The 54431-nt window shown below is 69.6% G+C and carries 59 protein-coding genes (1 of these 59 running past the window's edge); 29 read left to right on the forward strand and 30 right to left on the reverse strand.

The features are described from left to right. Nucleotides 1–137: 137 nt before the first annotated feature. Nucleotides 138–1511, reverse strand: coding sequence for a pyridoxal phosphate-dependent decarboxylase family protein (locus IXW21_RS13880; RefSeq protein WP_194764854.1), 1374 nt, complete (start codon nt 1509–1511; stop codon nt 138–140). A 9-nt stretch (nt 1512–1520) separates the two neighbouring features. Then, nucleotides 1521–2195 carry a TetR/AcrR family transcriptional regulator gene (locus tag IXW21_RS13885; RefSeq protein WP_194764855.1) on the reverse strand — a complete coding sequence of 225 codons (675 nt, stop codon included), beginning with the start codon at nt 2193–2195 and terminating at the stop codon, nt 1521–1523. A gap of 92 nt (nt 2196–2287) precedes the next feature. On the opposite strand from IXW21_RS13885, the gene IXW21_RS13890 reads away from it, so the two are divergent. The 8 genes from IXW21_RS13890 to IXW21_RS13925 are packed head-to-tail and all read left to right on the forward strand — an operon-like array spanning nt 2288 to nt 9634. Continuing rightward, nucleotides 2288–3328 (forward strand): agmatine deiminase family protein, encoded by a 1041-nt coding sequence (locus IXW21_RS13890; RefSeq protein WP_194764856.1) that lies wholly within the window; start codon nt 2288–2290, stop codon nt 3326–3328. Next, complete coding sequence (locus IXW21_RS13895; RefSeq protein ID WP_194764857.1) at nt 3325–5040, forward strand: amidase; 1716 nt, start codon at nt 3325–3327, stop codon at nt 5038–5040. The genes IXW21_RS13890 and IXW21_RS13895 overlap by 4 nt, the downstream gene beginning before the upstream one ends. 30 nt (nt 5041–5070) lie before the next feature. Next, complete coding sequence (locus tag IXW21_RS13900; protein WP_194764858.1) at nt 5071–5283, forward strand: hypothetical protein; 213 nt, start codon at nt 5071–5073, stop codon at nt 5281–5283. 3 nt (nt 5284–5286) lie between these two features. After that, nucleotides 5287–5490 (forward strand): hypothetical protein, encoded by a 204-nt coding sequence (locus tag IXW21_RS13905; protein ID WP_194764859.1) that lies wholly within the window; start codon nt 5287–5289, stop codon nt 5488–5490. 54 nt (nt 5491–5544) lie between these two features. Beyond that, on the forward strand, nt 5545–6399 hold the full coding sequence (locus IXW21_RS13910) for a tryptophan 2,3-dioxygenase (RefSeq protein ID WP_194764860.1): 855 nt from the start codon (nt 5545–5547) through the stop codon (nt 6397–6399). Continuing rightward, nucleotides 6399–7493 (forward strand): amidohydrolase family protein, encoded by a 1095-nt coding sequence (locus IXW21_RS13915; RefSeq protein ID WP_194764861.1) that lies wholly within the window; start codon nt 6399–6401, stop codon nt 7491–7493. The genes IXW21_RS13910 and IXW21_RS13915 overlap by 1 nt, the downstream gene beginning before the upstream one ends. A 1-nt stretch (nt 7494) precedes the next feature. Next, nucleotides 7495–8784 carry a kynureninase gene (locus tag IXW21_RS13920; protein ID WP_194764862.1) on the forward strand — a complete coding sequence of 430 codons (1290 nt, stop codon included), beginning with the start codon at nt 7495–7497 and terminating at the stop codon, nt 8782–8784. Then, on the forward strand, nt 8774–9634 hold the full coding sequence (locus tag IXW21_RS13925) for a PaaX family transcriptional regulator C-terminal domain-containing protein (protein ID WP_194764863.1): 861 nt from the start codon (nt 8774–8776) through the stop codon (nt 9632–9634). Before IXW21_RS13920 ends, IXW21_RS13925 begins: the two co-directional genes overlap by 11 nt. Here IXW21_RS13925 and IXW21_RS13930 read toward each other — a convergent pair. Next, the gene (locus tag IXW21_RS13930; protein WP_194764864.1) at nt 9597–10610 is read right to left on the reverse strand and encodes a LacI family DNA-binding transcriptional regulator; all 1014 of its coding nucleotides are present in this window, start codon (nt 10608–10610) and stop codon (nt 9597–9599) included. The genes IXW21_RS13925 and IXW21_RS13930 overlap by 38 nt on opposite strands. Before the next feature lie 165 nt (nt 10611–10775). Between IXW21_RS13930 and IXW21_RS13935 the strand changes: the two genes are divergently transcribed. The 4 genes from IXW21_RS13935 to IXW21_RS13950 all read left to right on the forward strand — a co-directional run bounded on the left by IXW21_RS13935 (nt 10776) and on the right by IXW21_RS13950 (nt 16296). Beyond that, nucleotides 10776–12071: an ABC transporter substrate-binding protein gene (locus tag IXW21_RS13935; RefSeq protein ID WP_194764865.1), complete on the forward strand. Its 1296-nt coding sequence runs from the start codon at nt 10776–10778 to the stop codon at nt 12069–12071. Next, nucleotides 12052–13038, forward strand: coding sequence for a carbohydrate ABC transporter permease (locus IXW21_RS13940; protein WP_416361102.1), 987 nt, complete (start codon nt 12052–12054; stop codon nt 13036–13038). The genes IXW21_RS13935 and IXW21_RS13940 overlap by 20 nt, the downstream gene beginning before the upstream one ends. Next, on the forward strand, nt 13035–13925 hold the full coding sequence (locus IXW21_RS13945; RefSeq protein WP_194764866.1) for a carbohydrate ABC transporter permease: 891 nt from the start codon (nt 13035–13037) through the stop codon (nt 13923–13925). The genes IXW21_RS13940 and IXW21_RS13945 overlap by 4 nt, the downstream gene beginning before the upstream one ends. Nucleotides 13926–13992: 67 nt before the next feature. Then, nucleotides 13993–16296 (forward strand): beta-glucosidase, encoded by a 2304-nt coding sequence (locus IXW21_RS13950; RefSeq protein WP_416361103.1) that lies wholly within the window; start codon nt 13993–13995, stop codon nt 16294–16296. 10 nt (nt 16297–16306) lie between these two features. Here the strand turns inward: IXW21_RS13950 and IXW21_RS13955 are convergent, their stop codons facing one another. Then, nucleotides 16307–16933, reverse strand: coding sequence for a Type 1 glutamine amidotransferase-like domain-containing protein (locus IXW21_RS13955; RefSeq protein ID WP_194764867.1), 627 nt, complete (start codon nt 16931–16933; stop codon nt 16307–16309). 79 nt (nt 16934–17012) lie between these two features. On the opposite strand from IXW21_RS13955, the gene IXW21_RS13960 reads away from it, so the two are divergent. After that, a complete protein-coding gene (locus IXW21_RS13960; RefSeq protein ID WP_194764868.1) occupies nt 17013–17588 on the forward strand; it encodes a hypothetical protein in 576 nt (191 codons plus the stop codon). An 18-nt stretch (nt 17589–17606) separates the two neighbouring features. Here the strand turns inward: IXW21_RS13960 and IXW21_RS13965 are convergent, their stop codons facing one another. After that, nucleotides 17607–18092, reverse strand: coding sequence for an FBP domain-containing protein (locus IXW21_RS13965; protein ID WP_194764869.1), 486 nt, complete (start codon nt 18090–18092; stop codon nt 17607–17609). Between the two features lie 328 nt (nt 18093–18420). On the opposite strand from IXW21_RS13965, the gene IXW21_RS13970 reads away from it, so the two are divergent. After that, nucleotides 18421–18768, forward strand: a complete 348-nt coding sequence (locus IXW21_RS13970) for a hypothetical protein (RefSeq protein ID WP_194764870.1) — start codon at nt 18421–18423, stop codon at nt 18766–18768. 10 nt (nt 18769–18778) lie between these two features. On the opposite strand, the gene IXW21_RS13975 is transcribed toward IXW21_RS13970, so the two are convergent. Then, nucleotides 18779–19153 carry a hypothetical protein gene (locus IXW21_RS13975; protein ID WP_228528570.1) on the reverse strand — a complete coding sequence of 125 codons (375 nt, stop codon included), beginning with the start codon at nt 19151–19153 and terminating at the stop codon, nt 18779–18781. A 229-nt stretch (nt 19154–19382) separates the two neighbouring features. Here IXW21_RS13975 and IXW21_RS13980 point away from each other — a divergent pair, with 229 nt between their 5' ends. Next, a complete protein-coding gene (locus IXW21_RS13980) occupies nt 19383–19589 on the forward strand; it encodes a CsbD family protein (RefSeq protein ID WP_194764872.1) in 207 nt (68 codons plus the stop codon). Nucleotides 19590–19643: 54 nt separating this feature from the next. Here IXW21_RS13980 and IXW21_RS13985 read toward each other — a convergent pair whose 3' ends face one another. Further along, nucleotides 19644–19808 carry a hypothetical protein gene (locus IXW21_RS13985; RefSeq protein WP_194764873.1) on the reverse strand — a complete coding sequence of 55 codons (165 nt, stop codon included), beginning with the start codon at nt 19806–19808 and terminating at the stop codon, nt 19644–19646. 117 nt (nt 19809–19925) lie between these two features. Between IXW21_RS13985 and IXW21_RS13990 the strand changes: the two genes are divergently transcribed. The 5 genes from IXW21_RS13990 to IXW21_RS14010 all read left to right on the forward strand — a co-directional run bounded on the left by IXW21_RS13990 (nt 19926) and on the right by IXW21_RS14010 (nt 24343). Further along, nucleotides 19926–20192, forward strand: a complete 267-nt coding sequence (locus IXW21_RS13990) for a Rho termination factor N-terminal domain-containing protein (protein ID WP_194764874.1) — start codon at nt 19926–19928, stop codon at nt 20190–20192. A gap of 8 nt (nt 20193–20200) precedes the next feature. Beyond that, complete coding sequence (locus IXW21_RS13995; RefSeq protein WP_194764875.1) at nt 20201–21277, forward strand: carboxylate-amine ligase; 1077 nt, start codon at nt 20201–20203, stop codon at nt 21275–21277. A 65-nt stretch (nt 21278–21342) separates the two neighbouring features. Further along, the gene (locus IXW21_RS14000; RefSeq protein WP_194764876.1) at nt 21343–22734 is read left to right on the forward strand and encodes an MFS transporter; all 1392 of its coding nucleotides are present in this window, start codon (nt 21343–21345) and stop codon (nt 22732–22734) included. A 62-nt stretch (nt 22735–22796) separates the two neighbouring features. Then, nucleotides 22797–23531: a DUF899 domain-containing protein gene (locus IXW21_RS14005; protein WP_194764877.1), complete on the forward strand. Its 735-nt coding sequence runs from the start codon at nt 22797–22799 to the stop codon at nt 23529–23531. Between the two features lie 26 nt (nt 23532–23557). Next, nucleotides 23558–24343 (forward strand): endo alpha-1,4 polygalactosaminidase, encoded by a 786-nt coding sequence (locus IXW21_RS14010; protein ID WP_323742260.1) that lies wholly within the window; start codon nt 23558–23560, stop codon nt 24341–24343. Nucleotides 24344–24461: 118 nt separating this feature from the next. On the opposite strand, the gene IXW21_RS14015 is transcribed toward IXW21_RS14010, so the two are convergent. Next, entirely contained in the window at nt 24462–24749 is a 288-nt protein-coding gene (locus IXW21_RS14015; RefSeq protein WP_228528571.1) for an HNH endonuclease signature motif containing protein, read from the reverse strand. Between the two features lie 11 nt (nt 24750–24760). Then, nucleotides 24761–26188, reverse strand: coding sequence for an HNH endonuclease signature motif containing protein (locus IXW21_RS14020; RefSeq protein ID WP_194764878.1), 1428 nt, complete (start codon nt 26186–26188; stop codon nt 24761–24763). Between IXW21_RS14020 and IXW21_RS14025 the strand changes: the two genes are divergently transcribed. Together IXW21_RS14025 and IXW21_RS14030 are read left to right on the forward strand one after the other, a co-directional pair. Continuing rightward, on the forward strand, nt 26078–26845 hold the full coding sequence (locus tag IXW21_RS14025; protein WP_323742261.1) for a DUF4352 domain-containing protein: 768 nt from the start codon (nt 26078–26080) through the stop codon (nt 26843–26845). The genes IXW21_RS14020 and IXW21_RS14025 overlap by 111 nt on opposite strands. Further along, the gene (locus tag IXW21_RS14030; RefSeq protein WP_194764880.1) at nt 26842–27393 is read left to right on the forward strand and encodes a hypothetical protein; all 552 of its coding nucleotides are present in this window, start codon (nt 26842–26844) and stop codon (nt 27391–27393) included. Before IXW21_RS14025 ends, IXW21_RS14030 begins: the two co-directional genes overlap by 4 nt. A gap of 380 nt (nt 27394–27773) precedes the next feature. Here the strand turns inward: IXW21_RS14030 and IXW21_RS14035 are convergent, their stop codons facing one another. Together IXW21_RS14035 and IXW21_RS14040 are read right to left on the reverse strand one after the other, a co-directional pair. Next, on the reverse strand, nt 27774–29102 hold the full coding sequence (locus tag IXW21_RS14035) for a hypothetical protein (RefSeq protein ID WP_194764881.1): 1329 nt from the start codon (nt 29100–29102) through the stop codon (nt 27774–27776). Nucleotides 29103–29155: 53 nt separating this feature from the next. Further along, on the reverse strand, nt 29156–30490 hold the full coding sequence (locus IXW21_RS14040; RefSeq protein WP_194764882.1) for a cytochrome P450: 1335 nt from the start codon (nt 30488–30490) through the stop codon (nt 29156–29158). A gap of 171 nt (nt 30491–30661) precedes the next feature. On the opposite strand from IXW21_RS14040, the gene IXW21_RS14045 reads away from it, so the two are divergent. Then, nucleotides 30662–31099: an SRPBCC family protein gene (locus tag IXW21_RS14045; RefSeq protein ID WP_194764883.1), complete on the forward strand. Its 438-nt coding sequence runs from the start codon at nt 30662–30664 to the stop codon at nt 31097–31099. Nucleotides 31100–31204: 105 nt separating this feature from the next. On the opposite strand, the gene IXW21_RS14050 is transcribed toward IXW21_RS14045, so the two are convergent. The 6 genes from IXW21_RS14050 to IXW21_RS14075 form a co-directional block, all read right to left on the reverse strand. Next, complete coding sequence (locus IXW21_RS14050) at nt 31205–32389, reverse strand: alcohol dehydrogenase catalytic domain-containing protein (protein WP_194764884.1); 1185 nt, start codon at nt 32387–32389, stop codon at nt 31205–31207. A 19-nt stretch (nt 32390–32408) separates the two neighbouring features. Next, on the reverse strand, nt 32409–32669 hold the full coding sequence (locus IXW21_RS14055; RefSeq protein ID WP_194764885.1) for a hypothetical protein: 261 nt from the start codon (nt 32667–32669) through the stop codon (nt 32409–32411). Nucleotides 32670–32838: 169 nt separating this feature from the next. Then, nucleotides 32839–33930 (reverse strand): alkene reductase, encoded by a 1092-nt coding sequence (locus tag IXW21_RS14060; protein WP_194765038.1) that lies wholly within the window; start codon nt 33928–33930, stop codon nt 32839–32841. 40 nt (nt 33931–33970) lie between these two features. Continuing rightward, nucleotides 33971–34486, reverse strand: a complete 516-nt coding sequence (locus tag IXW21_RS14065; RefSeq protein ID WP_194764886.1) for a MarR family winged helix-turn-helix transcriptional regulator — start codon at nt 34484–34486, stop codon at nt 33971–33973. 107 nt (nt 34487–34593) lie between these two features. Beyond that, a complete protein-coding gene (locus tag IXW21_RS14070) occupies nt 34594–35049 on the reverse strand; it encodes a MarR family winged helix-turn-helix transcriptional regulator (RefSeq protein WP_194764887.1) in 456 nt (151 codons plus the stop codon). 1 nt (nt 35050) lies between these two features. Then, nucleotides 35051–36772 (reverse strand): DHA2 family efflux MFS transporter permease subunit, encoded by a 1722-nt coding sequence (locus tag IXW21_RS14075; RefSeq protein WP_194764888.1) that lies wholly within the window; start codon nt 36770–36772, stop codon nt 35051–35053. Between the two features lie 158 nt (nt 36773–36930). Between IXW21_RS14075 and dinB the strand changes: the two genes are divergently transcribed. Further along, nucleotides 36931–38127, forward strand: coding sequence for a DNA polymerase IV (gene dinB, locus IXW21_RS14080; protein ID WP_194764889.1), 1197 nt, complete (start codon nt 36931–36933; stop codon nt 38125–38127). Between the two features lie 4 nt (nt 38128–38131). On the opposite strand, the gene IXW21_RS14085 is transcribed toward dinB, so the two are convergent. Beyond that, a complete protein-coding gene (locus tag IXW21_RS14085; protein WP_194764890.1) occupies nt 38132–38587 on the reverse strand; it encodes a MarR family winged helix-turn-helix transcriptional regulator in 456 nt (151 codons plus the stop codon). Nucleotides 38588–38759: 172 nt separating this feature from the next. Here IXW21_RS14085 and IXW21_RS14090 point away from each other — a divergent pair, with 172 nt between their 5' ends. Further along, complete coding sequence (locus tag IXW21_RS14090) at nt 38760–40313, forward strand: MFS transporter (RefSeq protein ID WP_194764891.1); 1554 nt, start codon at nt 38760–38762, stop codon at nt 40311–40313. 58 nt (nt 40314–40371) lie between these two features. On the opposite strand, the gene IXW21_RS14095 is transcribed toward IXW21_RS14090, so the two are convergent. Continuing rightward, nucleotides 40372–40959 carry a TetR/AcrR family transcriptional regulator gene (locus IXW21_RS14095; protein WP_194764892.1) on the reverse strand — a complete coding sequence of 196 codons (588 nt, stop codon included), beginning with the start codon at nt 40957–40959 and terminating at the stop codon, nt 40372–40374. Next, nucleotides 40949–41560: a sugar O-acetyltransferase gene (locus IXW21_RS14100; RefSeq protein ID WP_194764893.1), complete on the reverse strand. Its 612-nt coding sequence runs from the start codon at nt 41558–41560 to the stop codon at nt 40949–40951. Before IXW21_RS14100 ends, IXW21_RS14095 begins: the two co-directional genes overlap by 11 nt. A gap of 83 nt (nt 41561–41643) precedes the next feature. Between IXW21_RS14100 and IXW21_RS14105 the strand changes: the two genes are divergently transcribed. Further along, nucleotides 41644–43044 carry a threonine/serine ThrE exporter family protein gene (locus tag IXW21_RS14105; protein WP_194764894.1) on the forward strand — a complete coding sequence of 467 codons (1401 nt, stop codon included), beginning with the start codon at nt 41644–41646 and terminating at the stop codon, nt 43042–43044. Between the two features lie 157 nt (nt 43045–43201). Further along, the gene (locus tag IXW21_RS14110) at nt 43202–44374 is read left to right on the forward strand and encodes a calcium:proton antiporter (protein WP_194764895.1); all 1173 of its coding nucleotides are present in this window, start codon (nt 43202–43204) and stop codon (nt 44372–44374) included. Between the two features lie 80 nt (nt 44375–44454). Here IXW21_RS14110 and IXW21_RS18450 read toward each other — a convergent pair whose 3' ends face one another. Further along, nucleotides 44455–45330 carry a LuxR C-terminal-related transcriptional regulator gene (locus IXW21_RS18450; protein WP_194764896.1) on the reverse strand — a complete coding sequence of 292 codons (876 nt, stop codon included), beginning with the start codon at nt 45328–45330 and terminating at the stop codon, nt 44455–44457. Between the two features lie 94 nt (nt 45331–45424). On the opposite strand from IXW21_RS18450, the gene hxlB reads away from it, so the two are divergent. Together hxlB and hxlA are read left to right on the forward strand one after the other, a co-directional pair. Further along, complete coding sequence (hxlB, locus tag IXW21_RS14120) at nt 45425–46006, forward strand: 6-phospho-3-hexuloisomerase (RefSeq protein WP_194764897.1); 582 nt, start codon at nt 45425–45427, stop codon at nt 46004–46006. A 79-nt stretch (nt 46007–46085) separates the two neighbouring features. Then, nucleotides 46086–46709 carry a 3-hexulose-6-phosphate synthase gene (gene hxlA, locus IXW21_RS14125; RefSeq protein WP_194764898.1) on the forward strand — a complete coding sequence of 208 codons (624 nt, stop codon included), beginning with the start codon at nt 46086–46088 and terminating at the stop codon, nt 46707–46709. A gap of 111 nt (nt 46710–46820) precedes the next feature. Here the strand turns inward: hxlA and IXW21_RS14130 are convergent, their stop codons facing one another. The 9 genes in view from IXW21_RS14130 to IXW21_RS14170 are tightly spaced (at most 28 nt apart) and all read right to left on the reverse strand, a layout consistent with a single transcriptional unit that may run on beyond the window. After that, nucleotides 46821–47354 carry a gluconokinase gene (locus tag IXW21_RS14130; protein WP_323742262.1) on the reverse strand — a complete coding sequence of 178 codons (534 nt, stop codon included), beginning with the start codon at nt 47352–47354 and terminating at the stop codon, nt 46821–46823. Next, nucleotides 47351–48391: a zinc-binding dehydrogenase gene (locus IXW21_RS14135; protein WP_194764899.1), complete on the reverse strand. Its 1041-nt coding sequence runs from the start codon at nt 48389–48391 to the stop codon at nt 47351–47353. Before IXW21_RS14135 ends, IXW21_RS14130 begins: the two co-directional genes overlap by 4 nt. Continuing rightward, nucleotides 48391–49158 carry a glucose 1-dehydrogenase gene (locus IXW21_RS14140; protein ID WP_194764900.1) on the reverse strand — a complete coding sequence of 256 codons (768 nt, stop codon included), beginning with the start codon at nt 49156–49158 and terminating at the stop codon, nt 48391–48393. Before IXW21_RS14140 ends, IXW21_RS14135 begins: the two co-directional genes overlap by 1 nt. Before the next feature lie 28 nt (nt 49159–49186). Next, nucleotides 49187–50236, reverse strand: coding sequence for a D-2-hydroxyacid dehydrogenase (locus IXW21_RS14145; protein ID WP_323742263.1), 1050 nt, complete (start codon nt 50234–50236; stop codon nt 49187–49189). Continuing rightward, nucleotides 50233–51468 carry an aspartate transaminase gene (locus tag IXW21_RS14150; RefSeq protein ID WP_194764901.1) on the reverse strand — a complete coding sequence of 412 codons (1236 nt, stop codon included), beginning with the start codon at nt 51466–51468 and terminating at the stop codon, nt 50233–50235. Before IXW21_RS14150 ends, IXW21_RS14145 begins: the two co-directional genes overlap by 4 nt. After that, on the reverse strand, nt 51465–52151 hold the full coding sequence (locus tag IXW21_RS14155; RefSeq protein ID WP_194764902.1) for a 4-carboxy-4-hydroxy-2-oxoadipate aldolase/oxaloacetate decarboxylase: 687 nt from the start codon (nt 52149–52151) through the stop codon (nt 51465–51467). The genes IXW21_RS14150 and IXW21_RS14155 overlap by 4 nt, the downstream gene beginning before the upstream one ends. A gap of 9 nt (nt 52152–52160) precedes the next feature. Then, complete coding sequence (locus IXW21_RS14160) at nt 52161–52961, reverse strand: SDR family oxidoreductase (RefSeq protein ID WP_194764903.1); 801 nt, start codon at nt 52959–52961, stop codon at nt 52161–52163. Further along, entirely contained in the window at nt 52958–53986 is a 1029-nt protein-coding gene (locus tag IXW21_RS14165; RefSeq protein ID WP_194764904.1) for a biotin-dependent carboxyltransferase family protein, read from the reverse strand. Before IXW21_RS14165 ends, IXW21_RS14160 begins: the two co-directional genes overlap by 4 nt. After that, nucleotides 53983–54431 carry the 3' portion of a 5-oxoprolinase subunit B family protein gene (locus IXW21_RS14170; RefSeq protein ID WP_194764905.1) on the reverse strand. 262 nt of this gene lie beyond the right edge of the window, so the window shows 449 of its 711 coding nt (coding positions 263–711); the start codon falls outside the window, past its right edge; it ends in the stop codon at nt 53983–53985. The genes IXW21_RS14165 and IXW21_RS14170 overlap by 4 nt, the downstream gene beginning before the upstream one ends.

The following is a 54431-nucleotide window of genomic DNA, read 5'->3' on the forward strand; positions in this document are numbered from 1 at the left end:
GCCCCGGCCCCTGTCCCGGCCCCGGCCCCTGCCCCGATCTGCGGACTCGGTCCCGTTCTGCGGTCGAATCCCCGCCGATCGGACGCAGAACGGGACACCGTCCGCAGATCGGGACACCACGGAACGGCGCGACCGGCCTACTTCATGGTGTCGAGGATGCCGACCAGATCGTCGAAGGTCGTGAGCGGATTGAGGATCGCGAACCGGGTGTTCGGGCGTCCGCGGTGCGAGCTCGGCACGACGAACGCGCGCTGCGAGTCGAGCAGCTCGTCGGACCAGCGGTCGTAGTCCTCGCGCTCCCACCCCTCGCGCTCGAACACCACGACCGAGAGCTGCGGATCACGCACGAGCGTGAGCTCCGGTCGAGACGCGATCTCTGCGGCGATCTGCCGGGTGAGCGCGAGCGTCGCGCTCACGGCCTCGCGGTAGGCGGTCACCCCGTAGGTCGCGAGGGAGAACCACAGCGGCAGGCCACGCGGGCGCCGGGTCAGCTGGATCGAGTAGTCCGACGGGCTGAAGTCGCCCGCGTCGGTGAGGGTGTCGAGGTATTCGGCGTGCTGCGTGTGCGCGCGGCGGCCTGCGTCGGGGTCGCGGTAGATCAGAGCGCAGCAGTCGAACGGCGCGAACAGCCACTTGTGGGGATCGACGATGACCGAGTCCGCGCGCTCGACGCCCGCGAAGATGCTCCGAGCCTCGGGGGCGAGCATCGCGGTGAGCCCGTAGGCCCCGTCGATGTGCAGCCAGAAGTCGAACTCGTCCTTGAGCGCGGCGATGCCCGCGATGTCGTCGACGATTCCGAAGTTCGTGGATCCGCCGGTGGCCACGACCGCGCAGATCTCGTCTCCGTGCTCGCGCAGCGCCTCGCGCACGGCATCCGCCCGCAGCACACCGTCGTCGCCCGCGGGAACGAGCAGCACGTCGGCATCCATGACCTTCGCCGCCGACTTGTTCGAGGAGTGCGCCTCGACGCTGCAGACGATCTTCCAGCGACGGGGCGGCTCCTTGCCGGCGTCGAGCAGCCGCGCCTTCGCGGACTCGCGAGCCGCGACCAGAGCCGACAGGTTGCCGATGGTGCCGCCCTGCACGAACACCCCGCCGGCGGTGTCGGGGAGGCCGAACTCCGAGGCCAGGAAGGACAGGACCTCGTTCTCGGCGTGCACGGCTCCGGCCCCTTCGAGCCAGCTTCCGCCGTAGAGACCGGATGCCGACACCACGAGATCGAAAGCGATCGAGGCGATCGTCGGCGCCGTCGGAATGAACGACAGGTACGACGGATGGCTCGTCGTCAGACAGGCGGGCGCGAGGATGTGCTCGAAGACGCTCAGGGCCCGCTGCGAGCCGAGCCCCGCATCCGTGATCGTCGTGCCGACCAGCCGGTTGAGCTCGGCAGGCGACTGCGGCTTGTCGAGCGGCACGTCGGCGGCGAGCATCCGGCGTCGCGAGTAGTCGAGCACGGCGTCGACGATCGCCGTCGATTCGGCCGAGGCCGCGTGCATGCGTTCTGCTCCCATGAGCTGTCCTTACCTGTGGGTGTCTGCGAGCTGTGTCGCGGCGTGGGGCGATGCGGGGGTGGCCTGTGCCGGAGCCTCGACCGACACGTCGAGCACAGCGGAGAGCGTGCGGCGAGCGAGGTCTGCGCGGTCGCGCGGTGCCCAGTGCACGAGCGAGTGGGCGCTCATGCCGTCGACCATCGCGAGCAGCATCCAGGCCGAGGATCCGGCGTCCACCCGCAGCGCCGGGTCTTCGGCGATCGCCCGCGCGATGAGGTCTTCGAGCGCGCTGTGCCACAGGTCCATCTCGGCACGCACCCTGGCGCCGAGCGCCTCGTTGCGCGCGCCGAGCGCCCATGACTGCACCCAGACCATCGCGACGTCGTCGCGCGAGTCGTCGAGCAGCGTCTCGATGAGACGCAACAGGTTCGTGCGCAGGTCGACCGTGTCGTCGTACGAGTCGATGACCTCATCGCGCTCGGCGGCGACGATCGCCGTGAACACCTCGGCGACGAACGTCTCCATCACCGGCCGGTAGTGAGCCACGAGTGCGGGCGTCACACCGACGCGGGCGGCGACGGCACGCACAGTGAGGGCTTCGAGACCGCTCTCGGTCGCCAGCGTCACGGCACCGCGAAGGATCGAGCGCTCGCGCTCTTCGGGGGGCAGGCGACGAGGTGTCGCGGCTCTTGACGTGTTCTTCATCACGGGCTACCGTAGCACTCGTTGGACACGTGTTCAACAGTGATCGCGACTCGTCATCCGCGAGGTCGCGATCAGCAGCGAGGGAGATGATCATGGCCTGGCACATGCCCGCCGAGACCGCACCGCACGACCGCACCTGGATGGCCTTCCCGGCCGAGGGGCCGACGCTCGGCGAGACCGCCGCCGAGCGCGACGAGGGCTACGCGACATGGACGGCGGTCGCCCATGCGGTCGCCGAGTTCGAGCCCGTCACGATGCTCGTCGACCCGGCAGAGATCTCCCGCGCGCGGCGGATGCTGGGCAGCGGCATCGACATCGTCGAGGCGCCCGTCGACGAGTTCTGGATGCGCGATTCCGGCCCCACCTTCGTGATCGACGACGAGCGACCCGGTGTGCTCGGCGCGGTCGACTGGATCTTCAACGGCTGGGGTGCACCCGCCTGGGCGCAGTGGCAGAAGGCGGCGCAGCACGCGCGCATCATCGCCGGTGCGGTCGGCGCGGAACTCGTCAGCTCGACGCTCGTCAACGAGGGCGGCGGCATCCATGTCGACGGCGACGGTACCGTGCTGCTCACCGAGACGGTGCAGCTCGACCCGCGGCGCAATCCCTTCGCCGACCGGCAGCGCGTCGAGGCCGAGATGGCCCGCACGATCGGCGCACGCACGGCCGTCTGGCTGCCCCGCGGACTCACGCGCGACTACGACGACTTCGGCACGAACGGGCACGTCGACATCGTCGCGACGATCGTCTCCCCGGGCAGGCTGCTGCTGCATGATCAGCAGGATCCCGAGCACCCCGACCACGCCGTGACACGCGAGCTGCGTGCGCACCTCGAGCAGCAGACGGATGCCGCCGGTCGCCGTTTCGAGATCATCGACCTGCCCGCACCCGCCACGCTGCGCGACGACGAGGGCTTCGTCGACTGGAGCTACGTCAACCACCTCGTGACGAACGACGGCGTGGTCGCGTGCGGCTTCGGCGACGAGCAGGCTGACGCGCGGGCCCGCGAGATCCTCGCCGACGTCTACCCCGGACGCCGGGTCGTCACGGTCGATGCGCGTCCGCTCTTCGATCGCGGCGGCGGTATCCACTGCATCACCCAGCAGCAGCCGAGCGTGACGGTGCACTCATGATCGACGTCGTCGAGGCCTCCATCGCCGACCTCCGGCGAGCGCTCGAGAGTAGCGCCGCCACCGCCGTCGGTCTCGTCGACGCCTACCTCGCCCGCATCGCCGCCTACGACGGCGCCGAGACCGTGACGGCCCTGAACGCGGTCGTCGTGTCGAATCCGGACGCCCGCGCGGAGGCCGAGGCATCGGATGCGCGTCGCGCGCGGGGCGACACGCTCGGGCCGCTCGACGGCATCCCGTACACCGCGAAGGACAGCTACCTGGTGCGCGGACTCACCGCCGCCGCCGGCAGCCCCGCGTTCGCCGACCTCATCGCGCAGCGCGACGCGTTCACGATCGAGCGCCTGCGTGCCGGCGGGGCGATCTGCCTGGGCCTGACGAACATGCCCCCGATGGCGAACGGCGGCATGCAGCGCGGCGTCTACGGTCGTGCCGAGAGCCCGTACAACGCGGAGTTCCTCACGGCCCCCTTCGCATCGGGGTCGTCGAACGGCTCGGGCACGGCGACCGCCGCGAGCTTCGCCGCCTTCGGCCTGGGCGAGGAGACGTGGTCGAGCGGCCGCGGCCCCGCCACGAACAACGCCCTGTGTGCCTACACCCCGTCTCGGGGCGTGATCTCGACCCGCGGCAACTGGCCGCTCGTGCCGACCATGGACGTCGTCGTGCCGCACGCTCGCACGATGGCCGACCTGCTCGAAGTGCTCGACGTGATCGTCGCCGACGACGCCGAGGTGCGCGGTGACTTCTGGCGCGCGCAGCCGTGGATCACGCTGCCGTCGGCATCCGAGGTGCGCCCGGAGTCGTATCGGCAACTCGTCGACAAGCCAGGCTCCGCGCTGCACGGGGCCCGCATCGGCATCCCGCGCATGTACATCAACGCGGACCCGGACGCCGGCACATCCGCCGCGCCGGGCATCGGCGGCCCGACCGGGCAGCGCATCGACACGCGCGCCTCGGTGATCGAGCGGTGGAAGGCCGCCCGCCGCGACCTCGAGGCCGCCGGTGCGACGGTGGTCGAGGTCGACTTCCCGGTCGTGTCGAACTACGAGGGCGATCGCCCCGGTGCGCCCACGATCGCGACGCGCGGGCTGGTATCACCGGAGTACCTGCACCGCGAGATCGTCGACCTGTCGGCGTGGGGCTGGGAGGACTTCCTGCAGGCGAACGGCGACCCGGCTCTGCACACGCTCGCCGAGGTCGACGGGGCGGCGATCTTCCCGCATCCCGACGGAGCGCTCCCCGACCGCTACACGGGCTTCGACGACGACATCGCCGAGTACCCGGGCTGGGTGCGCGAGAACCCGGGGGTCGGCTTCGAGGACATGCTCGAACTGCCCGAAGGGCTGCGCGGACTCGAAGAGACCCGCCGCGTCGACCTCGAGGAGTGGATGGACGAGCATGAGCTCGATGCCGTCGTCTTCCCGGCCGTCGCCGATGTGGGGCCCGCCGATATGGACGTGAACGAGGCATCCGCCGACCTCGGCTGGCGCAACGGCACCTGGATCGCCCACGGCAACCTGACCGTGCGGCACCTCGGCATCCCGACAGTCACCGTGCCGATGGGGCTCATGGCCGACATCGGCATGCCGATCGGCCTCACGTTCGCCGGGCGCGCCTACGACGACTCGACACTGCTGCGTCTCGCGGCCGACTTCGAGGCGATCGGTGCGCCCGGCGAGCGACGCACCGCTCCCCCGCGCACACCGAGGCTGTGACACAGCGAGTCCCGGGTCTACCCTGAGCACATGGACACCGGGGCGTTTCTGCTCGTCTTGCTCCTGCCCTTCGGCCTGGGCATCTTCGTCGCTGCGGTCGCGCTGCTGCACGGCGCCTCGGCGGGGGTCAACGCTGTGCTCGTCAGCATGAAGGACCGCGTGAGCGTCAGCAGTCGATCTCGAAGAGAGCGCGCCTACGTGCGCAGGCATCAACGCGACACGTCTCGCGCCGGTCGGCTCTGACGCATGGACACCGGGGCGATTCCCTTCCTGCTGTTCGTGGTTCCGTTCTGGGCGGGCGTCATCAGCGTGGGCATCATCCTCGTGCTCCTGATCCCGATCGGGATCAACGTCGCGATCCGGATCGTCATCGACAGCATCATCGCGACCCGACGGCGAGGCCGTGGTGACACCGAGGCCCAGCGGTCGCACAACATTTCACTATTGTGACGCCCGGCACGATTGTTATATGTTCTTCCTGTCCCCCACAGCAGGAAGCGAACCATGAGCACCGAGAAGAACGAGCGCGAGCTCGAAGCCGGCATCGTCACCGATCTGGCCGGACGCATGACCTACGGGTCGTATCTGTCGCTCGACCAGCTGCTCACCGCGCAGAACCCGGTCAGCGTCCCTGAGCACCACGACGAGCTGCTGTTCATCATCCAGCACCAGACCACGGAGCTCTGGCTCAAGCAGCTGCTGCATGAACTGTCATCCGCCCGCGAACTGCTCGCGAGCGACGACCTGCGAGAAGCCCTGAAGCGGGTCGCGCGCGTCAAGCGCATCCAGGACGTCATGACCCAGCAGTGGGCGATCCTGGCGACACTCACCCCGACCGAGTACGCGCAGTTCCGCGGCGCGCTCGGCAGCTCCTCGGGCTTCCAGTCGGTGCAGTACCGCGCCGTGGAGTTCGCCCTCGGCAACAAGAACGAGAAGATGCTCAGCGTCTTCAGCGACCACCCCGCGAACCTCGCGCTGCTCACCGCCGAATGGCACAAGCCCACCCTCTATGACGAGTTCCTGCGCTACGCCTCGCGGCGCGGACTCCCGATCCCCACGGAGATCCTCGACCGCGACGTGCGCCTCCCCTACCGCGAGACGCCCGAGCTCGTGCCCGCGATCCGCGAGATCTACCAGAACCACCAGGAGCACTGGGATCTTTACGAGGCATGCGAGGATCTCGTCGACCTCGAGGACAACTTCCAGTTCTGGCGCTTCCGCCACCTGAAGACCGTGGCCCGCACCATCGGCATGAAGGTCGGCACCGGTGGCTCGAGCGGAGTCGGATTCCTGCAGCGTGCCCTCGACCTCACGTTCTTCCCCGAGCTGTACACCGTGCGCACCGAGATCGGCGGCTGATGCACGCGGCGACGTTCTTCGACGGAGACGGATGGCACGACGGCGTCGTCGAGCTGATCGAGGGACGGATCACGCTGCGCGATGACGTCCCCTCCCCCGATCTGCCCCGTCTCGACGGCGTCGTCGTCGGCGGCTTCACCGACCACCACGTGCACCTGCAGCTCGTCGATCACGCTCTGCTGCACACCTCGACGATCGGCCGCGTGGTCGACCTCGGCGCGAGTCCCACGGTGATAGCCGATCTCGCCGCGACCATGAGCACGGTCAGGATGAGCGTGGCCGCACCATCAGGGGTCGAAGATGTGCCCGCCGATCGTGGCGCGGTCGAAAACGCACCCGAATCGGCCCAGTCCGGTGCGTTCTCGACCCCGCACGCGGTCGCCGTCGACTTCGCGGGGGCGTTCCTCACCCCGGTCGGCGGATACCCGAGCGACCGGGACTGGGCACCCGCAGGCTCGTTCCGCGAGATCGCGGACGTCGCAGCCGCCGAGCGTGCGATCGCCGAGATGGCGGATGCCGGAGCATCCTGCATTAAGGTCGCGAACAACAGCACGGCGGGCCCGGTGTTCGACGACGACCTCCTCCGCGCGATCACAGAGGCCGCGGGCGCATACCGGCTTCCCGTCGTCGCGCACGCGGAAGGACCGGGACAGGCACAGCGCGCTGCTCGTCTCGGCGCCGCCTTGCTCGCACACACCCCGTTCACCGAGCGGCTCGACGATGCCTCGATCGCCACCCAGGCGGCATCCGTCTCGTGGATCTCGACGCTCGCGATCCACGACGGCGGCGCGCTGTCGACGGCGATCGACAACGTCCGCCGCTTCCATGCGGCCGGCGGCACGGTTCTCTACGGCACCGACATGGGCAACGGACCGACGCCGGTCGACCTCAACACCGCCGAACTCGACGCTCTCCGAGCCGCGGGCCTCACCGGCACCGACCTGCTCCGTGCCCTCGCACCGCAGGATCCTCGCGATCCCGCATCCCTGCTGCTTTTCATACCCGGCCACGACCCCGTCCCCGGCGCCGGCACCGACACCGACGCCGACCCGACTCTCGCCCGCCCGCTGACCAGCGCTGATCTGAAGGCATGACATGACCGACACCACCGACTCCGCCCGCACCGAAACCCGCACCGAAACCCGCACCGACACCCGCATCGACGCCGCCCTGCTCGACACAGCCCGCGCCCTCGACGCCGCCGACCCGCTGCGCGCGCACCTCGACGCGTTCGCCGACGCACCGGGCGTCGGCGCCTACCTCGACGGCAACTCACTCGGCCGTCCGCTGCGCGACACCCCCGAGAAGCTCGCCGCCTTCGTCCGCGACGACTGGGGCACGCGCCTGATCCGCTCGTGGGACGAACAGTGGATGACCCTTCCGATGGAGCTCGGCGACCGCATCGGCGCCCTCACCCTCGGCGCCGCTGCGGGGCAGACCGTGGTCGCCGATTCGACGAGCGTGCTGATCTACAAGCTGATGCGCGCCGCCGCGACCGCCGATCCGACCCGCACCGAGCTCGTGATCGAGGCGGGCAACTTCCCGACCGACCGCTTCATGGCCACGGGCGTCGCCGCCGAGACCGGCATGACCGTGCGCTGGATCGAGCCCGACCCGGTGCTCGGCGTGCAGATCGCCGACGTGGTCGCCGTGATGTCCGACAAGACGGCGCTCGTCTCGCTGAGCCACGTCGACTACCGTTCCGGCGCCCTCGCCGACATGCCCGCCATCACAGATGCGGTGCACGAGGTCGGTGCGCTGATGATGTGGGATCTCTGTCACTCGGCGGGCGTCATCCCGATGCAGCTCGACGCCTGGGGCGTCGACATGGCGGTCGGATGCACCTACAAATATCTCAACGGGGGTCCCGGATCCCCCGCTTTCGCCTACCTGCGGCACGAGCACCAGGGTGTGCTGCGCCAGCCGATCCAGGGCTGGTGGAGCGCCGCCGACATCTTCGCGATGGGACCCGAGTACGTGCCGGCCAGCGATATCCGCCAGCTCCTCAGCGGCACTCCCCCGGTGACCTCGATGGTCGCGATGCAGGGGATGCTCGATCTGATCGAGCAGGCGAGCATCGACGGCGTCCGCGAGAAGGCGAAGTCCCTCACCGACTTCGCCGTGCGCGCCTACGACGAGCTGCTCGCGCCGCTCGACGTGCGCCTGCTCAGCCCGCGCGACGCCGACCTGCGCGGAGGCCACGTCACGATCGGACACCCCGATTTCCGCGCCGTGACGCAGCGCCTGTGGGCCGACGGGATCATCCCGGACTTCCGCTTCCCCGACGGCATCCGCCTGGGACTCTCGCCGCTCAGCACCTCGCACGCCGAGACGCTCACGGGCGTGCTCGCGGTGCGCGATGCTCTGGAGTCGCATGACCGCTGAGCCCTCCGGAGAGGTCGTGGAGAGCCCCGTGCTCGACGACATCGATGCCCGCCCGGGCAGCACGGCCTCCCTTCTCCGCACGATCGTCGGACTCTACCTGCGCCCCCTCGGCGGATGGATCTCGGCCGCCGATCTCGTCTCGCTCGCGGGTGACCTCGGAATCCCGACGGCGCAGGCGCGCACCGGCATCACCCGTCTCAAGCAAAAAGGTCTGCTGCTCGCCGAGCGGGCGCATGCGGTCGGTTACCGGGTCAATCCGGATGCCTTCACGATGCTCGAGCGCGGAGATCGGCGCATCTTCGAGATGCGCGAGATGACGGATGCCGACAGCTGGTGCCTCATCTCGTTCTCGATCCCCGAGAGCGCGCGCAGCATCCGCCACCAGCTGCGCCGCCGGTTGCAGTGGATCGGTGCGGGAGTCGTGTCGCCCGCACTGTGGATCTGCCCCGGTCATCTGCAGGACGAGGTCGTCGAGATCGTCGCGGAGCTCGACGCCCGCGCCTGGGTGACGCTGTTCCAAGCAGGGGCCCCGACGACGCCGCGCACGCTGCCGCAGGCCGCGGCCGAGTGGTGGGACCTCGACGCGCTGCGCGACGAGCACCTCGCCTTCCAGCAATCGCTGGCGGCTCTGCCCGACGAGGCGTTCGCCGCCTATGTGCGACTGATCGACAGCTGGCGCGTGCTGCCGTACATCGACCCGGGCCTTCCGCCGTCGATGCTCCCTGCCGACTGGCCGGGCGGACGCAGCTACGCCGAGTTCGCGCACCTGTCGTCGACTCTGGCGGATGCCGCGTGGCAGCACGTCCGTGAGCTCACCGGGGCAGTCGCTGCGGAGGCGGCGCGGTCGTAGCCCGCACCACGAGTCGGGTGGGCAGGATCACGTTCATCTCGTCGATCTCGCCGCCCGACAGCAGCGTGAACACCATCTCGGCCGCCACCGCGCCCAGCCGGCGCATCGGCTGCTGGATGGTCGTGAGCGGCAGAGCCCGTCTGGTCGCCTCGGGCACGTCGTCGAAGCCCACCACCGAGAGGTCGGCCGGAACCCGCAGCCCGAGCTGGTGGGCGACGTCGATCACCGCGATCGCCGACAGGTCGTTCGCGGCGAAGACCGCCGTGGGTCGGGAGTCACCGGTGAGCATGACCCGCGCCGACTCGCGCGTCGCCTCGAGCTCGTAGCGACCGACGCCGATCAGGGCGGGGTCGAGAGGGATGCCCGCATCTGAGAGCGCACGTCGATAGCCGGCGTCGCGCAGACCGGCCGACCGCAGATCGGGGCGCCCGGCGAGGAAGCCGATGCGACGGTGCCCGAGCTCGATCAGGTGCCGGGTGGCGGCGAGCGCTCCCCCGAAGCTGTCGGATTCCACCGTCGGCAGGTCTGCGCGGCCCGTGTGCGGGTCGACGGCCACGACGGGGATCTCCGTGCCGGCGCTCACGACGGTCGGTGTCACCATGATCGCGGCATCGATCAGTGTGCCGGAGAGCCTGCTGAGCGACCTCCGCTCCCAGCCGTCGCTGGCGCCGTGGTGCGAGCCCGCGTAGGCGAGCAGGTCGAAGCCCGTGTCATGCATGGCCGCGCCGACGCCCTTGAGGATCTCGGCGCTGAACGGCTCGAAGTCCGCCAGGAGCACCCCGACCACCCCGGTACGCCGGGCGCGCATGCTGCTCGCGACGAGGCTCGACTCGTAGCCGAGGTCCTGCACGGCATCGAGCACGCGCTGCACCGTGGCATCCGCGATCCCGTAGCGCCCGTTGACCGCCTTCGACACCGTCGACACCGAGACGCCCGCCGCTTTCGCGACGTCGTGGATCGTGGTGCGCGCTCCCATGAGACGCCAGCGTAGCTCCGCGAGTCCGCTCGCGGAAACTGTTTTCGAAAACGTTTGACGATCATCACCGCCGACTGAAGACTGCATCCCACTGCGGTCTCGCCCGAGCCTCCGCAGGCGCCCGCATCGACGCGGCGCGCACATCTCGATGAGGAGAACGATCACATGAACAGCAGAAGGCTCCCCCTCGCCGCCGCGGTCTCGGTGCTGGCCGTCGGAGCGCTCGCGCTCTCGGGCTGCACCGGCGACACCTCTGGCAGCGGAGACGGTGACGGCACCACCATGACGCTCTGGCACAACTCCACGACCGGCCCCGGAGTGGAGTTCTGGGAGAAGACGGTCGCCGACTTCGAAGCCGAGAACGACGGCGTCACGATCGAGATCCAGTCGGTGCAGAACGAGGACCTCGACGGCAAGATGCAGACGGCGCTCAACTCGGGCGATGCCCCCGACATCTTCCTGCAGCGCGGCGGCGGCAAGATGGCGGCGATGGTCAAGGCCGGTCAGCTCAAGGACCTCACCGACTCGATCGCCGGCGGCGCGAAGGATGAGATCCCGGATGCCGCGTACTCGGCCAACAGCCTCGACGGCAAGATCTACGCCATGCCGGTGGCCGTGCTCCCCGGCGGGCTGTTCTACAGCCAGGATCTGTTCGACGAGGCGGGCATCACCGAGAACCCGACCACGCTCGACGAGCTCGAGACGGCGAACGCCGCGCTGAAGTCCGCGGGCATCGAGCCGATCGCCCTCGGCGCCAAGGATGCCTGGCCGGCCGCGCACTGGTACTACTGGCTGGCCCTGCGCGAGTGCAGCTCCGACACCCTCGCCGCGGCCGCCGACGAGATGGACTTCAGCGACGACTGCTGGGTGCGCGCCGGTGAGGATCTGCAGGCGTTCGCCGCGACCGAGCCGTTCAACTCCGGCTTCCTGACGACCACCGCACAGCAGGGCGCCGGCAGCTCGGCGGGACTCATCGCGAATCACAAGGCCGCCATGGAGCTGATGGGCGCGTGGAACCCCGGCGTCATCGGCTCGCTCACCCCCGATCAGCAGCCGCTCGCCGACCTCAGCTGGTTCCCGTTCCCCGAGGTCGACGGCGGCGACGGCGAACCCGGGTCGATGATGGGCGGCGTCGACGGCTACTCGTGCGCGGTCGATGCGCCCGACGCCTGCGTCGACTTCCTCAACTACCTCGGCACCTCGGCCGTGCAGACCGAGTACTACAAGGCCTTCAACGCCCCGCCGGTCAACACCGTCGCGCAGGAGGCCGTCACCGAGCCATACCTGCAGAAGATCCTCGCCGCGTACAACGACGCACCGTACGCGACGCAGTGGCTCGACACCGTCTACGGACAGAACGTCGGCAATGCGCTGAACGTCGCAGTCGTCGACCTGCTCGCGGGCAACAGCTTTGCGGAGGACCTCGTCAAGGCCGTGCAGGATGCCGCAGCGAAAGCGTGAGAAGGGTGTCCGGCTGGAAGTGATGCTTCTGGCCGGACCCGCCCTTCTCGTCTTCCTCGCCTTCGTCATCTTCCCGGTGCTGATGGCGGCGTACTACGGCTTCTTCAGCTGGCAGGGCTACGGTCCGCCCACCGACTTCGTCGGGCTGAAGAACTACCTGACGATCCTCCAGGATCCGCTGTTCCACGATGCGCTCGCGCACAACGGCTTCATCCTGGTCTTCTCGCTCGTGCTGCAGGGGCCGATCGCGATCCTCCTGGCGCTGCTCCTGAACCGCAGGATGCGGGGCCAGTCGCTCATCCGCGTGCTGATCTTCGTGCCCTATGTGATCTCGGAGGTCGTGGTGGGAACCGGATGGAGCCTCATGCTCCAGACCAACGGCGCCCTCAACGCGATGCTGACGAACATGGGGCTGGGATTCCTCGCCACCGACTGGCTGTCGGATCCGGGGATCGCGATCTGGACCCTGATGGCGATCATCACGTGGAAGTACATCGGCTTCGCCGTCATCCTGTTCCTCGCCGGCCTGCAGGGCATCCCCGAGGAGCTGCACGAGGCGGCGGCGATCGACGGGGCCTCGTACTGGCAGATCCAGTGGGCCATCACCCTGCCGCTGCTCGCCCCGACGCTGCGCATCTGGGCGTTCCTGTCGATCATCGGCTCGCTGCAGCTGTTCGATCTCGTCTACATCATCTGGGGGCAGTACATCGCCTCGACCGCCGGCACCTCGACCATGGCGACGTACATGGTGTCGGAGGGGCGCAACGCCGGCAACTACGGCTACGGCAACGCGGTCGCCGTGGTGCTGTTCCTGATCTCGCTCGTCGTCGCCCTGATCTATCAGCGCGCGGTGCTGCGCAAGGACACCGACGGAGCCCTCACCGGCACCTCGGGCTGCACGAAGACACGACGGTCGCGGAATGCCGAACCCGTCGCACCCGAACTCGAGAAGGAGCTGGTCCGATGACCGCCACCTCGGTACTCGTCACCCAGCGGCCCGGACGCTCCGGTCGCGCGGGCCGCGCCGCCAAGCCGCCGCTGCCCTGGGCGAATCCGGCGGTGTACTTCGTCGCGCTGATCGCCGTCGGGCTGATGCTCGCTCCGATCGCGTACATCATCACCGGTGGATTCCGCACGAACGCGCAGATCACCACCGATCCGGCAGGCTTCCCGGCACCCTGGGTGGCGTCGAACTACCTCGACGTGCTCACCGGCGACGTGTTCTGGCGCCTCGTCGGAAATTCGACGATCGTCGCCCTCGCGACCACCGTCGGTACCGTCGCCCTGGGACTCATGGCCGCGTACGTGCTGGCCCGCTACCGGTTCGCCGGCCGCGGCGTGCTCTACGCGTTCTTCGCCGCGGGCCTCATGTTCCCGCTCACCGTCGCGATTACCCCGCTGTACATCGTCGTGCGCAGCCTCGGGCTCATGAACTCGCTCGGCGGCGTCATCCTGCCGCAGATCGCGTTCGCCCTGCCGACCACGATCATCATCCTCGTGCCGTTCCTGCGGGCGATCCCGGACGAGATCCAGGAGGCCTCGTTCATCGACGGATGCAGCCGCCTCGGTTTCTTCTGGCGGATGGTGCTGCCGCTCTCGCTGCCGGGGGTCATCACCACCGGCATCCTGGCCTTCATCGGCAGCTGGAACGGCTACCTGCTGCCCCTGTTCATCCTCAACGACCAGGCGGCGTTCACGCTGCCGCTCGGGGTGCAGTCGTTCGCGTCGCAGTACTCAGTCGACACCGCGAAGGTGCTGGCCTTCACCTCGCTGTCGATGATCCCGGCGCTGATCTTCTTCAGCCTGTTCGAGCGGCGCATCGTCGGAGGGCTCACCGGTGCGGTCAAGGGCTGAGTCGACCGCACCGGAGTCCCCGGCCGCCGACACCGTCGACGCCGACGACGCCATCGAGAAAGAGACCATGATGCCGCAATCCCCCGGCTCCACCCCCCTCTCCCCGCGCGTGAGCGCACTCCTCGACGCGATGACCCTCGACGAGAAGCAGGCGCAGCTCGTCGGCTTCTGGGTCGATCAGGGATCCGAGGTCGTCGCCCCGATGTCGGGCGAGAAGAAGAGCTCATCGCGCTATGAGGAGGCGTCCGCGCACGGGATCGGCCACCTCACGCGCGTGTTCGGCACCCGTCCGGTCGATCCGGTCGAGCGCGCGGCCTGGCTGTGGGCCGAGCAGCGCCGCCTGCAGCAGGAGACCCGACTCGGCATCCCGGCGATCGTGCACGAGGAATGCCTGACCGGGCTCGCGGCGTGGAAGGCCGCGACCTTCCCGACGCCCCTCGCCTGGGGCGCCGCCTTCGACCCCGAGCTGGTCGAGGAGGTCGGTCGCGCGGTCGGGTCGTCCATGCGCGCCCTCGGCATCCATCAGGGACTCGCCCCCGTGCTCGATGTCATCCGCGATCCCCGCTGGGGCCGGGTCGACGAGTGCATCGCCGAGGATCCGCTGGTGGTCGGCCGGGTCGGCACCGCCTACGTGCGCGGGTTGCAGTCCGAGGGAGTGCACGCGACGCTCAAGCACTTCGTCGGATACTCGGCGTCGAAGGCCGGGCGCAACCATGCGCCCGTGAGCATCGGGCAGCGCGAGATCGAAGACGTGCTCCTGCCGCCGTTCGAGATGGCGGTGCGCGAGGGCGGAGCGCGCAGCGTGATGAACTCGTACACCGACATCGACGGTGTACCGCTCGCAGCCGATCCGCGCTATCTCACCGGCATCCTGCGCGAGCGCTGGGGCTTCGAGGGCGTCGTCGTCTCGGACTACTTCTCGGTCGACTTCCTGCAGAGCATGCAGCGGATCGCCGCCGACTCCGCCGACGCCGCGCGGCTCGCGATCACCGCGGGGATCGACGTCGAGCTGCCCTCTCCCGACGCCTTCGCGACTCTCGCCGACCAGGTGCGCGACGGTCGTCTCGCCCCCGAGGTGCTCGACCGGGCGGTCGCGCGGGTGCTCGCCCAGAAGGAGGAGCTCGGGCTGCTGGATGCCGACTTCGACACACCGCCGACGTCGATCGACCTCGACCCCGTCGAGCATCGAGCACTCGCCCGGCGGCTCGCCGAGGAGTCGGTCGTGCTGCTGAGCAACGACGGGATCCTGCCCCTCGACCCGGCGGGTGCAGCGCGCATCGCGGTGATCGGCCCGAACGCCGACAGTACCGAGGCGCTGATGGGCTGCTACTCGTTCGTCAACCATGTGCTCGCCCATCACCCCGAGACACCCGCGGGAATCGAGCTGCCGACCGTCGCCGCGGCTCTGCGTACGGAATTCCCGGAGGCCGAGATCACGACCACGGCCGGATGCGCCGTCGAGGGCGCCGACCGCTCCGGCATCCCCGACGCCGTCGAGGCCGCGACGGGCGCCGATGTCGCGATCGTCGTCGTCGGAGATCGCGCCGGCCTGTTCGGACGCGGCACCGTGGGTGAGGGCAACGACGTCGAGGACCTCGAGCTGCCGGGTGTGCAGCGCGACCTCGTCGAGGCGATCGTCGCGACGGGCACCCCTGTGGTCCTGATCTCGATGACCGGTCGCCCGTATGTGCTCGACTGGGCGCTGCCTCCCCGTGCCGGGGCCACCGGTGCGATGACCGGGCTCGGAGCCGTGGATGCCGACGCATCGGCAAGCGCTTCACCTGCCGGTCGCCCGGCCGCTGTGCTGCAGACGTTCTTCCCCGGCGAGGAGGGCGCGCCCGCGCTCGCCCGGCTGCTGAGCGGACGAGTCGCCCCGTCGGGCCGTCTCCCCGTCTCGCTGCCGCGGTCGGCGGGTGCCCAGCCGTACTCGTACCTGCACCCCGTGCTCGGCGGACGGACGGATGTGACGAGCGCCGACTCGACACCCGTGCGCCCGTTCGGATTCGGCCTCAGCTACACGACGTTCATGCATCACGATCTCGCCGTGCCCCCGACGGTCGCCGCGGCCGAGACGTTCCGCGCGACCGTGCGGGTGCGCAACACCGGCGCGGTCGAGGCGACGGATGTCGTGCAGCTCTACGCGATCGACGAGGTCGCGAGCGTGACGCGGCCGGTCGCCCAACTGCTCGACTTCCGTCGGGTGGCCCTGCCGCCGGGCCGCGAGACGGTCGTCGAGTTCGACGTGCCGATCGAACGACTCGCATTCACGGGTCTCGACGGAGTGAAACGCGTCGAGACGGGCAGCATCCGACTGTGGGTCGGCGGCGCCTGCGACGACGAGGAGACGGTGGCGCGGCTCGAGATCGTCTGATCAGGCGCGTTCACGACGCCGAATCGACCACCTTCTCCCGATCGCCGTCGACGAGCAGCGCTTGATCGTCGCGCAGCGGAAGCAGCCGATGGGTCGCTTCGTGCGTCGCGATCGTCTCGGCGATCAACGAGGGCGGATAGGGAGCGAGCAGCCCGTCGGCGTGCGGGATCACGGTGCGGTCGATCAGGCCGAGACCCGCCGGGTCGATCAGGGCCGGCCCGTCTGCCGGGTCGTCCATCAGCGACGCCGGAGTGATGTCGGGCCCTGCGATGATCGAGCCCGCGCTCAGGCCGATGTACGGCAACCCGGCGCGCACCCGGTCTGCCAGCACCACATCGTTCCCGGTGACCCGCAGCGCCTCGAGAAGCGCGAAGGTGCTGCCACCCGCGACATAGACGGCGTCGATCGCCGACAGTGTCGACGCGAAGTCGACGGGCGAGACGTCCCGCGCCATGATGTCGGCGATCTCGTGGCCGAGCGCCGCGATGGAGCGCCGCTCGGCGAGCACCCAGGGGGCGTCGGCGTAGGCGACCTGGGCGTCGCCGATGTACCCGATGCGCAGCGAGGAGCCGTTGCCCACGCCGTCGAGGAAGGGCCGCAGCGCGCCGGGACCGAGGGAAAGGAGGAGGAGCTTCATGCGCCCCATGGTACGGACGCCCGCCGACACCGCGTCGTCGACTCCTCGATCGTCGTGCGCGCGCGGATAGGGTGGATGAATGCAGCGAAGCCCCCTCCTGGTCGTCGGCGTGATCGCGATCGCGATCCTCACGGGATGTTCCGCTTCGGCGGGCGACTCCGCAGATGCCGGGGGCTCTCCTCCCTCGCACACGCCGACTTCCGCCGCCACGGAGAGCGTGGACTCGGCCGCCGAAGATCAGGCACGCGCGTGGCTCGACGCCACGACGCTCCCGCCCGGAGCCGTCACCGTCGAGACGAACCCCGGCGGGTTCCACTCGTATCAAGGATGGCCGTGCCAGCCGGTCGTCCAGCTCGAAGGCTTCTGGAGCGTCCCCGACACGACCGTCGCGTCGGCGGTCAACTGGCTGAAGGCGAACCCGACCGCCGACCTCATCGGCACGACCGGCGGCCCGCCGATGCCCGAGAACCCGGACATCGACGAGGCCACGGTCGGCTACTCCCCCGCCGACGATTCGCAGCAAGGGGTCGTCTACACGGTGTCGAAGGCAGGCGATGACGTCGTGATCCGCGCAGAGGTGGCCGCGCTGACGGCGGACGCGACCTGCCCCTCGCTTCCCCCGGGCACGACGCTCGGCAAGCCCGGCCAGGGCTGATCCCACGCCCTGTGCTGCTCAGTCCCGCACCGCTGCGATGAACGCCGCGACATGCTCCTGCAGCTTCACGATGCGCAGCTCGCGCGCGAGCTCGCGGTCGTAGCCCTCGTAGGCGAGCGGCGGGAGGATGCGCACGTTCTGCGAGCATCCGAACTCGGCGCAGACGAGCGTGCCGACGCTGTCGCCCTTGCGACCGGCGGGGCCCGCCTTGCGCGCGACGTACAGCTGCACGTCGTTGCGCAGCGTCACGTCTTCGCACCACGAGCACTGGGCCCGGGCGGTGACGCGCTGCTCGGCCCGCTGCAGGATGACGCCGGTCACGACGTCATCGACCCAGGCGACGACGTACGAGCGGCGAGGCAGCTTCGGGTCGACCCAGCCGAGGTAATCGAGCGTCGAGACGTCGAGCTCGGCGAAGCCGGGCGGCAGCGTGAGGTCGGAGACCTCTTTACGGGAGGCGTTGATGAAGGAGGCGCGCAGGGTGCGCTCGTCGATGGGACGCATGGGAGAGATGCTTTCGTGACGGCCGCCCGAGACGGCATACGGAGAGGATGAGCATCCGAGAGGATGCGGAGATACGACGGATCACCGGGGACGGGATGTTCCGCCTCCGGCCGATCGTCAGCCTCTGTCCGCGGCGCGGAAGGCGCCTGCGGCTCCGTTCTGCGCCCGCTCCGGCATCCGGAGAGCGCTCATCGACAACAGCATCCGGCGAGTCTACGCCCGTTTGTTTCACCGCGTGTCGGCGCAGGTTCCGTCTTCGGCGAGGCCGACCTACTCTTGCCGGAACGTCCGCTCACGCCAACTCACGTCCGCTCACGAAGGAGACACCGTGTCCACGCCGCTGAACCGCCTTTCGCCCCTCCCGGTGCGTGAGCGTTCTGCGTGCATGTGCCGTCACGGGTTCGCGTGCTCCTCGTTCGAGGCAGGTCATGCCCTGCACCTGATCCAGGCACGCATCGCGTCGGCGACGCCGGCCGAGTGGGACGACGCGATCGTCGAGCACGTCGACACCACGACCGGATACCTGGTCGTACGCACGCTCGACGGCGCCGCGCACACCCTGTGGAACGGCGGCGGCGCAGCACTCGAGGCTCCCGCGGGCACCCCGGTCGCGCTGCACGTGCGCTATGGCGTGCTGGCCATCGGCCGCACGCAGTTCAACGTCGCGCTCGTCTGATCGCTCCGGGTCAGGCGGCCGCCATCATCATGTCCTTGACGGCCATGCAGGCATCCATGCAGTCCTTGCAGGCCTGAGCGCACATCCGGCAGACCTCGCTGTGCGCAGCGTGCTCCATGCACTCGTCCATGCACATCTGGCACATCGCGATGCACGCGTCGAGCATCGCCATCATGGTCGCCGGCGTCATGCCCTGCATCCGCAGCATCGACCGCATCATGGTGCCTGCCATGTCCGCGCAGTTCATGCACGCGGGGCCGCAGTCCATCATCTGAGTCGAGCAGACCGTGCACGCCTGCTCGCAGGCCGAGCATGCATCCATGCACGCCTGTATGACGGCCATGTCCATCATCGCCATGTCGGTCGACTGCATGTTCTTCGACATGGCGCCCATCATCATCGAGTCCATCGCACACCGCTTTCGTCGTCGGCCGCAGCCGGGCTGAGCGCGGGCAGGACCACCCGCCTGTGGCCCACGCTAGCCGCCGCGAGCGTCGGCGTCGACAGCGACTTTCGCAGTGTCACGCATGCCCGCGGTTGTCAATCCCGTGGCCGGTATTCGCGCCGCATGTGATCGTGGCAGTCCGTTGATCAGTCGAGGAAAGGACACGGACATGAGTGCCGGAGACGACATCAAGAACAATGCCGAGAAGCTGGCAGGCAAGGCCAAGGAAGGCCTCGGCAAGGTGACCGACAACGAGCGACTCGAGGCCGAGGGCCGCGCGGACCAGACGAAGGCATCGGCCAAGCAGGCCGGCGAGAACGTCAAGGATGCGGCGCACAAGGCCGGCGAGAACCTGCGGGACGGCTTCACGGAGTAAAGCCCGCGGACAGGGAGAAGGGCCCGCCGGAAGGCGGGCCCCACTCCTTCGGGTTCAGCGCGTGCGGTTGCTGGAGATCGATCGGATCAACCAGGCGATCACGGCGATCGCGAGGAGCACGAGTCCGACCCACAGCAGGAACTGCAGGGACTGCACGAGTCCGCCGGTGATTGCGAGGATGATCGCGATCACGATGATGATGATCAGAAGGATGTTCATCGGTCTTCCCTTCTACTGGGGCGCGGAGCGCCCGCCTAGGGCTCTCAACCTAGACCTGACGATGCCGCTTCCCGGAGGGGCTTGACGCGAGGCTTCCGCCCGTGTGAGGAGTACGACATGCCTGGACGCAGGAACAGCTCGCTCAAGAATCCGGAGCTCTACGAGGAGCTCCGTGATGACGGCGCATCGAAGGAGAAGGCCGCCCGCATCTCGAACGCCGCAGCACGCGACGGCCGCAGCGCCGTCGGTCGTCGAGGCGGCGAGCACGGCGACTACGAGGACTGGACCGTCGACGAGCTGCGCGCCCGCGCGAAGGAGATCGGCCTGACCGGGTACAGCCGTCTGCGCAAGGCGGACCTCATCTCCGCCCTGCGGGATCACTAGGGCCTCCGGTGGCGCGATTCGGGATCGAGGAGGAGTTCGTCCTCCTCGATGAGAAGACGCTCGTTCCGCTGGCCATGACGCCGGAGTCGCGAGCCCGCCTGGTGGGCACCCGCCCCGCCGGCGTGGTGACGCCCGAGTACCTGACCTGCCAGATCGAGACGGCGACCGCGCCGCTCGACACCCGAGCGGATGCCGCCGTCCAGCTGCGCGCGATGCGCGAGATGCTCGGCTCGCAGGCCGCCGAGCACGGGGCGATCATCGCCCCGACCGGCACCCCGTTCATCGCGCCGCACCGCTTCGTCGTGTCGCGCTCGCCCCACTACGACGCGGTCGCCGACCACCTGGCCGAGATCACCCGCGAGCACGAGGTCAACGGGCTGCACGTGCACGTCGAGGTCCTCGACGACGAGGAACGGGTTCGCGCGGTGAACCGCGTGCGGCCCTGGCTGCCGGTACTGCTCGCCCTGAGCGGCAACGCACCGTTCACGAAGGGCCGGCCCTCGGGGTTCGCCAGCTGGCGCAGCATCCTGATCCGTCGCCTGCCGTCGTCGTGGAGCCCTCCGCGCTTCGTCGACCTCGCCGACTACCGGTCGAGCATCGACGAGCTCATCGACATGGGCGCGATCTCCGAGGCCAGCTCCCTGGCCTGGACGATCCGTCTGGCCGAGAACTTCCCGACGGTCGAGGTGCGCGTGTGCGACGTGCAGCTGACCACCGACGACACGCTGCTCGCCGTCTCTCTGATCCGCGCCCTGGTGCTCAGCGAAGAGCTCGGAGACTACCCGGCCGTGTCACACGACGCGATCGACTCGTCGCTGTGGACCGCCGCACGACAGGGCCCGGATGCTCGGGTCGTCGACCCCCGCACGAGCGAGATCGCCCCGGTGCAGGAGGTGCTCACGGCGATGCTCGAGCTGCTCGGGTCGACGCTGCAGCAGCACGGTGACGCGGACTTCGTGGCGGATGCCGTGGCGCGCATCCGCAGCGACGGAACCGGAGCGCAGCGCCAGCTCGCGGCTCATGCGGAGCGAGGCGTCGGCGGACTCCGCGACCTCTACCGGGCGGGCACCGCGCCGCTGGATTGAGAGTCGGGCGCACCGCTCGGAGCCCTGATCGCCCCACGGGCCCGCAGCGGCAGTAGGGTCAGCCTGTGGCATCCTCTCGCTTCGCCCCCGTGCAGCGGCTCGTCATCTCGGTGGCGGTGCTCGCGTCGTTCGTGACGTTCCTCGACGGAACGGTCGTGACCGTCGCTCTGCCCGCGATCAGCAGCGAGCTCGGCGGCGGTATCACGACGCAGCAGTGGGTGGTCGACGCGTATCTGATCACGCTGAGCGCGCTGATCCTGCTCGCCGGTTCGCTGTCGGACGCCTACGGCCGGGTGCTCGTGATGCGCGTCGGCCTGATCGCGTTCGGCGTGGCGTCGGTCGCCGTGGCCGCGGCCCCCGACCCGCTGATCCTCATCATCGCGCGCGCCGCGCAGGGGGCGGCCGGAGCCCTGCTCGTGCCGAGCTCGCTCGCCCTGATCACCGCGACCATGCGCGGAGACCTGCAGTCCCGAGCGATCGGCGTCTGGACGGCGTTCACCACCGGCGCGCAGCTGGTCGGCCCTCTGCTCGGGGGGCTCTTCGTCGACTACCTGTCGTGGCGTCTCGTCTTTCTCATCAACGTCGTGCCGATCGGCGTGACGCTCGTGCTCCTCGCCCGGTTGAAGCTCACGGAACGCCCGAGCGGCGTGCGCGTCGATTGGCTGAGCGGAGCCCTGTGCGCGGTCGGCCTCGGTGCGGTCGTGTTCGCGCTGATCGAGCAGCCGAATCTGGGCTGGGGCTCCCCTGCGATCTGGCTTCCGGGCATCGTCGGCGCCGCTCTCTTCGCCCTGTTCCTCGTGCGCCAGCAGCGCTCGCCCGCACCTCTGATGCCGCTGTCGCTGTTCCGCGTGCGCGACTTCGCCTGGGGCAACCTCGCGACGCTGTTCGTGTATGCGGCACTGTCGCTCAACGGCTTCGTGATCGGCGTGTATCTGCAGCAGGGCGCGGGTCTCAGCGCGACCGCCGCGGGGCTCGCGAGCCTGCCCGTGACCGTGCTGCTGATCCTGCTGAGCTCCCGCGCCGGTTCGTGGGCTGGACGCTTCGGCCCGCGCATCTTCATGACGGTCGGGCCTCTGGTGATGGCAGTGGGCGCACTGATGCTTCTGCTCGTCGCCGAGGCCTTCGACTACTGGTGGCAGGTGCTGCCCGCGATGATCGTGCTGGGCCTCGGTCTCTCCCTCACGGTCGCGCCGCTCACCTCCGCGATCCTCGGCGCGATCGACGAGTCGCGCTCGGGCATCGCCTCCGCCGTGAACAACGCCGTCTCGCGTGTGGCCGGGCTGCTCGTCGTCGCGATGCTGTCGACCATCATCGGCGGCACGCTCGATCTCGGCGGCTTCCACAACGCCGCCTGGGTCACCGCAGCCCTGTTCGCGATCGGCGGCGTCGTGTCGTGGATCGGCATCCGCCGCAACCCCGCCGAAGAGGCGCCGGCCGACGTCGACACACCGCGTTGACGGCTGTCGGCCACCGGACGCAGACTGAAGACACCGTCTCGCCGAGCATCCGGAGGTCACTCGTGAGCGCGACAGAGAACCCCACATCTCAGAATCCCCTTCCGCCGGTCGTCGACGCCGACACCTGGCGGCGCGAGCTCGATGCCCTGCGCGTGCGCGAGAAGGCGGCCACGCGCGAGCTCGATGCGATCGCCGCGCAACGCCGTCGCCTGCCGATGGTCGAGCTGCCGGAGTACACGCTGGTCGGCGCCGAGGGACCGGTGCGTCTCGCCGAGATCTTCGACGGGCACCCGCAGCTCATCGTCTACAACCACATGTGGTCGGACGGCAACGAGTGGCAGTGTCCTGGATGCACCGGATTCACCTCGCAGTTCACCCGCCTCGACGTGCTCGAGCGGTACTACGACGCCCGGTTCGTGATCGTCACGAACGGGCCGATCGACGAGGCGCTGGCCTACCGTGAACGCGTGGGCAATCGGATGGCCTGGTACTCGAGCGCCGACAGCTCGTTCGGGTCCGATATGGATGCCGGGCCGGACGAAGGCTTCGGGGTGAACGTGTTCCTGCGCGACGGCGTCTCGGTGTATCGCACGTGGCACACGAACGGGCGCGGCACCGAGCGCCTCAGCCACCTGCAGGGCCTGGTCGACCTTCTGCCCTACGGTCGCCAGGAGGAGTGGGAGGACTCGCCCGAGGGCTGGCCGCAGCACGGGACCTACGACCGCGGCATGGGGTCGAAAGAGGTCGCGGAGCTGTACGGCGCGCCGCACGGGAGTCTGCAGGGAGCGGGCTCCTGAGGCGCGCGTCGGGCATCGCGCTCGCGGTGTGCGCCGCGAGCCTGCTCGCTCTGACCGGTTGCGCGTCGGATGCCGCCTCCAGCGCCGCGATCGCGCTGCCGCCTGCCGGTGCGACCCCCGACTATCAGCTCGGCGGGGCCTACGAGCCGGCCGACGGCGTCGGCATCGTGGGGCGCGATCGGTCGGATCCCCCCGCCGAGGGGATCTACTCGGTCTGCTACGTCAACGGTTTCCAGACGCAGCCCGCTGAGCTCGACGACTGGGATGCCGAGCTGCTGCTGCAGCGCGACGGCGAGCCGGTGTTCGACCCCGACTGGCCCGATGAGGCGCTGCTCGACACCTCGACCGCAGAGAAGCGCGACCGGATCGCCGCGGCGGTCGGCCCGTGGATCGAGGGATGCGCGGATGCCGGATTCGACGGGGTGGAGTTCGACAACCTCGACTCGTACACACGGTCGGACGGAGCTCTCACGCTCGACGACAATCTCGCCCTCGCCACTCTGCTCGTCGATGTGGCGCACGATGCGGGGCTCGCCGCAGGACAGAAGAACGCCGCCGAGGATGCCGCGCAGCTGCGTGACCGCGCCGGTTTCGACTTCGCCGTGGTCGAGGAATGCGCCGCCTACGAGGAGTGCGGGTCTTTCACCGACGTCTACGGTGACCACGTGATCGACATCGAGTACACCGACGAACTGCCGCGGTCGTTCGACGAGATGTGCGCCGACAGCGAGTCACCGGCATCCATGGTGCTGCGCGATCGCGATCTGCTCACGCCCGACGATGAAGGGCACGTGTTCGAGACGTGTCAGTGACCACGGCACCCCGTCGATAAGCCCCCTCGTCGATGAGCCCCCTCGTCGATGAGCGCGTCGGCGATGAGCACTGCCTACCTGGCACGGGAACCCGCCTGGCGCCCTGATCCGTGGTGGGTCAGACGAACATGACTCGTCGTGGTGGTGGGTCGGTGTAGGTGCGGCCGAGGGGGCTGGTCCAGGTGATGGTGCCGTCTGGTTGTTGGTGTGCGGTCCAGCGGTGTCGGTCGTGGATGTCGGGGTGTTTGAGGGTGTGGTGTCGCCGGCAGAGGTGGCTGAGGTTGTCGGTGCGGGTTTTGCCGCCTCTGGCGTGGTCGTGGGTGTGGTCGATGTCGCAGCGGTGGGTGGGCGTGCGGCATCCGGGGAATCGGCAGTGCTGGTCGCGGGCGCGCAGGAACCTGCGCATGGGTGCGGTGNTCAGACGAACATGACTCGTCGTGGTGGTGGGTCGGTGTAGGTGCGGCCGAGGGGGCTGGTCCAGGTGATGGTGCCGTCTGGTTGTTGGTGTGCGGTCCAGCGGTGTCGGTCGTGGATGTCGGGGTGTTTGAGGGTGTGGTGTCGCCGGCAGAGGTGGCTGAGGTTGTCGGTGCGGGTTTTGCCGCCTCTGGCGTGGTCGTGGGTGTGGTCGATGTCGCAGCGGTGGGTGGGCGTGCGGCATCCGGGGAATCGGCAGTGCTGGTCGCGGGCGCGCAGGAACCTGCGCATGGGTGCGGTGGGGGTGTATGTGTCGGTCTCGATGATGAGGCCGGTGGGGTCGAGGAAGAGGCGGGTCCAGCCGGTGTTGTATCCGGCGAGGCAGCGGGCGATCTCGGGGGCGAGGGGGCCGTGCCCGTCGAGTTCGGCGGGGTTGTCGTCGTCGCCGGTGAGGGTGGTCGCGGCGACGGTGACCTGGATGCGGGCGCTGATGTTCTCGAGTCCGGACCCGTTCTCGGGGCTGGGGGTGGCGGCGAGGAGGAGGTCGGTGAGGACGTCGGCGCGGATCTGGTCGATCGTGCGGGTGTCGCCGGTGAGGTGCTCGATGTCGGGGCTGGTCGGGTCGGTCATCGGATCGGACAGGCCCGTCAGCGGGTCGGTGGTGAACGTGCCCGACTCGCCGAAGATCACCCCGCTGGTGACATGCCCGTCGTCGACGTATGCGCCGTATTCGGGGTCTTCGGGCGAGAAGTCGTGCAGATGCCGGGTGTGCTCGCCCGCGTCGTCCAGGGATGGCAGGTGCGGTTCCCGCTCATCACGCGTGCGGGCGATCTCGCGGGCCATCTGGGTGAGCCGATCGAGGATCGCTTCGGCGACCCATTCCGGGAGCACGGCGGTGAGCAGAGACAGCCCGTCACCGACGGAGCGCACCTGCACGCACCGTTCCTCGACTGCCTTGCGCTGACGAGCCACCAACGTCACCCCGGCGAGGGTCGCCGCGACCTGCCGGGCGTGGGCTTTCGTGCGTGCCGCGGTCTCCCGCTCGGCGAACACCAGCACCGCCGCCTCATACAGCCTCATCGTCTCCGGGCTCACAGTCCCGGCATCGATCGCGTCGCTGACGATCGTGCTCGCCCGCACGATCTCCCGCACATGCCCGACACTGATCACCCCGGCCGCGAACGCCGCCCGCGTCGCCGGCAGAGTCAGCGACAACGTACGCGCGTCGGTGAACGCATACTCCACCGACCCCGTCGTCACCCGGCCCGCCGCCGCATACTCCGCGACCATCGACCGGTCGATCGCATCCCGGTGAAACGGGTGCTCGGACACATCGGTTTCGCGGACCGCGATCCTCTGGACCAGCAGCTCGCTCGCTTCCGCCTCAAGCGCCGCGATCCGACGCCGGACCTCGGTCCACTCATCGAGCAAGCGGCACCGCTCCTCAAGATCGAGGTCGAGATCGGTTCACGATGGGCGCGCGCGATCGCGGATCTGCCGCACTGGTTCTGGGTCGCCGCCGCGGCAGTCGCCGCACTGCTCATCGTGGTGATCGCGACCGGCGGACTCGCCCAGGCGTTGACCGAACCGCGCCGCGTCGACGCGGGCGACGAGGTGCGCACAGGTCAGCTGAGCGTCACCGTGCTCGATGCCGAGTTCACGCGCGAGGTCGAATCCAAGTACCTCGAGGCGGACGACGGCGAGGTGCTGCTGGTGATAACCCTCGCGATGGAGAACCTGACCGATCACCCGATCGGCGTCGGCACGACGGCCGATCGCATCGACACGAATCTGGTGAATCACGACGAGCCGCTGCTCGATCCGGCCGGCGTGAAGCCCACCGACAGCGCCTCTGTGTGGCGCGCCGATGGATCGGCCGGCCAGGTGTACCTGCAGCCCGGGGTTCCCGACGAGGTCACAATCGCCTGGCCGGTTCCCGAAGACGCGATGGCCGGCGACGCCGTCGCTCTCGATGTGCACGAGGCCGCGATCAGCACGGGTGCCGTGCTCCTCTCGTCCCGTGTCGTGACCTGGCGAGCGGCCGACATCGCCGCACGCATCGTCATCCCCGTGAGCGGGACGTCGTGAAGCGCGCGCTGCCCTGGCTTCTCGGCGCCGCGCTCGTGCTGGGCGCCGGGCTGGTGACTGCCGTGACACCGAGCGACGAGGATGTGGTCGGGCCGATCACCGTGCATGGACATGCTGGCGAGACCGTCGCGGCGCGGACGATCGTCGCGACCGTGACGGACACGACCTTCGCCGATGAGGTGGTCGAATCCGCATGGAGTGCCGAGGGCAACTGGCTCGTCATCACGCTCGATGCCTCGGCGGCGACGACGGAGGTCGATGCGGCGATCCAGCTCGCGACCCTCGCCGTCGACGAGCGCGTGTTCCAGGCGAGCGAACGCCCGTCGACGTCGCTGCGCGGCACCGCGCTGCGCGTCGGCACCGAGACCACGGGCACGCTGTCCTTCGAGCTGCCGACAGAGCTCGACAGCGACACCGCCGAGTTGCGGCTCTCCCCGGGGTACTCCACCCCCGAGCTCGACGACCTCGTGGTGATCTCGATCGATCTCCATGATCTCCCCCGCGTCCCGAGCGCTGATCTCGTCGCACCGGGTTGGAGCGAGAAGTGAGCGAGAATCGCACCAAGGCCTGGTGGCACACCCAGCGCACCGCGCTGATCGCCCTGGCCATCGCCGCCGTCGCCGTGGTCGGCGCCTACGTGTGGCTCGACGTGATTCCCAGCATCCGTCAGACCGACCGTGTGATCGAGGCCGAATCCGCCGACGACTCCCGCATCACCATCTCGGGACAGGAGCTCTCGCTCGGCTTCGTGGAGTGGGGGGAGTTCGACGCCCCCGAGGGTTCGCGCACGCTGAGCGTGCGGCTGAGTGCCAGTGGTGGACCGGATGCCGCGTCGTGCGGCGTCGCGACCCTCACCGAGCAGTCGTCGTCGCGTACCTGGGTGAGCTCGCGGAACGGACTCGATCTGCCCGCGGGCCTGGACGCGAGTTCATGCGCCCCCGAGCCCGCGTCGCATCGCGTCCTGCTCATCTTCGTGCTGCCCGACGACGCCGAGGGGCCCTTCGTGCTCGACATCGAGGGCGACGACTCCGATCTCGCTCGGTTCACCGTCGACCCCTGACAGGCTCTCGATGCCTGACGGGTCGTCGATCCCTGACGGACGTGTGTCGAGCCCGGCTTTCGGCCGCCCGATCACGCCGTCGTATGCCGTGGCCACGATCGCCACACGCAACGGCTCGGCGATCGCAGCGATTTCCACGCTCACCAGCGGGAACACCCCCGCCCAGAACCACGTCTCGTGCCCGCCGATGACCTCCAGCACCCCGCGCGTCGCGGCCTGCTCGGCGAAGGCCCAGCAGGCGTAGGCGAGCGCGAACGCCCCGAACAGCACAGGTCCGCCGCGCCAGATCACGGTGACCGCAGCCCAGAGGCCCTCGAGTCTCATCACGAGTGTGCGCGCGACGCTCATCGCCGCGCCTCGCACGGCTCCCCCGGCGCCGCCCGCCCAGCGGGGGAACGACGGAGTCGAGTCGAACGCGGTGCCGAAGATCACTCCCGCGACCGTGAGCCACGTGGCGGGGACGAGAAGAGCCGCGACCACGATGCCGAAGAGCCAGGTCGCTCCTTCCCACACCGCCGCGATGGGCTCGAGGTTGATCGCGAACCAGTCGCCGAACGACTGCAGCCATCCCACGGCAGCGCGCTCCCCGACCCACCCGAGCACTCCGTTCCACCATCGCGCGACCAGCACGAAGAGCATGAAGGTCCAGAGCACCTCGGTGTAGACCGCCAGACCCACCGTCCACCGCGGCAGGCGGGCGGCGAAGCGGGTGAACAGCAGTCGGGCGATCAGTGCGATGACCAGCACCGCCACCGGCAGCACTCCGACCGCGATCAGCCCGCCACGGTCACCGAGCTGATCTGCCTGCATGCCGGTGCTCTCGAGCCCGACGGCGACGGCGATGCGGAAGAAGTCGATCAGGTCGGCATCGAGCAGACCCCACGCGGTGTAGAACGCGAAGAACGGGAGGATCGCCGCGAGAGACGCCGAGGCGAACTCTCGCGGGCCACCGGCATCCTCCCTGCGGCTGTGCGGCAGCGATGGTCTCACCGTGAGGTACATCGCGACGTACGCGAAGAGCCGTGCAGCCACGGCCAGCGGCAGCAGAAGCAGTCCGCCGAGCGAGGTGTGACCGCCGACGAATCCGGCGAGCTCCACCAGCAGCCGATGCAGCGCCTCACCACCGAGATACCAGGCCATGAGCGCGACGCCGTGCCGCGCGAGGATGCGCCCGAAGGTGCGGAAGGCCTGGGTCATGGGTCCTACGGTATCGGTCGCCGTGCTCGGAGGCGCCGCTGTGAGGTGTCAGCTCAATGGAACGGACAGCGCCCGGATGCCGTCGCCGACCGCACGCGTCCTCCGGACCGCGGCTTGGTGGGGAGCCGGCGTCGGTCGACGTCGAGACCGTCGCCGAGGATGCGCAGGTCGGGGTCGCTCAGCACGGCGATGGCGGCGGAGAGTCCTGCGATGGCCAGCTTCTCTCCCGGGCAGCGGTGGCCGGTCGCGACGTCGGAGCCGCCGTGCGGGATGAAGGCGGCGAGCGCCTCATAGTCGTCGGCCACATCGCGGAACCGTTCGGGGTCGAAGGTCTCGGCGCGCGCCCAGAACCGGTCGTCGGTGTCGGTGCCGAGGATGTCGAGCACCACTCGCCCTCCTGCGTCGACGCTCTGCCCGTCGAGCTCGATGTCGGTGAGCGCCCAGCCGGGCAGCATCGGCACGAACGGCGCGGTGCGACGCACCTCCTGGGCGAACATGACCGCGAGCGGGCCGCCGACCACGGCGCCTCGTTCGTCGGCCTCTGCGGCGATGCGGTCGCGCCAGTCCGGACGGTCGTGGAGCTCCTTCGCGGCGAAGGCCACGAAGCGGGCGACCGCGATCATCGGGCGGATGCTGTTCTGCAGCTCGACACCGGCGACGCGGGCGTCGAGCAGATGGCCGTTCTCGTCGCGGTGATGCGCCCACTGCTCGAGCGCCGTTCCGGGTTCGGCATGCAGCGAGCCGTGGCGCACGGCCTCGATCAGCCGGGCGGAGTGGCGGTCGGACCACCAGCGGTTCGCGAGAGCGACGAGGTATTGCGGAGAGTAGGGGGAGCCGAAGCCGTCGACGATCTGTGCGAGCCTCGCCGACCAGCGTGTCCTGGCATCCGCCGTGCCGGGGAGCCCGGCCCAGCTCATGATCGCTCGACCGAGGGCCCCGACCGCGGCGTCGTAGGCGCTGCGGGTGCCTCCGGCGATCCACGACGCCCTCTCCCGCGCCCATTCGGTCTCGAGCAGAGGCGTGAGACGTGCGACCTGGGCATCCTCGTAGGCGACGTCGATGAAGGTCGCCTTGCGGTGCCGGTGCTCATCGCCGTCGAGGCTGTGCACCGAGCCGTGCCCGAACAGCGATTCCTGCACGATCGCGGGCATCGCGCCGTGGCGCGCGATTCGGTCGGCGTCGTAGAACAGCTCGACCCCCTCGACCCCGCGCACGAACACGGCCTCGCGACCGAGCAGCCGCATCGGCGCTGCGCGTGCCCCCGGTGCGACGCGCTGCCAGAGCCGGGCGCCGAAGCCGTAGCCGTGCGTGAGCAGCGCGGGTGCGTCGTCGCGCGCGAGGTCGGTGAGGCGACGCACGGCGCGAGCGGAGAGGTCGGTGAGGGTCATGTGCCGACGTTCGCAGACGCGGCGCACTCTTCACAGGGGGAGGCGCACGAGGGAGGCCTGTGCTAGCGGTCGCGCGAGCGGGCGCATCCCTTCGCCGCCCTGCCCTGTCGTCAACCCCCTTCGCGTCGGGCCGAGGTGCAGGCACGATACAGACACGAGAGAGGGGCCGTCATGGCTGAGAACGTCCGCATCATGAAATGCACCCCGGACGATGTGTTCCGAGTCCTGGGGAACGGCTGGCTCTATCCGGCCTGGGTGGTCGGCGCGTCGCGCATGCGCGAGGTCGAAGAATCCTGGCCGCAGCCGGGCGCGGAGCTGCACCACTCGGTGGGTGTGTGGCCGGCGCTGCTCGACGACACGACCGTCATCGAGGAGTGGGAGCCGCCGCACCGCATGGTGATCCGCGCGCGCGGGTGGCCGATCGGTGAAGCACGCGTCACGCTGCGCGTGCGATCGTACGACGGTGGCGCGATGGTGCGCATCGACGAGGAGCCGGTGAAGGGACCCGCCACGCTGCTCCCCTCGCTCGTGACGACGCCGCTGCTGCGCCTCCGCAACGCCGAGACCCTGCATCGTCTGGCGTACCTCGCCGAGGGTCACGCGGACTGAACGAGCGGCCTCGCACTGCGTGAACTCTCACTGCTCCTCACGCCCGTCGCGTCTCAGATCGACGACCCGTCGTCGGCTTCATCGCACTCTTCTTCCGCGGGCGGATCACACCGCCGACGGATGCAGCACGACCTTGATGCAGCCGTCCTCCTTGCGCTGGAAGGTCTCGTAGAGCGCCGGAGCGTCATCGAGCGGAGCCTCGTGCGTGGTCAGGTCCATCACACCGAGCGGATCATCGATCGCCTCGACGAGCGGCATGATGTCGTCGACCCAGCGCTTGACGTTGCACTGCCCCATCCGCAGAATCACCTGCTTGTCGAACATGGTCTTCATCGGCATGAGGTCGGCGTCGCCCGCATAGACACCGCTCAGTGACACCGTGCCACCGCGTCGCACGACGTCGATCGACGTGTGCAGGGCGGCCAGCCGGTCGATGCCCGCCTTGTCGAACACCTGACGAGCCAGGGGGTCTGGCAGCAGTCCGACGGCCTTCTGCACCAGCGATACGCCGGGATTGCCGTGCGCCTCCATGCCGACGGCGTCGACGACGGCATCCGCTCCCCGTCCCTCTGTGAGGTCACGTAGCTGGTCGGTGATGTCGTCGGTCAGGTCGAACACCTGCGCTCCGTGCCGCGCCGCCATCTCGCGACGCTCCGGCACCGGATCGACCGCGAGCACGCGATATCCACGATGCGCCCCGATGCGGGCGACGAACTGCCCGACGGGTCCGAGTCCCATGACGGCGAGGGTGCCTCCGTCGGGGACGTGCGCGTACTCGACCCCCTGCCATGCCGTCGGCAGGATGTCGCTGAGGAAAAGGTATCGCTCATCGGGCAGGTCGGAGGCGACCTTGATGTGATTGTGGTCGGCGAGCGGGACGCGCAGATAGTCGGCCTGTCCGCCCGGAACCTGTCCGTAGAGCTTCGTGTACCCGAACAGCGATGCGCCGCTGCCATACTCGCGCACCTGGGTCGTCTCGCACTGAGACTGGAGTCCTCGCACGCAGAAGAAGCAGTGCCCGCAGGAGATGTTGAACGGCACCACCACGCGGTCGCCGACCGCTAGACGGGTGACCTCACTGCCGACTTCGACGACGACGCCCATCGGCTCGTGCCCGAGGATGTCACCCCGGTCGAGGAACGGGCCGAGCAGTTCGTAGAGATGGAGGTCGGATCCGCAGATGGCGGACGACGTGATGCGGACGATCGCGTCGGTCGGGTGCTGGATCACGGGATCCGGCACCTCGTCGACGGAGACGGAGCGGGCTCCCTGCCAGGTGAGTGCTTTCATGGACGCGTCCCCCGCTCTCTCAGTAGTCCCAGTCGAGCGGACCGGCGGTGAGCGGCAGGTAGCGGGCATCCTCCGTCGCCCGCTCCGGCTGTACGGTCACCACGACTCGGGTGCCGGCACAGACGAGCACGCTGACCAGGTCGTTCCCGGCGGTGAAGTCGACGAATGCCGGGTCGGACTTCGCCGCGATCTCGATTCGATCCATCAGATCCACGAGGTCCTGTTCGGGCGCCAGCACGAACTGGTCGTCATCGAACGCGATCCGGGTCTGCTTCTTCATCTTCTCCCCCTTTGATCGGGAGACGTGAATGCGCCTCTCTCAGAGAACGCTACGAAGCAGCAGCCCGGTCACGAAGGGCCTTGCGTGATCGGACCCATCGTGCTCCCCCCCCCGGGAGGCGCGCTCCTCGCGGGCGCGCCTCCCGACAGGAGCACGGGGACAGAACGACTCAGCTCGCGTCGGCGCGCGCGACCTCGAGAGACGGGTAGTCGGTGTACCCCTCGGCGGTGCGGCCGTAGAACAGCGCGGGGCGCGGCTCGTTGAGCTCGGCATCCTCGCGCCAGCGCGCGACCAGGTCGGGGTTCGCGATCGCAGGCCGGCCAGCGGCGACGGCATCCGCCCATCCTTCCGCCACGAGGGTCTCGGCCTCATCACGGGTCGTGGATGCGGCGAAGCCCGAGTTGATGATCAGCGGCGCACCGAGGGTGCGGCGGATGCGCTGCACGAGCTCACTCGTCGGTGCGGCGTTCAGTACGTCGACGAACGCGAGGCCGAGCGGAGAAAGGCCCTCGGCGACGGCGAGGTAGGTGGCGAGCGCGTCGGCGTCGTCTTCTTCGAGCACGCCCTGGATGTTGTGCTGCGGCGAGAGACGGATGCCGGTGCGGTCGGCGCCGACGGCTTCGGCGACGGCGGCCGTGACCTCGATCGCGAAGCGGGCGCGGTTCTCGGGCGATCCGCCGTACTGGTCGTCTCGGATGTTCGACACCGGCGAGAGGAACTCCTGCACGAGGTAGCCGTTGGCGCCGTGCACCTCGACGCCGTCGAGTCCGGCAGCGATCGCGTTGCGCGCCGCCTGCACGAACTGCTCCACGACCTCGGGGATCTCCTCGAGGGTCAGCGCGTGCGCGACCGGCATGGCGGCCTTGCCCTCGGGCGTGTGGGTCTCACCGGGCGCGGCGAGCGCGCTCGGTGCGACGACGCGCGACTGACCCGAGATCGCCGGATGCGAGACGCGGCCGCCGTGCATCAGCTGCATGACGATCGTGCCGCCCGCCTCGTGCACGGCATCCGCGATGCGGCGCCATCCCTCGATCTGCTCGGGCGTGACGATGCCCGGCTGTCCGGAGTACGACTTGCCCTCGGCCGCGGGCCACGTGCCCTCGGTGATGATGAGCCCGAATCCTGCGCGCTGGCGGTAGTACTCGACCATCGTCTCGGTGGGCACGCCCGCATCATCGGCGCGGGTGCGGGTCAGCGGCGCCATGACGACGCGGGTGGACAGCGGAAGGGCGCCGAAGGCGGCGGGCTCGTAAAGACTCACAGTGAGGGACAAGGCCCACCGCTCGCCGGGTATTCCCCGATCAGGATGCCGGGCTGTCGCCCTCTGCGGCCTGCGATCCCTCGGCGGTGGCTGCTGCGGGCGCCACCGGGACCTCGCCGCCCAGGTCGGAGAGAAGGCGCGTGAAGTGGTCGAGATCCTCGGCCGACCAGCGGCGCAGCTTCTGCCCCAGGCGTGCCTCGTAGCGTGACCGCGCGACCGCGACGCGCTCCTGCGCGAGCTCGGTGGCCACGAGCACACGGGCCCGACGGTCGTCGGGATCCCGGACGCTCTCGACCAGGCCCAACTGTTCGAGCTGGCGCACCTGACGACTGACGGCCGACTTGTCGGTCTGCAGCCGCTCGATGATCGCACCGGCCGAGGTGGCCTTGCCCGTGGCGATCGAGGTCAGCACCTGGTAGCCGAGCGGCTGCAGGTCGGGATGCACGGTGATCGCCGCCTCGCGCCAGCTCACGCGGATGCGGGCGAAGAGCCGGCCGAGCTCGTGCTCCACGCGGGAGACGGCCTCATCGAGGTCGGCGCTGTCGGAGGCACTCATGCTCGCCAGCTTACGGCGTGGTCAGATCCGTTCGAATCGCTCACTGTGCAGTTCCGGCGGGCGAGAATCTGCAAAGTGAGCGATTCGAAACAGGGGACGGGGCACGGTCAGACCTCCGACAGCAGCCGGAAGACCTTCGACGCGGCGTGGATCTCGTCGGGGGTCAGCTCGGCGAGGACCGACCTCAGGCGCAGACCGTGGTCCTGCCGCAGCTCGGCGAGCGCGGCCTGGGCGGCCGGCGTCGCCGTGAGCACCCGCAGGCGACCGTCGCGCTCGTCGGGCCGCGACTCGATGAGGCCCAGCTCCTCGAGCATCCGCACCTGCCGGCTGATGACCGACTTGTCCATCTCGAACCGCTCGGCCAGCTCATGCGCGTTGGCGGTGCCCGCCCGTTCGATGAAGGTCAGCAGCTTGTAGCCGCCGACCTGCAGATCGGGGGCGATGCGGGCCGCCGACTCCCTCCAGAGCGTCCGAGTCCTCGCGAAGATGAGGTTCAGATGACCCTGGAGGTCGCCGATCGCGTCCTCGAGGTCCGGCGCCGTGACGGCCTCCGTGGCGACCATGTCAGCCCCTCGGCTCCCGGCCCTCGCGCTCGGCTTCACGCTCGAGCACGGTCACCGAACCGGTCGCCGTGGCGGCACCTGACGTGCGGATCGTTCCGGTCGAGAGGTTCGCACCGACCTCGGCCCCGGCGACGTCGATCGCCGAGTCCTCGGCCTGATCGCGCAGCTGCTCGGCGGCGTTCTTGGTCGACAGCGGCTTGTTCTTGATGAAGGCGATCGCGATGACCGAGATCACGGCGAGGGGGATCGCGATGATGAACGAATCGGCGATGCCGTGCCCGTAGGCGCTCTCGACGATCGCGCGGATCGTGTCGGGCAGCTGCGTGACCTTCGGCACGTCGCCCGAGGCGAGGTGCGTGAGGGCGTCGACCTCGTCGGGGGTGGTCGGCGTGAAGCCCTTGAGCGCGTCGGTCATGTAGTTCGCGACGCTCGTCGACAGCATGGCTCCCATGACGGTGACGCCGATGGTGCCGGCGATCGTGCGGAAGAAGTTGACGTTCGACGAGGCCGCGCCGAGCTGCTGCGGGGCGGTGTCGTTCTGCACGATGAGGGTCAGGTTCTGCATCACCATGCCGAGACCGGCACCGAGCACGAACATGTAGACCGCCACCAGCGGGAACGGGGTGTCGTAGCGCAGCGTCGCCATAAGCGAGACGCCGACCGTGGTGAGGACGGAACCCGTGACCATCCAGCCCTTCCACTTGCCGAAGCGGCTGACGAGCTGGCCGATGATGATCGACGCGCCCATCTGACCGATGATCATCGGGATGGTCATGAGACCCGACTCGGTCGGCGTGGCGCCGCGGGCGAGCTGGAAGTACTGCGCGAGGAACACCGAGGTGGCGAACATCGAGACGCCGATCGCGATGGACGCGATGACCGACAGGGTGAAGGTGCGGTTGCGGAACAGCGACATCGGGACGATCGGTTCCTTGACGAAGAACTCGACCGTGATGAACGCGGCGATCGCGACACCGGCGATGACGGCGAGCATGATGCTCGTCGACGAGTCCCAGTCGAACTGGCTGCCACCCATCGAGACCCAGATCAGCAGGGTCGAGACGCCGACGGCGAGGAGCACGATGCCGAAGTAGTCGATCGAGACCTTGCTGTCGCGCTGCGGCTTCGGCAGGTGCAGCGTGAACTGCAGCAGCACGAGGGCGAGCAGGGCGAAGGGAACGCCGACGAAGAAGTTGGAGCGCCAGCCCCAGACGTCGGTGAGGAGGCCGCCGAGCAGCGGGCCGCCGATCGTGCCGAGCGCCATGATGCCGCCGACGACGCCCATGTACTTGCCGCGCTCACGCGGCGAGATGATGAGCGCGACCGCGATCATGACGAGCGACATCAGACCGCCGACGCCGATGCCCTGGATCACGCGGACGGCGATGAGCATGTTCGTGTCGGTCGAGAAGCCGGCGATCACCGTGCCGACGGTGAAGAGGATGAGCGAGATCTGCACGAGGATCTTGCGGTCGACGAGGTCGGCCAGCTTGCCCCAGATCGGAGTGGAGACGGCGGTCGCCAGAAGGCTCGCGGTGATGACCCAGGTGTACTGGGACTGCGTGCCGCCGAGGTCGGCGATGATGACCGGCATCGAGGTCGACACCACGGTGCCCGAGAGCACGGCGACGAACATGCCGACGACGAGACCGGAGATCGCGGTGAAGACCTCGCGCGGAGACCGAGTCGCCTCGGGCGCGGAGGATGAGGGAATAGCTGTCACAGTGGTGAGACTCCTGTGTAGAAAGTTGATTGGTGTCAACCATATCTTGATCGTTGATCTAGTGCAACTGTCGATGCGGGTCAACTATTCCCGGATCGCGCCTGGAGCCGTGATGTCGGTGGCTCGTGCGACGATCTGCCCGTCGAGAGGAGCTCAGGATGCGGGGCGAGGCCACCGTGCTGCATGCCGATCTCGACGCGTTCTACGCCTCGGTCGAGCAGCGCGATGCCCCCGAGCTGCGCGGCAGACCGGTGATCGTCGGCGGCGGGGTCGTGCTCGCCGCGAGCTACGAGGCCAAGGCCCGCGGAGTGCGCACCGCGATGGGCGGCCGTCAGGCGATGCAGCTCTGCCCCGAGGCGACGGTCGTACCGCCGCGGATGGATGCCTACAGCGCGGCCAGCAGAGACGTGTTCGCGATCTTCCGCGACACCACTCCGCTCGTCGAGGGCCTGTCGATCGATGAGGCGTTCCTCGAGGTCGGCGGCCTGCGCCGCATCGCCGGCACCCCCGAAGCCGTCGCCGCCGCGCTGCGCGAGCGGGTGCGCGTCGAGGTGGGACTCGCGATCTCGGTCGGGGTCGCCCGCACGAAGTTCCTCGCCAAGGTCGCGAGCGCGGTGAGCAAACCCGACGGCCTGCTCGTCGTCGACCCCGATCGCGAAGAGCAGTTCCTGCACCCGCTGCCGGTCGAGCGGCTCTGGGGCGTGGGCGCGGTCACCGCAGAGAAACTGCACCGGCTGGGCATCCACACGGTCGGGCAGCTCGCCGAGCTCGAGGCGGCGACAGCCGAGAGACTGCTCGGCTCGGCGACCGGCGGGCACCTGCACGCGCTCGCCCGGTTGCGCGATCCACGACCGGTCGACACGACCCGACGCCGCGGATCGATCGGTTCGCAGCGCGCGCTCGGCACCGGCCCCCGATCGGCCGAGGAGCTCGACCTGATCCTCACGCAGATCGTCGACCGCCTCGCCCGCCGCCTCCGCGACGGCGAGCGCACCTGCCGCACGGTCGTGCTGCGCCTGCGCTTCGGCGACTACACGAAAGCCACCCGCTCGCGCACCGCCGGGCTCGCCACCGTGCGCACGGCGACCCTGCTCACGATGGCCCGCACCCTGCTGACCGCCGCGATGCCCCAGATCGAGGCGAGGGGGGTGACCCTCATCGGCGTCTCACTCACCCAGCTCGATCGCGCGACGCACCTGCAGCCCGAGCTGCCGATCGACTGGGGCGACGGCGAGCGCATCGACACGGCGCTCGACGCGATCCGCGACCGCTTCGGCGCGCAGTCGCTGGGGCGCGCGACTCAGATCGGGCGCGACCCCGGCTGGTCGACGCCGGTGCTTCCCGAGCACGAGTGAGCGCTCACTCGCCGCGGGGATCCTCCCCGATGGCTCGCGCAAGGCGCGACAGCGCGTCGGAGATCGACACGACTTCGCGCACGAGATCGGCGGATGCCGTGCGCAGCCGCTCCGAGCGATGAGCGCGCACCACCGCGACATCTCGACGCGCCTCCTCTGTCAGGGTGAACCCCGCGCCCCGTCCGTCCGCGGCGGGGGCCCGCACGAGCAGGGATTCCCGCTCGAGGGCGTGCAGCGTGGCACTGACATTGCTGCGCTGCAGGTCGATGCTCCGAGCGATCTGCGTCGCCGTGACCCCGGGAGTCACCGCGACCTCGTGCAGCACGAGGATCTCGCGCGGGGTCAGTCGACGCCTGCCGGGAAGTTCGAGGCCGCGCGGCTCGATGCGGTTGGCGATCGAGATCACGGCATCGGCGAACCGCTCGAGTTCCGCATCCGGAATTAGCGTCGAGGCATCCATTTGTGTATTATTTCATACGCTTCTGAGGGAGCGCGACCGGCACGAGGGCCGACCGCGCTCGTGTAGCCGTCGTCGCTGCCACCCAGGTCCTCCGGGCACCCGACGGCGCTCCTCGCGAAGCTCTGTGCTCGTCGCGCCCTGCATCCGACCGACCGACGAAAGCACTCATCTCATGACCTCCACCGCCGCATTCACGGCACCGCAGCGCAAGGCCCTGCGCGGGCATCCGATCGCCACCCTCATCGCCGTCTCACTCGGCCTGTTCATGGTGGGCCTCGATGCCACCGTCGTCTCGATCGCGAATCCCGCGATCGCCGCCTCGCTCGGCACCTCGTTCACCCAGCTGCAGTGGATCACCCACGCGTACCTGCTCGGCCTGGCCGTGTGCCTGATCGTCGGCGGCACGCTCGGCGACCGCTTCGGCCGCCGCCGCGTCTACATCGTCGCGGTGATCGCGTTCGCCGTCACCTCCGTCGCGATCGGCCTCGTCGGCAGCGCCGCAGGTGTGATCGCGTTCCGCGCCCTGCAGGGCGTCAGCGCCGCGCTGCTCATGCCGCAGACCCTGTCGATCCTGCGCGCGACCTTCCCCCGCGAGAAGTTCGGCATGGCGGTCGGCATCTGGGGCGGGGTCTCGTCGGTGGCGATCGCCGCCGGCCCGATCGTGGGAGGCGCGCTCGTGGCCACCCTCGGCTGGGAGTCGATCTTCTTCATCAACGCGCCCATCGCCGTGATCACGGTGATCGTCACCGCACTCGTGGTGCGCGAATCGACCGCGGGCAGCTCCACGGTGCGCTTCGACGTACCCGGAGTCATCCTGCTCGCCATCGGGCTGGCCGGCGTCGTGCTCGCGATCGTGCAGTCCGAGGATTGGGGCTGGGGCGACGCGCGCACCCTGCTCGTGCTGGGTGGCGCACTGGTGGTGCTCGCCGTGTTCGTGCTGGTCGAGCTGCGCAGCGCCCACCCGCTGCTGCCGATGTCGCTCTTCCGCGAGCCGGGCTTCTCGATCGGCGGACTCGCCGTCGGCGCGAACTTCTTCGCGCTGCTCGGCGTGACGTTCTTCCTGAGCCTCTTCCTGATGAACCTGCGCGGGGTCGAAGGCGTCGTGGCGGGCATCATGCTGCTGCCGCTGTCGGCCGTGTCGATCATCGCCTCGCCCATCGGCGCCGTGCTCGTCAGCCGCCTCGGCACGCGGGTGACCATGACCGTCGGACTCGCGCTCGTGGCCGTGTCGCTCGTGGCGCTCACGCCGATCGGCGTCGACACTCCGTACATCGCGATGGCGATCCCCTTCGTCGCGCTCGCGCTCGGCGTGGGCCTCACCATGACGGCAGGCGCGGATGCCGTGGTCGGCAGCGCCCCCGTGCATCTCGCCGGTGTCGCCGGCGGGTTCCAGGCCACGATGCTGCAGCTGGGCGGCGCGCTCGGCACCGCCGTGTTCGCCTCGGTCGTCGGAGCCGGCAGCGCACGGGGCGCCGCCGACCTCGACCTCACCGCCGCGCTGACCGACGAGCTCGCCCAGGGAATCGTGCCCGCGGGTCTCGGCGGCGAGGCCACCGCCGTCGCCCAGGATGCGTTCCTGTCAGGACTCCACTCGGCGATGCTCGTCGGCGCGGGCGTCACCGCGGTGGTCGCGGTGCTCGCCGCGGTGCTGTTGCGCACCGCGCGCCGCCACACCGCGCAGCAGGTCGTCGTCGAGACCGTCGAAGGGTCGGTCGGGTCGCACTGATCATGCCGTGGGGATGCTGCATGGCATCCCCACGCACCGCTCCGGCGCCTGCGAGCAGCTACACGGTGCTCTCGCTGGACCGACCGGCGATCCGATCCACCGCATCCTCGACCTCGGCTGTGCCTCTGGGCTCGTCGTCGAGGGCGCGGTGGATCGACACGCCCTCTATCATCGCGTCGAGCAGCTTCGCCGTCTCCGGATCGAAGTGCCGCTCGAGGGCCGCGCGGCTGCGTCGCATCCAGGCCGTCGTCAACGCCCGGTACGAGGGCTCGCGGGCAGCGAGCGTATAGAGCTCATGCGACAGCACGAGTTCGCTCCTGCCGCGCGCCACGTCGTCGAGGATGATCGCGACGACCGCGGCTCGGGCTGACGACGGATCGGATGCCGCGGCCATGCGCTCCTCGAATCGCGAGCTCACCGTGGTGGCGAACCTCGTGAAAGCCTCGTGCAGCAGTTCGTCGATCCCCGCGAAGTGATAGGTCATCGACCCGAGCGGCACTCCGGCGGCCGCGGCGATGCGACGATGCGACGCGCCGGCCACCCCGGACTCGGCGATCACGTCGAGGCACGCGGTGATGATGCGCTCCCGACGCTCCGGGTCGTTCCTGCGACCGCTGCGGGATCCGGTCGCGGACTCAGACGGCATGCTCGACACCGATGCTCCTCACGACACGGGCCGGACTCCCCACCGCGACGACATTCGCGGGGATGTCCTTCGTGACGACCGACCCCGCGCCGATCACGCTGTTCTCGCCGATCGTGACCCCCGGGCAGACGATCACCCCGCCGCCGAGCCAGACGTTGTCACCGATGGTGATCGGTTCGGCGGCCTCGAGCTTGTCTCGACGCATGGTCGGATCGATCGGGTGCGTGGGCGTGAGCAGCTGCACGTTCGGCCCGATCTGGCAGTCGGCGCCGATGGTGATCGCCGCGACGTCGAGCGCCGTCAGATTGAAGTTCACGAAGGTGCGTGCGCCGATCGAGATGTGGTCGCCGTAGTCGACGTGCAGCGGCGGGCGGATCGCGACGCCCTCCCCCAGATCGCCGATGAGGTCTTCGAGCCATCCGCGTGCAGCGGGGTCGCCAGCCAGCGTCTGACGCTGATAGAGATCGGCGAGCCGGGCGGCCCGCGCCGAGCGCCGCTCGATCTCGGGGTCGTCGGCGATGTAGAGGTCACCGGCGAGCATCCGCTCCCGGTTCGTGCGGGGGTCGCCTGCGAAGTAGTCCGTCGTGCCGTCGTGCGTCATGGGTCGAGGATAGCAATTCTGCGTACGTCCGTACCCATCTCTGTGCATCTGGCCTCGGACCCTGCCGATGACAGAATGGACGGATGTCCCCGAACCCCCACCGGCGACTGCTCGCCTCGATGCGCAGGATCCTGCACACCGACCCCTCCTCCGTCGCGCACACCGAGGCCATGCCCGTGATCGACGAGCGCACGGTGCCCCGCGTTCTCGATCTCGCGACGCGCATCGGCGAGGCGATGTTCGCGGTCGGCGCCTCGGCGCACGAGGTGACGCTCGCGATCATCCGGGTGTGCGATGCCTACGGGATGCGCGGGGTGCAGGTCGACGTGACCTACAACTCCATCACCGTGTCGTTCCACCTGAGCGGCGAGGTCTGGCCCGAGACGCTCGTGCGGGTCGTGCGCGTCGCCGCCCCCGATCACGACAAGCTGCAGCGGGTGCAGGCACTCGTGGCCGACATCGCCGACGGGCTCGACCTCGAGTCGGCGCGCACGGCGTTCCGCGTCATCCGCCGGGTGCCGTTCCGCTATCAGCAGCCCGTCGTGGTCGTGGCGCGCGCACTGCTCGCGGTCGGCGTCAGCATCATGCTCGGCGCCTCGCCGATCATCGTCGGACTCACCTTCATCGCCGCGCTCGGAGCCGCCGTCACGCAGGCGGGTCTCGCGCGCATCCGGGTGCCGCTCTTCTTCAGCCAGATCGCGGGAGGACTCGTCACGACGGTCGTCGCCGTGGCGGTGTCGGCGCTCGGCGCGGCGGGAATCGAGCCCTTCGTCGGCATCCGCCCCTCGATCATCGTCGCCTCGGGAATCGTGCTCATGCTGGCCGGGCTCACGGTGGTGGGCGCCGCGCAGGACGCGATCGACGGGTTCGCCCTGACCGCCGGCGGTCGCATCCTCGACCTGACCATGCAGACGCTCGGCGTCGTGATCGGCATCCTCGTGGGCCTGCAGCTCGGCAGCGTGCTCGGGTTCACGATGGACCTCCCCGACGACCCCGCACCCTTCGGGCCCCTGCTGAACCAGTTCACGGGTGCCATCATCATCGCGGTCGCGGTCGCGGTGTTCAACGGAGCGGGAATCCGCATCATCCTGGTGAGCGCACTGCTCAGCGCCATCACGATCGCCGGATACGCGGGCATGATCGCGCTGCAGCTGCAGCCGGCCGCCGCGAGCGCGATCGGCGCCCTGCTCGCGAGCTTCGTCGGGGTGCTGATCGCCCACAACCTGCACGTGCCGTCGGTCGCCGTGACGACGGCGGCGATCGTGCCGCTCGTGCCCGGAGTCGCGGTGTTCCAGGGTCTGCTCGAGATGGTGCACGCTGCCGGCACGGCGACGGGAGTGCTCGGCATCGGCGGCTCGCTGGTCGATGCGGTGGTGATCGGGATCGCCCTCGCATCGGGCGCCTCCCTCGGGCTGTATCTCGGCACCCCGGTGCGAGCCACGCTCAACGGCGTCACGAAGACACGCGCCCGCGCGCGGCGCTGACCCTGCACAGCCCGTGATCAGGCACTGACCTGCAGATGATCAGGTGCCGCGCACCCCGCTCGCGTACCATCGAGGCAGAACGCTGACACAGCACCGCGACCGGGACGACCCGGGCGCCTCTCTCATCGGGGACGGCCCCGCTTCGAAGGAGCTGCGGATGTCTCACACCTCACAGACTCGACTGGTCGGCGCCACCGACATAGGACGTATCGTGCTCGGCTGGGGCGCCTTCGGCGTCCTGCTTCTCATCCATCCGGTGATCGCCGCTCCCGCACCCGCGCCGACGCTCATCGTCGCGCTCGCGGTCATCATCGCCGTGATCGTCGCGTGCGCCTTCGGCGTCGTCAAGCAGGCCGAAGCACTGGCCCACAAGCTCGGCGACCCGTACGGCTCGCTCGTGCTCACGCTCTCGATCGTGCTGATCGAGGTGATCCTGATCTCGGCGGTGATGCTCGGTCCGGGCGAGCACGCCACGATCGCCCGCGACTCGGTCATGGCCGTCGCGATGATCATCCTCAACCTGGTCATCGGACTCTGCCTGCTGCTCGGCGGTCTGCGCCGCGGCGCCATGGCCCACAACCGCACCGGCACCTCGGCCTATCTCGCGATGCTCATCGTGCTCGGATCCCTCGCCTTCGCCCTGCCCGCGCTGATCGGCGAGGCCGGGTCGTACACGCTCGGGCAGGCGATCCCGATCATCATCCTGACGCTCGCGCTCTACGCGTTCTTCCTCTACCGGCAGATGGGTGCCCAGGCGTCCGACTTCACCGAGGTCGACGAGCGGCTGCGCGCGGGCGCGGGTTCACCGGATGCGCTTTCGTCGGATGCGGATGCGGATGCGACATCGGGCGGGATCGTCGCGGTGCTTCGGGAGAACCGCCGCGAGGTCGTCACCCGGCTCGCACTGCTCGTCGTCACCGTCGTGCCGATCGTCCTGCTGTCGCACGACATGGCCGCACTACTCGACGACGGACTCGGGCGTCTCGGTGCTCCCCCGGCCCTCGCCGGCGTGCTGATCGCGATGATCGTCTTCCTGCCCGAGTCCATCACCTCGGTGAGAGCCGCTCTCGGCGGCGAGGCGCAGCGCGTGAACAACCTCTGCCACGGCGCCCTCGTCTCGACCGTCGGACTCACGATTCCCGCGGTGCTGATCATCGGGATGCTGACCGGGCAGACCGTGATCCTCGCCGAGTCGCCCGCGAACCTGCTGATGCTCGCCGTGACGCTGCTGCTGTCGGTGGCGACGTTCAGCGCGAAGCGCGTCACGGCGATGCACGGCGCGGCGCATCTGGTGACATTCGCGGCGTACGTGCTGATCCTGTTCAGCTGAAATCCGCGTCGTTCTCGCGCTGACCGACATCTGCCCGACAGGAGGGGTCGACCCACCCGTTCGGGTAGTCACACCGATCGTCAGCCGCGAACCACGGCCGCGAGCTCGGCGCGCGAGGTCGCACCGGATTTGCGCAGCAGGTTGGAGACGTGGAACTTGACGGTGTTCTCGCTCACACCCAGGCTCGCGGCGATCTCACGATTGCGTCGGCCGGACGCGACGAGGCGAAGCACATCTCGTTCGCGAGGGCTCGCATCGATCGCGTCGGGGAGCTCGTCGGGTTCCGCGGGCGGATCGAGCGGCAGTCGGATGCTGACCTCGGAGCCCCACCCCGGCGTCGATGCGACCGACAGGTCTCCGGTGAGGGATGACACCTGCTCGGCGATCGGGCGCAGAACGTCGTCGTGCGGCGTGAGCTCGCCGCTGCCGTCATCACGGATCGCGATGAGCAGGTTGAGCCCATCGCAGTCCCACTGGATGCGCACGCGTCGGGTCTCGCCGCGGTCGACGATCGCCAGCACCGTGCTGCGCACGATCGAACGGGCCGAGTGGGCGATCTCGCCGGGCAGGGCGCGCCCGTTCGCGGGCGGTTCGACGAACTGCACATCGAGCTCGCTGAAACGCACGAGCGGACGCAGGTCGCTCTGCAGGCGCTCGAACGCCCCGGTCACGGGTTCGAGCCCGGATCCCAGCTCGTCGTTCAGCGTGCGCAGACCGACGAGGGCTCCCGCCGCGACATCGACGGCGATGGTCCGGGCGGACCGATCGTCGAGGCGCGGGGAGCGCAGGGTCGCGAGCAGCGATTCGAGGGTCAGAGCGTAGCGGTCACGCTGCTCGGCGAGGGCTCGAGCATGATCCGCGGCCACGCGACGCGAGGTGGGGTTCGTGGTCTCGATCGGGCTCGTGGTCTCGGTCGGGCTCGTGGTGTCGGTCGGGGCTGTCGCGTCCGCGGTCATAGCCCCCTACTCTAATCCGACCTACCCGTTCGAGTAGTCGATTCCATTCGGATGCAGGAGCGCGGGGCCGAGCGCGGAGGTCGATAGTGGAGGGATGACGACCTCCGCCACCATCTCGACCGGCGCCGCGATCTCCCTCATCGCGAACGAAGTGCTTCGCGCCGCGGAGCGCACCGGCGTCGCATCCGCCCGCAGCCTCGACGATCTCGCCGACCTGATCGACGGTGCTCCCCGCGTCTTCGTGATCGGAGCCGGTCGCTCGGGCATCGCCCTGCGGATGACCACCATGCGACTGATGCACCTGGGCCTCGACGTGCATCTGGTCGGTGAGGTCACCACCCCGGCGATCACCGCCGGCGACGTGCTGATCACCGCGAGCGGCTCCGGAACCACCGACTCGATCGTGCGCGCGGCGCAGCGTGCGAAATCCGTGGGCGCCCGCATCGGTGTGGTCACCACCGCCGAGGACTCCCCCCTCGCGGCCCTGGCCGATGTCTGCGTCGTCGTGCCCGCCGCACAGAAGCTCGACCGATCGGCGACCGCCTCGGCGCAATACGCCGGTGGGCTGTTCGAGCAGGTCGTCGTCGTGATCGGCGACGGACTCTTCCACTCACTGTGGCAGCGGCGGGGGTCGTCAGCCGACGAGCTGTGGGAGCGCCACTCGAATCTCGAGTGAGCGCCTCGTCCCTCTCTTCCCTCTCACTCACCTCGATCCGTCGATCCCGATCGACACCCTCACCAGAACGGAACACACCATGAAGCTGCAGTTCGCCATCGACACCCTGAGCACCGAGAAGGCTCTGGAGCTGGCCGCGGCCGCCGCGCCGCACGTCGACATCCTCGAGCTCGGCACCCCGCTCATCAAGAGCGAGGGCCTCTCGGCCATCACCGCCCTCAAGAACGCGCACCCCGACAAGATCATCTTCGCCGACCTCAAGACGATGGATGCCGGCGAGCTCGAGGCCGACATCGCCTTCGGCGCCGGGGCCGACCTGGTCACCGTGCTCGGCGCCGCAGACGACAGCACCATCGCGGGTGCCGTCAAGGCCGCGACCACGCACGGCAAGGGCATCGTCGTCGACCTGATCGGCGTGGCCGACAAGCCCGCGCGCGCTCAGCAGGTCATCGCCCTCGGCGCGGAGTTCGTCGAGATGCACGCCGGACTCGATGAGCAGGCGCAGGAGGGCTACTCCCTCGACAGCCTGCTGACCGACGGCACCTCGGCGGGAGTGCCGTTCTCGGTCGCCGGCGGCGTCAACGCCTCGAGCATCGCAGCCGTGCAGTCGTCGGGCGCGAGCATCGCGGTCGCGGGCAGCGCGATCTACTCGGCACCGAACGTCGGCGAGGCCGCTGCGGAGCTGCGCGCTGCGATCGCCTGACACCGGCGAGAAGCATACGAACCGCGGATGGGAGCGTCGGCTCCTGTCCGCGGTTCTGCGTCTGTTCCCGGGGAGGTTCCGGCTGAGGCGACCGGATCGGGTGACCGACGCTCAGCGACCGGTGAGTGCAGGAGCCGCACGGATCGCGCGCTCGGCGACCCCGGTGATGGCATCCACGCTCTGCGCGGCACTCACGACGAGCCCGCTCTCGTCCGTGCCGAGGGGCTCGAGTGTGGCGAGTTGCGAGTCGAGCAGCGAGAGGGGCATGAAGTGCTCGGACCGCACGACCATCCGCTGCGCGAGAACCTGCTTCGTCGCTTCGAGGTGCACGAAGAACACGTCGGGCGCATGGCGTCGCAGCACGTCGCGATACGACGCCTTGAGCGCGGAGCACGCCACGACCAGCCCCGTGAGGCGATGCCGGGCGAGCTCCTCACCGACGATCGCCAGCCAGGGCGCTCGGTCGTCGTCGGTGAGCGGGACACCACGAGACATCTTCTCGACGTTCGCCGCGGGATGCAGATCATCCGCGTCTCGGAAGGGAACGCGCAGCCGATCGGCGAGCGCCGCTCCGGTCGTCGACTTTCCGCACCCGGACACTCCCATGACCACGACCAGCGGACCCGATATGATCGCCGCACTCACCGTGCACGACCGAACTGCAGGAGGACCTTGCTCGATTCCGTCGCATCCGCCGCGATCTCGAACGCCGCGGCGGCCGAACGCCAGGGCTTCACGTGGCTGATCACGGGCGCGATGTGCAGGGCCCCCGCGGCGAGCGCGGCGATCACCTCGTCGATCTCGTCGTTGAAGCGGAACGACCCCAGCAGGTCGAGTTCCTTCGCGATCGCGAGGGCGACCTGCACGGGCTGCGGGCCGCTGGGCAGCAGGCCCACCATCGCCACGACTCCGCCACGCGTCGCCGCACGGATCGCCGTGTCGAGGCCCCGATGACTGCCTGAGGACTCGACGACGACGTCGGCATCGATCGCCGCGACATCCGCCTCATCGGGCTGCTTCAGCGCGATGTCGGCACCGAGTTCCTGCGCGACACGGAGCGGGCGGTCGTGCAGATCCACTGCCGTGATGTGCCGCGCCCCACGGGCCTTGAGCACCGCGATCGTCAACAGACCGATGGGCCCGCAGCCGACGACCAGCGCCGACAGGCCTGTGACATCGCCGATCCTATTGACGGCGTGCCAGGCGACGCTCGCGGGCTCGATGAGTGCGGCATCCTTCAGATCGACGCCCTCCGGCAGAGTGCGCAGCATCCGGGTCGGCATCGCCACCCGGTGCGCGAACGCACCGTCTCGATGCGGGAACCGGGCGGCCGATCCGAGGTACCCGCCACCTGAGATGTTCGGCCGATCGACCGGGTGGCGCACGTACTCCTTCGCCGGTGTCGCCGGATGCACGGCGACGCGTGCGCCCTCCCACGGACCGCTGCCGTCGGCGGCGGCACGGCTCACGACTCCGACGACCTCGTGTCCGAGCACCATCGGCGCGCGCAGGACCGACTCTCCGGCAGCGCCGTGCGTCCAGTAGTGCAGATCCGAGCCGCAGATGCCGCCGTAGACCACGTCGACGACAGCCTCGTCGGGTGCGGGAACGGGCTCGGCGATCTCGTCGATGCGAAGGTCACCGGCCTCGTGGATCACGATCGCGTGCGGTGCGGTGGTCATCAGACGACCGCCGTCATGCCGCCGTCGACGAACACGACCTGTCCCGTCACGAAGCGCGATGCGTCCGACGCGAGCCACACCACCGCACCGCCGATGTCCTCGGGTTCTCCCCACCGCCCGACGGGCGTGCGACCGAGGACCCAGGCGTTGAAGTCCGGATCGTCGACGAGCGCCTGCGTGAGCTCGGTGCGGATGTACCCCGGTGCCACACCGTTCACCCGCACTCCGCTTCCCGCCCACTCAGCGGTCATCGCCTTGGTGAGATTGCGCAGGCCGCCCTTGGCGGCCGTGTACGCGCCGATGGTCGGGCGGGCGAGGTCGGTCTGCACGGAGCAGATGTTGACGATCGCGCCACTCCCCCGCTCGACCATCGCACGCGCCGCAGTCCTCCCCACGAGGAAAGCGCTCGTCAGATCGGTGCGGATCACACGCTCCCAGTTCTCGAGACTCACCTCGAGCATCGGCTCCCGGTGCTGCAGACCGGCGTTGTTCACGAGGATGTCGATCGGCCCGATGGCCTCGATGCCCCGGATGCCGTCGACGACCGACGCCTCGTCGGTCACGTCGAACGCTGACGTAGACACCGCATCGGCGCCGAACTCGTCCGCGAGCGGCGCCGCAGCAGCGGCGACCCCCGCGGCAGCGCGGCCGTGGATGACGACGTGGGCGCCGCTCTCGAGGAGCGACCGTGCGATCGCGAGGCCGATGCCGCGGCTCGACCCTGTGACGAGGGCGCGGCGACCGGTGAGGTCGAACGGGTTGGTCATGATCTCTCCGTTGCTGATCAGTGGACGGTCAGTAGAACTCGACGGTGTCGACGACGTTGCGCAGCGGCACCCCGTCGAGCAGCCGGGTGGCGTTGTCGGCGAACAGCTCGGCGATGCGGCGATCCTCACGGGCGTCGAGGGCCGCGGTGTGCGGGCTCACCAGCACACGGGGATGCGCCCACAGCGGACTCTCCGCGGGGAGCGGCTCGACCTCGAACACGTCCAGCGCCGCGAAGCCGACGGTGCCGTCGTCGAGCGCCTCGAGCAGCGCAGACTCGTCGACGACCGTGCCGCGCCCGACATTCACCAGCGTGGCCCCGGGCCGGAGCACGGCGAAGACCTCACTGCCGACGAGGTGATGCGTGGCATCCGTCCCCGGCAGCGTCGTGACGACGGCCGAGACCTCGGGCAGCACCGACGCGATGTCGTCGGGGTGCACGGTTCGACTGACGCCGGGAACGGATGCTCCGCTCCGCGATGTGCCGATCACGGTCGCACCGAGCGCCGACAGCTTCTGAGCGACGGAGGTCCCGATCCCGCCGAGCCCGAGCACCAGCACCGTCAGGTCCGACACCTGCGACATCAGCCAGCGGCCGCTCCACTCGCGATCCCGCTGCTGCTGCTCGAGGCGCGGCAGGTGCTTCGCGCCCGCGAAGACGCCGAACACCGCGAACTCGGCGAGCGCGTCGCCGTGCACGCCGGCGGAGGTCGAGAACACGACACGCTCGAGCTCGGCCTCGGTGAGCCGGGCCGCGCGCACCTGACCGCCACCGCCGGCCGCCATCGTGTGCACCCAGCGCAGCGACGGGTTCGCCCGGAGCGTGCGCGCGAGGGCTGCCGGGTCGACATCGGGGATGCCGTACAGCGCATCGGCGGAATCGAGCATCCGCTCATAGGCCTCCTGCTGCGCAGCGGACCGGCGGAACGAGGGCTCGCCCGAGAAGTCCGCAGGATGCCGCATCGGCGGCAGCAGCGACTGATCGACGACGAGGTCGATGCGCGGTTCCCGGCTCGTGATCAGCTCGCAGAGCTCCGGCGCGAGCGGCGCGGCCACGGCCACGCGCAGGCGGGCGCTCACTGCAGCGCCTCGACGGCAGCCGCCACCTCGGCGACCGCGGCGGTGATGGTGTCGATGTCGGTCGCGAAGGAGATGCGGAAGAACGGCGAGCGTCCGTACGCGGATCCCTGGATGACGGCGACTCCCGCGTGATCGAGCAGGTACAGCGTCACGTCCTGGTCGTTCTCGAGCACCCGTCCGTCAGTCGTGTGCCTGCCGATGAGCCCTGCGCAGTCGACGTAGAGATAGAACGCGCCGTCGGGCACGAGCGGCGTCAGTCCGTCGATCGCCTGCAGCCCCGTCACCGCGGCGTCGCGACGCGCGCGATACATCGGCACCGACTCGGCGATGAAGTCCTGCGGCCCCTCGAGCGCCGCGGCCGCGGCGGCCTGGCTGATCGACGAGGGGCACGACGAGGTCTGCGACTGCAGCGTGTTGATCGCCCGGATCAGGTCGGGGCTGCCTGCCGCGTAGCCCAGCCGCCAGCCGGTCATCGCGTATGACTTCGAGACCCCCGAGACGACGAGCACTCGGTGCCGCAGGTCGGGCGCGACGGCTGCGAGGCTCGGCGCCGGCGCACCGGTGAAGGAGATCTCGCTGTAGATCTCGTCGGACAGCACCGAGACGCCCGGATGCCGGCGCAGCACCTCGGCGAGCGCCTCGAGCTCCTGCTCCGTGTGGATCGCGCCGCTCGGGTTGCCGGGGCTGTTCAGGATCAGCCACGTCGTGCGATCGGTGATCGCGGCCTCCAGTTCCTGGGCTGTGAGCTTGTACCCGGCCTCGACCGACGTCTCGACGATCACCGGGGTGCCTTCGTTCGCCCGCACCATGTCGGGGTACGAGACCCAGTACGGCGCGGGGATGAGCACCTCATCGCCGGCATCCAGAGTCGCCATGAGAGCGAGGAAGATGACCTGCTTGCCGCCCCCGCCGACCGTGAGCTCGGCGTCGGAGTACTCGATGCCGTGAGTGCGCAGCAGCGCACCGCGAACGGCCTGCCGCAGTCGCGGGGTGCCGTTCACCGGCGTGTACTTCGTCTCGCCCGCCTCGATCGCGGCGATCGCGGCCCGCTTGATGTGCTCGGGGGTGTCGAAGTCGGGCTCGCCGACCGTGAGATCGAGGATGCGGCGGCCGTGATCCTTCAACTCCCGCACGCGGGCCGCCGCCGCGGTGCTCGGAGACGGCGCGATGCGCCGCAACCGTTCCGCCGCACGGAACGACGAGACGAGCCCGTCGGTCGCCGTGATGCTCATGACGCGTCCTCGATGTCGGAGGTCAGGCCCTTCGCCTTCAGCACCTCGGTGAGGTTGCACAGCTCGATGGTGGTGCCCCCGGCCCAGTACTGGGTGATGAGCTGAGCCTCGTGCGCGTCGCGCGCCGCCGACAACTCCGCGGCCTCGGCGACCTCTTCGCGGCGCACCACGACCACGCCGTCGGCGTCGCCCTTGATGACGTCGCCGGGGCGGATCACCTCTCCCGCGAACACGACCTGCTGGTTGAGCGCCCCGAGGGTCTCCTTGACCGTGCCCTTGATCGACACGCTGCCCGAGAACACCGGGAGTCCGAGCTCGCGGAGCTCCTGAGTGTCGCGCACACCGGCGTCGGTCACGAGCGCGGCGATCCCCTTGGCCTTGCAGGCGTTGCCGAGCACGTCGCCGAACATGCCGGCCTCGGCGAACGCGCCGGCCGAGACGATCAGCACGTCGCCGGGCTGCGCATAGTGGATCGCGACCTGCAGCATGAGGTTGTCGCGGGGCGCGCAGACGACCGTGAACGCCGACCCCACGAACGACATGTCACGGTCGATGGGCTTGATGTTCGAGTCCAGTGCTCCGCGCCGGCCCTGGGCCTCGTGGATCGTCGCGGCGGTGAACTCGCCCAGGCGTGCGATGTCGGCGGCGGCGGCACGCTCGATCTTGGTGGTGACGTGAACCATGATGTGTCCTTACTCTGCTGTCGAGGAGCCGACTGTCGAGGCGGCGGTCGTCTCGAGGGCGGCGTCACGGCGATCGAAGGTGAGTCCTCCGGGCACCTGGAAGGTGGGCATGAGCTCGATGAGCCCGATGTTGACGTGAGCGGGCGCGTCCACCGCGAACTCGATCGCCGACACGACGTCGTCGACCGTGAGCGATTCGAAGCCCTCGTAGTACGTCGCCCAGGCCTCGGCATCCGTCTCGGGCGTGCCGCCGAGGTTTCGCGAGAAGATCTCGGTCTCGATGCGCCCGGGGCTGAGCTCGGTCACCCGCACCCGCTTGCCGAGCGCGTCGTTGCGCAGCTGCCGCGACAGCTGATGCACCGCCGCCTTCGTGGCGTGGTAGGCGGTGTGACCGAAGAAGTTGTAGTGCCCCGCGATCGACGAGATGTTGAGCACGTGGCCCCGGTCGCGCTCGACCATTCCGGGGTAGAGGAGTCGCAGGATCTGCATGACCGCGGTGAGGTTCACCTCGACGAGGTCGTCGAGATCCTCGGCGGAGGCATCGAGGATGTTCCCGGCGCGGCTGACTCCGGCGCTGTTCAGCACGATGTCGGCCTCGATGCCCCTGAGCTCGCGGGTCAGAGCATCCGTGTCGCGCACGTCCAGCGCATGCGGGATCGCGCCCTTCGCGGCCAGCTCCGCGAGACGCGACTCGTCTCGGGCGACCGCGTGCACCGCGAGCCCCTTCGAGAGGAAGAGGTCGATCGCGCCGCGGCCGACGCCGCTGGTCGCGCCGGTGACGACGGCGACTCGGTAGTCGGAGAATGTCATGGCAGGGTCCTTCCGGTGGGTGGGGTGGAGAGCGCGTCGAGGGCCGCGAAGACCGATCGCACGCGATGACGCAGGGTGTCGAGTTCGACGAGCTCTGCCCGGGCACGTGCTGCGGCCTCGACTGCGGACACGGGGCGGAAGCGCAGTCGTTGCCCCGGGCGCACCTGAGCGAGCACGTCGAGCGAGCCCGAGGTCACGACCGCGAGCACCGGATAGCCGGCGGTCACTCCGCGGCCCCGGTGCAGCACCAGCAGCTCATCGCCGGGCGGGACCTCGACGGCTCCCACCGGCACACCGCGCGAGAGCACCTCGCCCGTCGTACGCCGTTCGGGCAGCGGACCCGTCATACGGAGTCCGATGTGGTTGCTGGTGGGCGTGACGAGGTAGGGCTGCTCGAAGAGGCGCGCGGCCGTGTCGGCGAAGTCCTCGATGTCGGGCCCGTCGGTGACGTCGACGATGAACCCGTGTGCGACACGGGGCACATCGAGGCTGTAGAGCTCGGCCGCGAAGTGGTCGTTGAAGATGGGCGCGGTGGCGCTGCGCAGGGCGATCTCGGATCCCGCGACGAGTCGCCCTCCGAAGCCGAGCACCGAGTCCGGCGCACAACTGCCGAGCAGCAGCGGCACCTCGAATGAGCCGCGCACCGCGAGGTAGGCCCTGAGTCCCCCCTGCAGCTGCCGCAGCGCGACGGTCTCTCCTGCACGCACCGAGACCGGCTCGTTCGACGGCCTGCCCACCCCATCTACCGTGAGATGCCCGTCGGCCCCCGCCACCGCGATGAGAGTGTCGACGTCGGCCACGAACTCCAGGTCGAGTGCCGTGAGTTCGAGCAGCGGCGCACCGTCGGGATTACCGACCAGGATGTTGGCGACACGCGCCGACCGCTGGTCCAGCGCACCGTTCACCGGAACGCCGTAGCGCGGGCCGCGTGTGCGGCCGAGGTCCGTGATCTGCGTCGACCCGGCCTCGACGACCGTCAGCACACCGGCGGCCGATGCTCCGGTGGGCGCCGCTCCGGCGGTCATCGCGCGACCATCCTCGTGCTGAGGAGCGACTCGTACTCGTCGCGATCGATCGATCGGAAGCGCACCAGGTCGCCCGGCTCGTACGGCACGAACGGCTCAGCCGCGAGGTCCAGCACCACGAGGGGCGTGCGGCCGATCAGCGGCCACCCGCCGGGCGCCGCGGCGGGTGTGATGGTCGCCTGACGTCCGGCGACCGACACGACCCCCTGAGGCACGTGCGCGCGGGGACTCGCCAGTCGCGGCACGGGATGCGGAAAGGGCGGCCCGTCGAGCATCGGAGACCCTCCCGGAGCACCCAGGCATCGCACGACGTAGGTCGGCTCGCTGTGCAGACGCACGATCTCCTGCACGCTCAGACCCTGCGCCTCCGCGACGGTCGGCAGGTCGAGTTCGCCGTCGACGTCGTACAGCACCGGCACGTCGAAGGTGCGAGGCGTCGCGGTGA

This window comes from Microbacterium sp. UFMG61 (assembly GCF_015354505.1).
GTDB lineage: Bacteria > Actinomycetota > Actinomycetes > Actinomycetales > Microbacteriaceae > Microbacterium.

What these genes read in the sequence shown, in the direction of transcription:
- IXW21_RS13880 (WP_194764854.1), bottom strand. Translation starts at nt 1,511, where the DNA reads ATGGGAGCAGAACGCATGCACGCGGCCTCGGCCGAATCGACGGCGATC.
- IXW21_RS13885 (WP_194764855.1), bottom strand. Translation starts at nt 2,195, where the DNA reads ATGAAGAACACGTCAAGAGCCGCGACACCTCGTCGCCTGCCCCCCGAA.
- IXW21_RS13890 (WP_194764856.1), top strand. Translation starts at nt 2,288, where the DNA reads ATGGCCTGGCACATGCCCGCCGAGACCGCACCGCACGACCGCACCTGG.
- IXW21_RS13895 (WP_194764857.1), top strand. Translation starts at nt 3,325, where the DNA reads ATGATCGACGTCGTCGAGGCCTCCATCGCCGACCTCCGGCGAGCGCTC.
- IXW21_RS13900 (WP_194764858.1), top strand. Translation starts at nt 5,071, where the DNA reads ATGGACACCGGGGCGTTTCTGCTCGTCTTGCTCCTGCCCTTCGGCCTG.
- IXW21_RS13905 (WP_194764859.1), top strand. Translation starts at nt 5,287, where the DNA reads ATGGACACCGGGGCGATTCCCTTCCTGCTGTTCGTGGTTCCGTTCTGG.
- IXW21_RS13910 (WP_194764860.1), top strand. Translation starts at nt 5,545, where the DNA reads ATGAGCACCGAGAAGAACGAGCGCGAGCTCGAAGCCGGCATCGTCACC.
- IXW21_RS13915 (WP_194764861.1), top strand. Translation starts at nt 6,399, where the DNA reads ATGCACGCGGCGACGTTCTTCGACGGAGACGGATGGCACGACGGCGTC.
- IXW21_RS13920 (WP_194764862.1), top strand. Translation starts at nt 7,495, where the DNA reads ATGACCGACACCACCGACTCCGCCCGCACCGAAACCCGCACCGAAACC.
- IXW21_RS13925 (WP_194764863.1), top strand. Translation starts at nt 8,774, where the DNA reads ATGACCGCTGAGCCCTCCGGAGAGGTCGTGGAGAGCCCCGTGCTCGAC.
- IXW21_RS13930 (WP_194764864.1), bottom strand. Translation starts at nt 10,610, where the DNA reads ATGGGAGCGCGCACCACGATCCACGACGTCGCGAAAGCGGCGGGCGTC.
- IXW21_RS13935 (WP_194764865.1), top strand. Translation starts at nt 10,776, where the DNA reads ATGAACAGCAGAAGGCTCCCCCTCGCCGCCGCGGTCTCGGTGCTGGCC.
- IXW21_RS13940 (WP_416361102.1), top strand. Translation starts at nt 12,052, where the DNA reads ATGCCGCAGCGAAAGCGTGAGAAGGGTGTCCGGCTGGAAGTGATGCTT.
- IXW21_RS13945 (WP_194764866.1), top strand. Translation starts at nt 13,035, where the DNA reads ATGACCGCCACCTCGGTACTCGTCACCCAGCGGCCCGGACGCTCCGGT.
- IXW21_RS13950 (WP_416361103.1), top strand. Translation starts at nt 13,993, where the DNA reads ATGATGCCGCAATCCCCCGGCTCCACCCCCCTCTCCCCGCGCGTGAGC.
- IXW21_RS13955 (WP_194764867.1), bottom strand. Translation starts at nt 16,933, where the DNA reads ATGAAGCTCCTCCTCCTTTCCCTCGGTCCCGGCGCGCTGCGGCCCTTC.
- IXW21_RS13960 (WP_194764868.1), top strand. Translation starts at nt 17,013, where the DNA reads ATGCAGCGAAGCCCCCTCCTGGTCGTCGGCGTGATCGCGATCGCGATC.
- IXW21_RS13965 (WP_194764869.1), bottom strand. Translation starts at nt 18,092, where the DNA reads ATGCGTCCCATCGACGAGCGCACCCTGCGCGCCTCCTTCATCAACGCC.
- IXW21_RS13975 (WP_228528570.1), bottom strand. Translation starts at nt 19,153, where the DNA reads ATGTCGAAGAACATGCAGTCGACCGACATGGCGATGATGGACATGGCC.
- IXW21_RS13980 (WP_194764872.1), top strand. Translation starts at nt 19,383, where the DNA reads ATGAGTGCCGGAGACGACATCAAGAACAATGCCGAGAAGCTGGCAGGC.
- IXW21_RS13985 (WP_194764873.1), bottom strand. Translation starts at nt 19,808, where the DNA reads ATGAACATCCTTCTGATCATCATCATCGTGATCGCGATCATCCTCGCA.
- IXW21_RS13990 (WP_194764874.1), top strand. Translation starts at nt 19,926, where the DNA reads ATGCCTGGACGCAGGAACAGCTCGCTCAAGAATCCGGAGCTCTACGAG.
- IXW21_RS14015 (WP_228528571.1), bottom strand. Translation starts at nt 24,749, where the DNA reads ATGCGCAGGTTCCTGCGCGCCCGCGACCAGCACTGCCGATTCCCCGGA.
- IXW21_RS14035 (WP_194764881.1), bottom strand. Translation starts at nt 29,102, where the DNA reads ATGACCCAGGCCTTCCGCACCTTCGGGCGCATCCTCGCGCGGCACGGC.
- IXW21_RS14040 (WP_194764882.1), bottom strand. Translation starts at nt 30,490, where the DNA reads ATGACCCTCACCGACCTCTCCGCTCGCGCCGTGCGTCGCCTCACCGAC.
- IXW21_RS14045 (WP_194764883.1), top strand. Translation starts at nt 30,662, where the DNA reads ATGGCTGAGAACGTCCGCATCATGAAATGCACCCCGGACGATGTGTTC.
- IXW21_RS14050 (WP_194764884.1), bottom strand. Translation starts at nt 32,389, where the DNA reads ATGAAAGCACTCACCTGGCAGGGAGCCCGCTCCGTCTCCGTCGACGAG.
- IXW21_RS14055 (WP_194764885.1), bottom strand. Translation starts at nt 32,669, where the DNA reads ATGAAGAAGCAGACCCGGATCGCGTTCGATGACGACCAGTTCGTGCTG.
- IXW21_RS14065 (WP_194764886.1), bottom strand. Translation starts at nt 34,486, where the DNA reads ATGAGTGCCTCCGACAGCGCCGACCTCGATGAGGCCGTCTCCCGCGTG.
- IXW21_RS14070 (WP_194764887.1), bottom strand. Translation starts at nt 35,049, where the DNA reads ATGGTCGCCACGGAGGCCGTCACGGCGCCGGACCTCGAGGACGCGATC.
- dinB (WP_194764889.1), top strand. Translation starts at nt 36,931, where the DNA reads ATGCGGGGCGAGGCCACCGTGCTGCATGCCGATCTCGACGCGTTCTAC.
- IXW21_RS14085 (WP_194764890.1), bottom strand. Translation starts at nt 38,587, where the DNA reads ATGGATGCCTCGACGCTAATTCCGGATGCGGAACTCGAGCGGTTCGCC.
- IXW21_RS14090 (WP_194764891.1), top strand. Translation starts at nt 38,760, where the DNA reads ATGACCTCCACCGCCGCATTCACGGCACCGCAGCGCAAGGCCCTGCGC.
- IXW21_RS14095 (WP_194764892.1), bottom strand. Translation starts at nt 40,959, where the DNA reads ATGCCGTCTGAGTCCGCGACCGGATCCCGCAGCGGTCGCAGGAACGAC.
- IXW21_RS14100 (WP_194764893.1), bottom strand. Translation starts at nt 41,560, where the DNA reads ATGACGCACGACGGCACGACGGACTACTTCGCAGGCGACCCCCGCACG.
- IXW21_RS14105 (WP_194764894.1), top strand. Translation starts at nt 41,644, where the DNA reads ATGTCCCCGAACCCCCACCGGCGACTGCTCGCCTCGATGCGCAGGATC.
- IXW21_RS14110 (WP_194764895.1), top strand. Translation starts at nt 43,202, where the DNA reads ATGTCTCACACCTCACAGACTCGACTGGTCGGCGCCACCGACATAGGA.
- IXW21_RS18450 (WP_194764896.1), bottom strand. Translation starts at nt 45,330, where the DNA reads ATGACCGCGGACGCGACAGCCCCGACCGACACCACGAGCCCGACCGAG.
- hxlB (WP_194764897.1), top strand. Translation starts at nt 45,425, where the DNA reads ATGACGACCTCCGCCACCATCTCGACCGGCGCCGCGATCTCCCTCATC.
- hxlA (WP_194764898.1), top strand. Translation starts at nt 46,086, where the DNA reads ATGAAGCTGCAGTTCGCCATCGACACCCTGAGCACCGAGAAGGCTCTG.
- IXW21_RS14135 (WP_194764899.1), bottom strand. Translation starts at nt 48,391, where the DNA reads ATGACCACCGCACCGCACGCGATCGTGATCCACGAGGCCGGTGACCTT.
- IXW21_RS14140 (WP_194764900.1), bottom strand. Translation starts at nt 49,158, where the DNA reads ATGACCAACCCGTTCGACCTCACCGGTCGCCGCGCCCTCGTCACAGGG.
- IXW21_RS14150 (WP_194764901.1), bottom strand. Translation starts at nt 51,468, where the DNA reads ATGAGCATCACGGCGACCGACGGGCTCGTCTCGTCGTTCCGTGCGGCG.
- IXW21_RS14155 (WP_194764902.1), bottom strand. Translation starts at nt 52,151, where the DNA reads ATGGTTCACGTCACCACCAAGATCGAGCGTGCCGCCGCCGCCGACATC.
- IXW21_RS14160 (WP_194764903.1), bottom strand. Translation starts at nt 52,961, where the DNA reads ATGACATTCTCCGACTACCGAGTCGCCGTCGTCACCGGCGCGACCAGC.
- IXW21_RS14165 (WP_194764904.1), bottom strand. Translation starts at nt 53,986, where the DNA reads ATGACCGCCGGAGCGGCGCCCACCGGAGCATCGGCCGCCGGTGTGCTG.